We start from the raw sequence: 57,671 nt of genomic DNA on the forward strand, positions 1-57,671 counted from the left end.
GATTTCTCGGCGATCATCGAAATGCTGCGCGGCAAGCCGGAATAGCCTCTGCAATGGCTTGACACCCCAGACTTTATGGGCGACGCCCCCCTGCCGCAACCAGGCGGCAACCGACAGGAATTCCGACATGCAACCGCAGCCTACCGCGACTGCCTTCAAGAACTTCGTGCTGGTGGGCGTTGTTCTAATGCTGCTCGGGGACTTTCTCTTTGCGCTCAACGACGCGATGGGTAAGTGGCTGGTTACAAACTTCTCGGTCGGGCAGGTCCTGCTCATTCGCTCGCTCGGAAGTTTCATCATTCTGGGGCCGCTCATCGCTCGGCAGGGTCCTGCCCAACTTTTCAGGGTAGAGTTGAAGAGGCTGCAGGTCCTGCGCGTCCTCTTCGCGACAGTCGATGTCGGTTTGTTTTACGCCGCCGTCGCCTATCTGCCGCTGGCTGACGTGATGACCTTCTACATGGCCGGGCCGATCTATGTCGCGGCTCTTTCGCACGTTTTCCTAAACGAAAAGATTGGCTGGCGCCGCTGGCTCGCGGTTTTTGTTGGCTTCTGCGGTGTCGTTATCGCACTGCGGCCGTCCTCGGCGATGCTGTCACTGCCCTCTCTTTTCGGTATTGTTGGCAGTCTGTCCTTTGCCATGACGCTGGTGCTCAACCGATATCTGCGCAACACCAGCGACACGACGCTCGTTGGGTGGCAAATGATCGCCGCCCTCATCGTCGGTGCGGTGCTTTCCATCGGTGCCTGGCAGCCGACAACGCCGGTCGAGCTCACCGGCATGCTCGCCCTTGGCGTCGTTGCCTCCTGCGCCCACCTTTTGATCACACGTTCGCTGAAGCTCGCCCCAGCGTCACTGCTGGCACCGCTGCAATACAGTCTACTGATCTGGGCAATTGCGCTGGGATACCTGTTCTTCGGCGACGTTCCGGATCTCTACGTGATCACAGGCGGAATGATCATCGTCGTCGCCGGCCTGTTTATCTTTCATCGGAAGAACCTGCTCGAAACGATGCCGCCGGAGGCGGTTGCCCCCGATGGCCATTGATTTGGCAGTTACGCTGACCGCTAGGCGGCAGCCGGCTTGATCACGCCCCGGCGTATCTGGTCGGCCTCGATTGATTCAAAGAGCGCTCGGAAGTTTCCCTCGCCAAAGCCTTCGTCGCCCTTGCGCTGGATGAACTCAAAGAAGATCGGACCGATCACAGTCTTCGAGAAGATCTGCAGCAATATCTTTGTTGTGCCGCCATCGAGCACACCTTCGCCGTCGATGAGAATTCCGTGTCTGCGCATCCGCTCGATCGGTTCGTCATGCCCGTGCACGCGTTCGCATGACATGTCGTAGTAGGTGTCGGGCGGGCCCGGCATGAAGCGAAGCCCATTCTCGGCAAGTCTGTCTGTCGCCTCGTAAATGGCGTCGGTACCGACAGCAATGTGCTGGATACCTTCGCCCTTGTACTTCTTCAGATACTCCTCGATCTGGCTGGTCTCGTCCTTCGATTCATTCAGCGGAATGCGGATCTTGCCGCAGGGTGAGGTGATTGCACGGCTCATAAGGCCAGTGATGCGGCCGTCGATGCTGAAGAAGTGGATCTGCTTGAAGTTGAAGAGTTCCCGATAGAAATCCCACCACTTGTCCATGTTGCCGCGATAGACGTTATGGGTCAGATGGTCGAGGTAGAAGAAGCCGACGCCTTCGGGGCGTGGATCGCGCTCACCCAACCAATCAAACTCGAGATCGTAAGCCGATCCTTTCGCACCATAACGCTCCACGAGGTAGAGAAGCGACCCGCCGATTCCGACGATTGCCGGTACATCGAGTGTCTTGTCGTCACCTTCGTAAGGGATCGCCCCCTTCGCAACGGCATGGTCGAAGGCGTGCTTGGCATCGACGACGCGCCATGCCATTGACGGGGCACAGGGGCCATGATCGTCGACGAAGCGCATTGCGTGGCTACCCGGTTCGGCGTTGACGATGTAGTTGATGTCACCTTGACGCCAGACGGTAATGCTTTTGGTCTTATGCTTTGCGACCGGTCGATACCCCATGCGCGTGAAGAGTTCCGCGAGCTTCTCGGGTTCTGGATGCGCAAACTCGATGAATTCGAACCCATCCGTCCCTGCGGGGTTGTCCGGGGTAATCTGAGACGGCGGTGCGTCGTGTGGATACGGGCCCATTTGCTCCTCCTGCAGTTTTAGCCTTCGGATGCAAATTATGGTCCTGCTTCGACGCAATGTGCTTGCATTGTCAGCGCGCTTGGCAAATTATCTGCACGGAACAACCAAATAATGAGCAAATCATACAATGTTCGAGCAACTTGATGGATTTGATCTCAAGATCCTCGCTGAGCTTCAAGGCGACGGCCGTTTGAGCAATATCGAACTGTCGGAACGCATCGCACTTTCAGCCTCGCAATGCTCGCGACGGCGAACGCGACTGGAGGCCGAGGGCTTTATCCGCGGCTATCAGGCAAACCTTGATCCTGACAAGTTGGGGCTGAATCTGCTGGTCGTCATTTCGGTCACGCTCGCGACCCATAATCGCGACAACGCCCGCCGCTTCGCGCAATTGGTCAATGGTCTTCCGGAGGTTCTGGAGGCCTATGCGCTGACGGGCGAAATGGACTATCATCTCAAGGTCGCCACCCACGACCTCGCCGGCCTATCACGCTTCGTCAACGATGTGCTGCTACCACATGAATCCGTCCAGCACGTGAAGACATCGATCGTTCTCAATACGTTGAAGAACTTCGAGGGCTATCCATTGAGCGGATCATCGTTCACTTGATTTTCGCCTGAGCCCCGCAGACGCTTCGATCGCCTGGAGCGCAAGGTCAAGCTGGTGAAGCGCCTCTTCGCCAAGCATCTGACGCACCGTCTCCTGATACCTCTGCGCAAGCACGGTGATCCTCTGGTAGTATTGCCTCCCAAGCGCCGTTAGTTCGATCTGCTCGAAGCGCCGGTCGGTTTCGCTCGGAAGCCTTTTCAACCAGTGGCGTTGTTCCAAGGCATAAACCGCCCGGCTGACCTTGGTCTTATGCATGTGCGAATGAGCGCCGATGTCCTTTGCCGTCATCACGCCGACGCTGCCAAGCGCGGCCAACGTCCGCCATTCGGGCCGGGTCAGATCGAACTCCTCCTTGTACTGCCGGGCAAACGACAGGCTGATCAGTTCCGATGCCCGGTTGAGCCGATAGGGAATGAAGCCGTCCAGCTCAAATCCATCCGCCATGTTCATTCCTTGATAGTTACAAAATAGACGGTTACGTTTGTAACTAAAGGGATGGAGGAGATGCAAGCATGGATACCACGGAAGCACCGCTTTCCCGCGCACGGACAGAAACAAATGCACCGGCATACATGCCAGGGTTCGGCAACGACTTCGAAACGGAGGCGCTTCTCGGGGCACTGCCACAGGGCCAGAACAGTCCGCAGAAATGCAACTACGGTCTCTACGCAGAACAGCTTTCGGGCTCGCCGTTTACCGCTCCACGCGGGACGAACGAGCGTTCCTGGCTCTATCGCATCAGGCCAAGCGTGCGTCACACGCGCAGATTTGCCAAATCGAGCTATCCATTCTGGAAATCGGCGCCATGCCTCGACGATCACTCCTTGCCACTTGGCCAACTGCGGTGGGATCCGATTCCCGCGCCGACGTCACATACGGACTTTCTGGCAGGAATCCGGACAATGACTGCGGCTGGCGACGTCATGACCCAGGTCGGCATGGCCGCGCACGCCTATGCCTTCAATGAGGATATGGTCGATGACTATTTCTTCAATGCCGATGGCGAGCTGCTCATTGTTCCGCAACAGGGCACTATCAGCGTCTTCACCGAGATGGGCATAATCGAGGTCGAGCCTGCGGAGATCTGCCTTGTCCCCCGGGGCATGATGTTCAAGGTTTCTCGTCTCAGCGGCAGCGCTGAATGGCGTGGCTATATCTGCGAGAACTACGGGGCGAAGTTCACTATGCCTGATCGTGGCCCGATCGGCGCCAACTGCCTGGCAAACGCCCGTGATTTCAAGACCCCAGTTGCCGCCTTCGAGGACAAGGAGGCGCCATGCCGGGTCCATGTGAAGTGGTGCGGCAAGTTCTATGTGACCGAGATCAATCATTCACCGCTCGACGTCGTCGCCTGGCATGGCAACTACACGCCGTTCAAGTACGATCTGCGGACCTTCTCCCCGGTCGGTGCCATTCTCTTCGACCACCCCGATCCTTCGATCTTCACGGTACTGACGGCACCGAGCGGCGAAGCGGGCACGGCGAATGTCGACTTCGTCATCTTTCCGCCGCGCTGGCTAGTCGCCGAGCACACCTTCCGACCGCCTTGGTACCATCGCAACATCATGAGCGAGTTCATGGGCCTGATCCATGGACAATATGACGCCAAGGAAAAGGGCTTCGTCCCCGGCGGCATGAGCCTGCACAACATGATGCTGCCGCATGGACCGGACGCATCCGGCTACGAAAAGGCATCCACCGTGGAGCTGAAACCGGTCAAGCTCGATCATACGATGGCCTTCATGTTCGAGACGCGTTTCCCGCAACAGCTGACGAAATATGCCGCGGAGCTTGAGACGCTGCAGGACGATTACATCGATTGCTGGAACGGCCTGGAAAGGCACTTCGATGGAACGCCAGGTATTAAGTGAGCGGTTGAACCCGGACAGATTTCATGAAACTCGCCACACTCAAAGATTCCACTCGGGACGGCCAGTTAATCGTCGTCTCCCGCGACATGACGCGCTTTACCCATGCGGGCGAGGTCGCGCGCACCCTTCAGGCGGCACTGGACGACTGGGGGGAAGCCGCGCCAAAACTTGCCCGTCTCGCCGAGCGACTGGAGGCCGGCTCGGGGCAATCTGAGCGCTTTGACCAACGACGTGTGCATTCCCCGTTGCCTCGCGCTTACCAGTGGGCCGACGGATCGGCCTACGTCAACCATGTCGAACTGGTGCGACGAGCTAGAAACGCCGAGATGCCTAGCGCGTTCTGGACCGATCCGCTGATGTACCAGGGTGGTTCGGATTGTTTTCTTGCACCTCGCGACCCGATCCTTGCTGGCGACGAGAAGTATGGTATCGACATGGAAGGGGAGGTCGCCGTTATTGTCGACGACGTCCCGATGGGCGCGACAGCCGAGCAGGCAGGCAACGCAATTCGGCTCGTGATGCTGGTCAACGACGTGTCCTTGCGCGGCCTCATTCCCGATGAACTCGCCAAGGGGTTCGGTTTCTTCCAATCCAAGCCCTCATCGGCCTTCTCGCCCGTTGCCGCAACAACTGACGAGCTTGGCGAGGCGTGGAGGGATGGCAAGATCCATCTTCCCCCGCTGGTCAGCCTGAATGGTATTCCGTTTGGCCGCGCGAATGCCGGCGTGGACATGACATTCAACTTCGGACAGCTTATAGCGCACGCAGCAAAAACGCGCGCTCTGACGGCAGGCTCGATCATCGGCTCCGGCACAGTTTCCAACAAGCGCGGCAGCGGCCCCGGCAAGCCCATTACCGAGGGCGGCGATGGGTACTCCTGCATCGCCGAGATCCGGATGATCGAAACGATCGAGCGCGGCGGGCCACGGACACCTTACCTGCACTTCGGTGATACCGTGCGCATCGAGATGAATGACGAGCATGGCGCATCGATCTTCGGCGCGATCGAGCAGACAGTCCAGCGCTACAGCGGGGATGAACGGCAATGACAGAGATCGTTCTCTATGACTACTGGCGCTCGTCGGCGAGCTACCGGGTCCGCATTGCCCTGCGGACGCTGGCGCTTGCCTATGATACCGTGCCGATCGACCTTGTCGCCTCGGCCCATAAGGATCCAGACTATCTGCGCATCAATCCCCAGGGCTTGGTTCCGAGCCTGAGTATCGATGGGCATACGCTGACACAATCGCTGGCGATCATCGAATATCTTGCAGAGACAAGGCCAGAAGGCGGATTCCTGCCCGATACCGTTTTCGGGCGGCAACGGGTGAGGGCGCTGTCCTATTCCATTGCGATGGACGTCCATCCGATCTGCAACCTCAACGTCGTCTCCCACGTCGCCCGCCTTACCGGCGATGAGGGCGCGCGAAGGGAATGGACAATCAAGTTCATCAACAGCGGACTAAGTGCACTCGAGCAGATGCTTGATGAGCCGACGACAGGCCGTTTCTGCTATGGCGACACCCCGACGATGGCCGATTTCTGCCTTGTGCCACAGGTCTACAATGCCCGTCGTTGGGGGATCGAAATGTCGGCATTTCCCCGCGTTGCCGGTATTGCAGACCAATGCAATATGTTGCCGGAGTTCAAGGCAGCGCATCCGGATGCGGTCAAGCAGATGTAAGCTCTACCGGCCGTGAGGCATTCACGTTTGCGGGTGACCCTCCACGCACATTCTCCTTCGCCTTCGGCGTATCCCATCGCGACTTGCCGCTCCCGAAAACAATTTTCCGCGCCTCGGATTGACCGTCGCGAAAATTCGTAGTTTGATTAAATCAAATTGATTGACTAAATCAAATCAAGCTCAAAAGAGGGAACATAAGACTATGAAAACAAGGCATTATTGCGCGTTTTCGCGCCGCGCTATTCTTTTGTCCGCAACCGGCCTCGCAGTCTCTCTCCTGACCAACGGAGGCGTCTTCGCAACACCGGCGAACGCTGAAGCGATACTGTCGATGCATATCGAGGAGCAGACGAGTTGGGTCCGGAATTTCAATCCCTTCGACCTCGCGGGCCGACGCCAGAGCACAATGGATTTCATCTACGAGCCGCTGGTTATCTTCAACGCTGATGACGGCGGCAAGCCAATCTTCCGGCTCGCCACCAGCTACAGGTTTTCCGATGACCTGAAGTCGATCACCTATGTCTTGCGCGACGGCGTCAAATGGTCGGACGGCCAGCCGCTGACCTCAGCGGACGTCAAGTATACGCTCGAACTGATGCTCAAGAACCCGGCCACCGATACCGTCGGCGTTGGCGAGACGGTCGCATCGGTCGAGGCGCCATCGCCAAGCGAAGTCAAGATCAACCTCAAGGACGTCAATACCGAGTTCCCGGAATCGCTCGCCGATTTCCCGGTCGTCCCGGAACATGTCTGGAAGGACGTCGCCGATCCGGTCGCTTTCAAGAACGAAAACCCTGTCGGCTCCGGCCCGATGACCGAGATCCGCCGCTTCACGCCGCAAGTCTACGAACAGTGCCGCAATCCGAACTATTGGGACGCAGCCTCACTCAACGTCGATTGCCTGAAACTCCCGCAGATTTCGGGCAATGATCAGATGCTGGCACTGCTGCCGGAAGGCACGATGGACTGGATCGGTTCGTTCCTACCACAAATCGACAAGACATTCGTGGGGCTGGATCCCAAGAACAATGGCTACTGGCAGCCGCCGGCCGAAACCGTTGCGTTCCAGATGAATCTGAAGACCGCCAATTCGGCAAACGCTGAAGCTTTCCACGACCTCAATTTCCGTCGCGCCTTCAGCCTCGCCATGGATCGGACTTCGATGGTCGATGTCGCTGGCTTCGGCTATCCCGTCGCCAGCCAGCATGCAAGCGGTCTGCCACCACGCTTCGAAGCCTGGCGCAACAAGGCAGCCGAAGGTGCTGCTGACGAATGGATGGCCTATGATGTCGACAAGGCAAATAAGATTCTCGACGACTCCGGCTACAACAAGGGCGCCGACAACTTCCGGACGACGCCCGGGGGGCAGCCCATCGCCTTCACAATCATCATCCCCAACGGCTGGACCGACTGGATCGACGATGCGCAGATCGCCGCCGAGGGGCTGCGCGCGGTGGGCCTCAACGTGTCGGTTGCAACGCCCGAATACGAGCAGTGGCAGAAGCAGTTGCTCGACGGCAGCTTCGACGTTGCGTTGAATTCCCGTGCCGATGGCTCGACACCCTTCCGCGGCTACTACCAGTCGATGTCGACTGCCTTTGCCGGCCGCATTACGAGCGCGGCGACGCGCTACTCCAATCCGAAGCTGGACGAGGTGTTTAACGCGTACCGCAAGGCGACCAGCAACGACGAGCGGCGGAAGCTCTTCGACGAGATCCAGGTAATCGTTGCCAACGACATGCCGATGGTGCCGGTCTTCAATGGTCCAACCTGGTATCAATATTCGACCAAACGCTTCACCGGCTGGGTGACGGACAAGGAGCCCGTCATGAATCCGGAAAACCATGACAACAACCGTATGCGTCTCGTGCACCTGCTGCGTCTGAAGCCTGTGCAATAAGCCTCGGGCCAGGGAAACAACAGCATGCGGATTTCCTCTCGACGCCTCGGCGTCTACGCGATCGCGCTGGTGTTTGCGATTGTCATGAACTTCACGGTTCCCCGGCTGATGCCGGGGACCCCTGTCGACGCGATGATTGCCCAGCTCGGCTCGCGCGCGACACCCGCCGCGATCGAGGCGATAAAGGCACGCTTCGGCGCAGTCGATGCACCGATCACCATCCAATTCGTTGATTATCTGAAAGGGTTGGCAACGCTCGATCTCGGGGTGTCCGTGAAATACTATCCGCAGACCGTCGTCGACGTGCTCGCTCGCTCGACTTTATGGACCGCCTTCCTCGTCATCACGGCGATCCTATTTTCCTTGCTGGTCGGCGTGACGCTTGGCGCGGTGGCGGCCTGGCGACGCGGCGGCCGTTTCGACACGATCGTTTCACCCCTATCCGTCGTCATGATCGCCGTTCCCCCTGTTATCGTGGCACTGACTACACTTTTCGTGTTCGGCGTGTCGCTCCGCTGGTTTCCAGTCGGCTATGCCTACGACCCGGGCCTGGACCCAGGATTGAATTTCGCGTTCGTCGGCAGTGTCTTCTTTCACGCGATCATGCCGGTACTGACCCTGTCGCCCTATCTCATCGGGGAGTTCCAGACGACGATGCGATCATCGATGATCTCCGTGCTCGGCGAAGACTACGTCACCATGGGTCGGGCCAAGGGATTGACCTCGACGACCGTGATGTTCGGTTACGGTGCGAGAAACGCGATGCTACCGGTGTTGACCAACCTCGCGCTGATGCTCGGCGCCGTGTTTGGCGGATCGATCGTTACCGAGATCGTCTTCAACTATCCGGGTCTCGGACTGACCTTGTTTACCGCAAGCGTTGCCCGCGACTATCCCGTCATCCAGGGGCAACTGCTGTTGATGACGCTGGCAACACTCGGAGCCAACCTCCTCGTCGATATTATTTATGGTCTCGTTGACCCCAGGTTGAGGGAGATCGCCGAATGACTGCCGCCCTGAAACTGATCCGCCAGCAGCGGAAAGCGATCGTCGGTCTCGTCATTATCTTGGCGCTTTGCCTGATGGCGGTCCTCGCGCCTGTCATCGCGCCGGCGAACCCGAGCGCCCGTGTCGGCCGGTCGCATCAACCGCCAACAATCGAGCATGTCATGGGCACGACAAAGATGGGCCGTGATGTCTACACGCAGTTCGTCTGGGGAGCGCGCACGTCGATTGCAGTGGGCTTTGCGACAGGTATCGCCATCACCGTTCTTGGCACGGTGATCGGCCTGATTGCCGGCTATGTCGGAGGCCGCACGGATGCCGCGCTCGACCTAGCGACGAACGCCGTCCTTGTCATACCGAACATACCACTTCTCATCCTGCTGGCATCCTTTGCCGGTACCGTCGGGCCGCTCGCGATCATGGCAATCATCGCTTTGACTTCCTGGCCCTGGGGAGCGCGCATGACCCGATCGCAAACACTCGCGCTGCGGACCCGCGATTTCGTCACGGCTGCGAGAATGATCGGCGAACCAGGCTGGCGCATCGTCTTCGTGGAGCTCCTGCCGAACCTCTTGCCGCTTATCGGCATCAACCTTGTCGGCAGCATCATCTATGCCATCGTCGCGCAGACGACCCTGGAATATCTCGGCTTTGGCGACCCCCTACAGGTCAGCTGGGGAACCATGCTCTACAACGCACAGAACTCGTCGGCCATCATCCTTGGCGCATGGTGGGACATCGGTGCACCGGCCGCTGGCATCGCGCTGATCGGCCTTGGCCTGGCGCTTGTCAACTTCACATTTGACGAGATCGCCAATCCGCAGCTTCGCTCGGGGCCCGCACTCAGCCGCTGGCTCAGGCTCAATCGTGCACGCAATCGCAACCTGGAGGCTGCCCCATGAGCAATGATCTCCTAGAGATCCGCAACCTCAACGTCGACTATCTGCTCGACAAGGGCGAGTTTCGAGCGGTGATGGATGTGACCCTCAGCATCGGTCGAGGCGAGTTGTTCGGCCTCGCCGGCGAGTCAGGCTGTGGCAAGAGCACGATCGCCTATGCCATCACGCGTTTGTCGAAACCGCCAGCCTGGGTTGCCAGCGGCGAAATCCTTTTCGACGGGCAGAATCTTCTTGAGCTGCCCCAGGGGGAAATGCAGAAGATCCGCTGGAAACGCATCGGAATGGTCTTCCAGAGCGCCATGAACTCGCTGAACCCGCTGATGCGGATCGACGCGCAGTTTCACGACGTACTGCATCGGCACACGGGTTGTTCGAAAAGCCAGTCGCGTCAACAGGCCGAGGCGATGTTCAAGCTGGTCGGTATTCCGATCAACCGTGTTTGCGACTATCCACACCAGTTCAGCGGCGGCATGCGACAGCGCATCGTCATTGCGATCTGCCTGGCGCTCAGGCCGGAACTGATCATCATGGACGAGCCGACGACTGCCCTCGACGTCGTCGTACAGCGGGAGATTCTCGAGCAAGTCGTCGACCTGCAGCGAACCTACGGCTTCTCGGTCCTGTTTATCACCCACGACCTGCATCTGATGGCGCAACTCTGCCACCGCATCGGGGTCATGCTGAAAGGCGAACTCGTCGAGGTCGGCGATGTCAGGCAGGTTAGCCAGGCACCGGCGCACGACTATACCCGCAAACTATGGAACGCCATGCCGCAGCTCCCGGGTCGGCATCTGGCGGGAGCGATCGCATGAGCATAAGCCCTCAACTCTCTACAGCTCCGTCCGAGCCGGTGATCCGTCTGACCGACATCGAACGTCGTTTCGGCCCTGTTCACGCCTTGCGCGGGATCTCGTTATCACTCAATTCCGGCAGGGCCCTTGCGCTTGTCGGGGAGTCTGGCTGTGGCAAGACGACCTGTGCACGCATTATTGCGCGCATGGATCAGCCGACATCAGGCAAGCTTTGGTTCAGGGGACGCGATTTTACCACCGTCGGATCTCCTTCGGATGAGCACGCTTACCGACGGAAGGTCCAGATGGTGTTCCAAGATCCATTCTCATCGCTCAATTCCGTATTTTCGATCGAGCACCACTTGTCGCGACCGCTGATCCTGCACAAGCATGCCGAGGGCAAGGTCGCCGTGTCGGACGCCGTCTCGAGGCTCCTTGTCGATGTTGGACTGGATCCTGCGCTCACCAAACGGAAGTTTCCGCACGAGCTGTCAGGCGGCCAGCGGCAACGTGTCAACATCGCGCGTGCGCTCGCGGTACAGCCTGGCGTGCTTGTGGCCGACGAACCGACCTCAATGCTCGACGTGTCGATCCGCATGGGAATTCTCGAGCTTCTTGCGCGCATCAAGCGTGAAAAGAACCTCGCACTTCTCTACATCACCCACGACATAGCCACGGCCGCGCATGTAGCCGAGGAAATTGTCGTGATGTTTGCCGGTCAAATGGTCGAATGGGGGGATACGAACGCGGTCATCGGTAATCCGCACCACCGATACACGCAACTCCTGCTATCGGCCGTACCCGATGGCGGAAAGCCGTTCGTCACCGGAGGAAGCGCTCGCTTTCTAGAGCAGGCCGAAAAGGTCCGTGCCATGAGCCGGCCGCCGTCGACGGCCGTCGAACAGATCGGGGCAAACCATTTTGTGCGCCCGCTTGCGGCATCGAATTAAGGAGGCACCCTTGGACTATCTCGTCAATCTTTCGGTCCTTGAGCCGAATGCCGACCTCACGGCCAGGATGAAGGATGTCGGCGTGACGATCCGGCGCCCACTCGCTCCGGAAGCCAAACTCGTCACCAAATGGGTCGCTGAGGAATTTGGCGACGGCTGGGCGAGCGAAACGGCAGTCGCACTGACCCGCCAGCCACCAACCTGCTTTATCGCAACCCGCGATGAGCGGCTGGTCGGCTTTGCCTGCCATGAATCCATTGCGCGCAGCTTCTTTGGACCGACCGGCGTCGAAGAAGGATCCCGCGGGCTCGGGATCGGGCATGCCCTGCTGCTTGCCAGCCTCTTCGATCTCAAAACCATGGGCTACGGGTACGCTATCATAGGCGATGTCGGGCCGGCCGCTTTCTACGAGAAGGCCGTGGGCGCCATGCCAATCCCCAATTCCGCCCCCGGCGTCTATGCCGGAATGCTTAGAACCTAACCCAACAACGCCATCAAGAGATTATCATGTCGATACAACGCCAACCCGCCTTGCGCCTCGAAACCTCATGGATGCCCGCTTCCGAGGAACGAAACCAAGCCTATACGCTCACCCTCAAGAATCTTTCGTCAAAGTCGATTGCCGATTTCAGCCTCTGCATCAGCGGGCCGGGAAGGGTGGATCCAGCGGTTCAGATCGAAGGTGGCACGATCGGTCGCCGGCTATCGAACTTCACCGAATTCCTCCCACCCGAAAATTTCGAACTTGAGCCCGGTAACACATGGACGTTGACGATCTCCGCCCTCAGCTGGCCGTTCCAACATTGGACGGACGGCGCAACTGGCGCCTATGTGGCCTTCGGAAACGGCAGCACGCTTTCGTTATCGGTAGAGCCGACCCGATCGCTCGCCAATAATGCGCCATTGAAGCGTGGCGCGGAAATCTATCCCGTACCGGGCAATCCGCCGGTGCCTGTCGCGATCGTCCCGTGGCCGAACGAGGTGTCGGTATCCGGCAAGCGTTCGGTTCCCCCGGGCTTCACGCTTGACGCCAATACTCCCCCTGCAATCGCCGCGGCTGCTGCTTTTACCAGTCTGGTCGAACAGCTCTTTGCGGTCGAGGGCATTGTTCGTCCCGCCTCCGAAGGTGGAATGCCCGTCACGCTTGACGTCGTCGAGGGCCTCGCGCCGGAGGCCTATGGCGTGTCCTTCGCCGAGGAGATCGTGCGCATTTCCGCCAGCACGCAGACAGGCCTGCTCTATGGCCTGATCACGCTTGGCCAGATCTGGCGCGGCGCGCATCTCTATCCGCGCGCATTCCGCTTCCCCGTCGAAGGCGTAATCCGCGACGAGCCGTCCATGGGATGGCGTGGCCTGCATCTCGACGTGGCGCGGCAGTTCTATGGCAAGGCCGAAATCAAGAGGCTGCTCGCCATTCTTGCCTGGAACAAGGTCAACCGCTTTCATTGGCACCTTTCGGACGATGAGGCCTGGCGCATCGAAATCGATGCTTATCCGGCACTGACGGAGGTCGGCGCATGGCGCGGACATGGCCTTGCCATTCCGCCGCTGCTCGGGTCAGGCGCGGCGCGCACTGGCGGCTATTACACCAAGGCCGCGGTTCGCGAGATTGTGGCCCATGCCAAGGAGCTCGGCATCGAGGTCTTGCCGGAGATCGACGTGCCGGGACATTGCTATGCCATGCAGCAGGCGATCCCGGAGCTTCGCGACCCACAGGAAGCGGGAAGCTATCACTCCGTTCAGGGATTCCCCGACAACTGCGTGAACCCGGCGCGCGAGAAGACTTATGAGGTGCTTGAAACCATCTTCCGCGAACTGATCGAACTCTTTCCCTTCAAGACGATCCACATCGGTGCCGACGAGGTGCCTCTTGGCGCCTGGTCGGGTTCGCCCGAAGCCTTGGCGAAGTTGCGCGAGATCGGCGGAGACGCCATAGCCGAGGCGCATGCCAAGCGTCTCAACGTCATCACCAATACGCACGGCGCCGACGACATCGAGGGATCGGGAGCTGCCGTTTTGCAATCCGTGTTTCTCGCAAGGATCCAGAAGTTTCTTGCCGAGCAAGGCTGCATTACCGGCGGATGGGAGGAGGCCGCCCACGGCAACGTTATAGACAAGACAAAAAGCTATCTCTGCGGCTGGCGTAGCGTCGAAGTCTCGGCAGCGCTTGCCGGTCAGGGATATGAAATGGTCGTCTGTCCTGGGCAAGTCTACTACCTCGACATGGCCAACAGCCCCGATTGGGATGAGCCGGGCGCCAGCTGGGCCGGGTGGTCGGAGCCGGAGAAGCTCTACAATTTCGATCCGGTCGAAGGCTGGAGCGTCGAACAGAAAAGAAACCTCCGCGGTATCCAGGCATGCATCTGGTCGGAGCCGATGACCGATCGCGCCGTCTTCGATCGCCTGGTGTTCCCGCGGATCTCGGCGTTGGCCGAGAGCGCGTGGACGAAGCCCGCTCATAAATCCTGGGAGCGCTTCAAGGCGGTCGCGGGATTGATGCCGGTCCTCTACGCCTATCCGTGAGGCTATCGGGCAAGGGGTTTTTGGAGGACATCGAACTGCGGGTTCGTTTCCGAAAAGATCGGCAAAGCCGCGGCGCCCAAGATCGCCGTGTCTCTGCCGGTCGCCCCGATCATCATGCGGGGCAGGTTCCGCTCTGCTCCGGGATTGACCGGCGCATGTAGCGGTTCCAGCTGGCCAGCGAGGTGCTGCAGCAGCGACGGAGGCATCGAACCGCCAAGCACGATTGTCTGCGGATCGAAGGCCAGTTCCAGAAAATCGATTGTCTGACGCATTGGCTCGGCCGCAGCCTCTGCCCAGGCATCAATCCGACTGTCGCCTTGCTCAACCAAGGCGGCAAGAGTTTCGGGATCGTGCTGTTCGGGCCCACGGAGGTCGAGGTATTCGTAGGCGGAGCCGAGCGAGACATAGCGGTCGAGACAACCACGCTTGCCGCACACGCAGGCCAGTCCATTCGGGACCACGATCATATGGCCAATCTCGCCGGCATTGTTGCGGCTTCCCTTGTAGAGATGGCCGTCGAGAAACATGCCGGCGCCGATACCCCCGCCGAGAAACAGGTAGACAAAGCTGCTTAGGCCGCGTGCAACACCATAGAGCCGCTCGCCAATCGCGGCGGCCGTCGCGTCGTTTTCGATAAGAACCGGCACGCCGGTCAGTTCGGCAAGTTCCCGGGCCACGGGATAATCCTGCCAGCCAGGCAGTGTCACCGGGCTGAGCGAAGTCACGCCTTCGGCAGCATAACGCCCAGGCATCGCGATGCCGGCACCAAGCAAGCGGGTGCGATCGAAGGGGAAGCTCCGCTGCAGTTCGTCAACTATACCGGCGAGGATCGGCATCGCCTCTGCGGGCGTCGGTCTGTCGACGGCCTTTTCGACCCTGGCTCGGACATGTCCAGAAAGATCGGTCAGCACGCCAACTGCATGATCCCGCTCCAACTCCAGACCAATGGAATAGGCGCCGTTCGGATTGATCGAGTAGGGCGTGATCGGCTGTCCACGGGCTGCCTTTTGTGGCGCTTCCGCCTTCAGCAGTTCAGCCCCCTCCAGTTCTTCGACGATGTTCGATACGGTCTGTGTGCTGAGCGCCGTCAATCGAGCAAGTGCTGCCCGCGACAGCGGTCCGTTCGTTCGGATCGCTTCGATCACGACACGCCTGTTGTGCGATTTTGCCTGCTCTAGATTGGTGCCTGAAATTGCCTTCATGTACTCGACTTGCGGAATTCGGAGCGATTACTTGCCCTACCGCATAAGGGGTTCCACCATCGATATCCAGCGGTTTGCGTCCGACATTCAGGGCGAGAACGAACGATTGTGCCAAAGGAGCGCCCCGACAACACGCAGGCGGCTTTCGAAAGCTTGCCGCATGGCCAGAGGCAGGCCGGGTTGACAGCGCGAAGATCGCATGGCACCTATGTAACTAAATAGTTATTTACTGGGAGGAAGATGCAAATGGCGACGATATCGCTCGGCATTATCATGCATGGGATCACTGGCCGCATGGGCTATAACCAGCATTTGGTGCGGTCCATTCTCGCGATCCGCGAGCAGGGGGGCCTGCACCTCTCCAACGGCGACCGCCTGGTGCCCGATCCAATCCTCGTTGGACGCAGCGCCGACAAGATCGAAGCGATTGCCCGCAAGCATGGCCTGACGCGCACGACCACCGATCTCGATAGCGCCCTTGCGGATACCAACAACAAGATCTTCTTCGATGCCGGCTCAACCCAAATGCGCGTCGGCCTTCTGAGAAAGGCAATCGAGGCGGGCAAGCATGTCTATTGCGAAAAGCCGATCTCGGAGACGCTTGAGGAGGCGCTTTCTGTTGCCGCACTTGCCGAGCAGCGCGGCGTCAAGAACGGCGTCGTGCAGGATAAGCTCTACCTGCCGGGGCTACGCAAGATCGCGTTGCTGAAGGACAGCGGTTTCTTCGGCAGGATACTTTCTGTGCGCGGCGAATTTGGCTACTGGGTCTTCGAAGGCGATTGGGGTGTGAAGGCGCAACGCCCCTCCTGGAATTATCGCGCAGCCGATGGTGGCGGCATGATCCTCGATATGCTGCCGCACTGGCGCTACGTGCTGGATAACCTCTTCGGTGAGGTCAAGGCCGTCAGTTGCTATGCCTCCACCCATATCCCGAGCCGCGTGGACGAAAATGGGAAAACCTATCGGGCCGATGCCGATGACGCTGCTTATTCCACCTTCGAACTCGAAGGCGGCATCGTCGCGCACATCAACTCATCCTGGGCGGTTCGCGTGCGCCGCGACGACCTTGTGACCTTCCAGGTCGACGGCACCCTCGGCTCGGCCGTTTGCGGCCTGACGAGGTGCTGGACGCAGCATCGCGTCAACACGCCAAAGCCGATCTGGAATCCTGACCAGCCGCAGACGATCGACTTCTACAAGACTTGGGACGAGGTTCCGGAAACCCAGGTGTTCGACAACGGGTTCAAGGCGCAATGGGAAGACTATCTGCGCTATGTCGTCGAGGACGCAGCGTGGAAATTCACGCTGCGCGAAGGCGCAAAGGGCGTCCAGCTTGCCGAACTCGCACGCCAAAGCTGGAAGGAGCGCCGCTGGGTGGATGTTCCCGCGCTCGCCGGCTCCTGCGTCCGTAGGGTTGCCTGAGCCCATGGCAACGACACTTCGTCTTCCCGTCTCCGGCGGAACGCTAGAGGATTATGCCGTCGCCAACACACCGCTTGCCGCGCCGGAACGCCCGTCCGGCGGACATGCCTTCAACCGTGTCGCCTATGCAGCCGCCCACGTGGTCGTCGATCCGTTGGCAGACAACGATCCCTGGCTCGACCGCAACATCGACTGGGAACGCACCATTGCGTTTCGCCAATACCTGTGGGACCTTGGTCTCGGTGTCGCCGAGGCAATGGACACCGCTCAACGCGGCATGGGGCTAGACTGGGCTGGAGCTCAGGAACTGATCGCCAATGTACAATCGGCAGCGCGCAAGCGCCCCGATGCATTGATCGCCTATGGTGCGGGCACCGACCATTTGCCTCCCGGCCCTGATGTCGATATCGACGATGTGATTAGCGCTTACGAAGAGCAGGTCTCCTTCGTAGAGGGATTGGGTGGTCGGATCATCCTCATGGCTAGCCGTGCTCTTGCTGCAGCAGCCAAGAGCCCCGAAGATTACGTGCGGGTCTATGACCGCATTCTGCGGCAGGTCCGCCAACCGGTCATCATACATTGGCTCGGCGACATGTTTGATCCTGCGCTCGCAGGCTATTGGGGCTCGCGCGACGACATGCGGGCCATGGAGACCGCCGTCGCCATCATCAATGACCATGCGAGCAAGGTCGATGGCGTGAAGATTTCCCTGCTTTCGGCAGAGAAGGAGATCGTCATGCGCCGGAAGCTTGATCCGGCGGTCAAGATGTATACTGGCGACGACTTCAACTACGCGCAGCTTATCGCCGGCGACGAACAGGGATACTCGCACGCGCTCCTTGGTATTTTCGACGCCATCGCGCCCGCGGCGAGTGCTGCTATGCAAAAGCTTGCAAAAGACGATCTTGCTGGCTTTAACGATATCCTGGCGCCGACCGTGCCGCTTTCCAGGCATATCTTCAAGGCGCCGACCCGGTTCTATAAGACCGGTGTCGTCTTCCTGGCCTACTTGAACGGTTTTCAAACCCATTTCCAGATGCTCGGCGGTCAGCAGAGCGCACGCTCGATGGTGCATCTTGCGGAACTTTTCCGCCTTGCCGACCAGGCTCGCGTCTTGCGGGACCCGGACCTCGCTACACAACGAATGAAAACGATCCTGGCGACAATCGGCATCTGAAAACACAACAGCATATCTCCCTGCGGCGAGATCAGAGGGCAACAGATATGGCAGTCGACGGACTTTCCATCAATCTCGCGACCGTTCGAGAGCAATACAATATGCAGCAAGCCGTCGAGGCGTGCCTCAAGCACGATATCGTGGCGATCGCTCCCTGGCGCGATCAGATCCACGCAATCGGCCTTTCTGAAGCCGCGCGTATCGTCGCCGACAACAAGCTGCAGGTGACGGGTCTTTGCCGCGGCGGCATGTTTCCAGCGGCCGATCCTGCCGCGCGCGCCGCCGCGATCGACGACAACAAGAAGGCGATCGATGAGGCTGCGGCCTTAAACGCCGACTGCCTGGTTCTCGTCGTCGGCGGCCTGCCGGCCGGCTCCAGGGATATCAGGCACGCTCGTGAGATGGTGGCCGACGGTATCGCGGCAATCCTGCCGCACGCGCGCGCCGCCGGCATACCGCTCGCCATCGAGCCACTGCATCCAATGTATGCCGCCGACCGCGCCTGCGTGAATACACTCGAACAGGCACTCGATGTCTGCGACCTGCTCGGCGTCGGCGTCGGTGTCGCCATCGATGTCTACCATGTGTGGTGGGATCCCAAACTTGAACAGCAGATCGCCCGAGCCGGCGCATCCAACCGTGTCCTTGCACACCACATCTGCGATTGGCTGGTCCCGACAACGGATCTTTTACTCGACCGCGGGATGATGGGCGACGGCGTCATAGATCTGAAAAGAATCCGGCGCTCGATCGAAACCGCCGGTTACCACGGCCCCCAGGAAGTGGAGATCTTTTCAGCGGGAAATTGGTGGAAACGACCTGGGGAAACGGTACTTTCGACGTGCGTTGATCGCTTCCGAAGCGTCTGCTGACGAAGCAATTGGAGCCAAGCTAAAATATTGGCTAGACGTACATATTTTTCCTTTACGGCAACTAATTCCCCAGTTGCTTCCGCTACGCATTCGTCTTTGCTGCCGCAATTGAATGCCAAGAACGCTGCCAACAAGGCGTCTGCAGGGGGTGGAAGCTCTAAAATCCGCCATTCGTCTTTCCAAAGGACGTTGCGGGGATCGAAAACTCGCAAGAGAATCCGGGATTAGGCCGGGATTTGTCAACTGAACTTCAGCCAACTGCCTTGGGATCAACAGCCCTGTGTCCATTGAGCTGGGCTTTCACGCTAGCCTCCCCTGTTTCTACGCGCAAATATCAGCGTCAGGAAGGGGCCTTCGTTCCACTGTTCCCCGCGGGGAACTTTGCTTCACTCCGCAAAAGACCGCGCGTTCCACCTTGCTGCTAAAGAAAGCACCCGAGCCCTTGGCTACCGACCACTAGGGCGAGACGAACTAACGATCAACGCATTTCTCGTCTTAAAAAGCCGCACTCGATGTCCGCGGATCATTAGGCAGGGATTGTCAACCGTATTTCAGCCAACAGCCTTGGGGATCAACAGCCCGGGCTCCTTTGAGTCGGTCCTTCACGCCAACCGCCCCTTTTTTTGCGCGCAAATATCACCGACAGGGATGGGCCTTCGTTCCACTGTTCCCCGCGGGGAACTCTGCCTGACTCCGCAAAGGACCGCGCGTTCAACCTTGCTGCTAAAGAAAGCACCCCGAGCCCTTGGCTCCTGACCGCTAAGGCGAGACGCCGCTAAAGATCCAAGAATTTCGCGTCGTCAAATGCCAACCGCTCGATGTCCACGTATCAAACGATGTTCTTCATGAGCGCACTCGCTGTCGCGCGCAGCATCTACACTCCTCGCAGACGAGCCTCTGCGGCATTGAGAACGGGTTCAAAAACGCGCCGGCCAGACGCGGCGGAAGCGCGGTTGGCGCGCGCAGACCGGCTTCATGCGAGATGGACCAGAGCCGCAAACCACCTTGAGAAAACCCAGCATGCCTTGATTTCCACCGCGATCTCGACCGCCGGCCAAAGCTGCCTCCGCTGGAAGACGATAGCCTCGGGCGGTGTAGCGAGGACCCAAGGCCACGGTCGCATCGATCAGACTACGGACGATCTATCCGCAAGCTGGCGCATGCGCCTGATTGACACGAACTATCCCCCGCGAGTCCTCAGGAACACCAGCGTGCCCTCGCATCAGCCGGTCGTCACTGCTGGAGCTCGCCGGCAACAAATAATTGGTGGGCGTGCCTGACCCCGAACGTTTTCCGCAGGCTCGTCGACCTCGCTGCCCCATGTCAACCACCGCGCCCGCACCGAGACAACATCGTTCGCTCGCTCTGCCATGAAAATCTCCGACCGGCTATCTCGTTGCTGAGCGAAGGGAAGAATGCACGCGATGCCGCCCCAGTGTCTCTGCCGTGGCCGATTGACCAGTCTGCTCCATCCCAGGAGAGGCGACTAGGAGCGCTGCCCATACAATAGCGATCTCCACATTCCAATGAAAACATCCGCCCTAAAGCCATCGACAAATCCACAGCCGCGCGCGGCGGGCACCTCGACAGCGTCGAGCGCAGGAACTATCTCTAAAATATGACTATTCATAACGACGACACCATAGCCGGCCGCATAAGTCGCGCGCTCGCAGAGCGCATCGTGACCGGCGCCCTGCCGCCTGGTTCGAAGCTGAAGCAGGACCACATCGCAGAGGAGTTCGGGTCGTCGCACGTCCCCGTGCGCGAGGCTCTGCGTCGCCTGGAAGCGCAAGGCCTCGCCGTCAGTGAACCACGCCGGGGGGTTCGTGTTGCCTCTTTCGATTTGAAGGAAGTGCAGGAGGTTGCAAAGATGCGCGCCGCCCTCGAAGGGCTCGCCCTGCGCCACTCGGCCGAGCACCTCACGCCCTCACGTCTCGATCAGGCCGAACAGGCAACGATCGATGGCGACAATGCGCGCGATGTCCGTACCTGGGAGGAGGCCAACCGCAGGTTCCACAGGCTGATCCTCGAACCCTGTGATATGCCGCGCTTGCTCTCCGTCATCGACGACCTCCATGCAGCGAGCGCCAGATTTCTGTTCGCCACCTGGCTCACCGACTGGGAGCCGCGGGTCGACAACGACCATCGCGCCATTCTTACGTTTCTCCGCGCCGGCAAAGTTGAGAATGCCGTCACTGCGTTGGAGCGACACGTTCAATGGATCGGCGGACCGCCGCGGCGGCTGCAGCATGCCTCGCGCGAACGGTTTGCAATCGTCGGCTAGTTAAGCCAGCCGGAAAGCCCGAGGTGGTTTACACCTCTTCCAAAGGTGTCGCGCCGTCTACTGCGCCCCATCTGGACGGGCTGAGCCCCTGTTCCGGCATTCCTTGCCACTCTTCGGGTATTCCCGCTCTCGGCACGCATCCCTGGTTCCTATAGCAGTTGCGCCGGCCCGACGTCCTCTTGATACTGGCCGAGATTGCCCGCTTCTCGATCAGTTCCGACGCAACGAGCCAGAAAAAGGCGCTTGCCCAACATCGTTCCAAGCAATTATAGATAAAATGGCCTTCTATCTACGAATCGAAGCTTTATGTGAGAGGATTTTGAAGTGACGCCGTCTCCCTCAGCCAATTCGATGCAAGAAACCAAGAGTAGCAGCGCTCCTTCAGGTCCCACAACTCAGGCTGACGCTCAGATTATCTATAATTTACCCTTCAACGACCTTCTTTATCGCGCTCACGGCATCCATCGCGCCAATTTTGACCCGAACGCGGTGCAGATGAGCCGCCTGCTATCGGTTAAGACTGGCGGATGCGCCGAGGACTGCGGCTATTGCAGCCAGTCAGCCCACTACCCGACCGGGCTCAAGGCTTCAAAACTGCTGGAAGTCGAGCGCGTTCTCGCAGAAGCCCGAAAGGCCAAAGAATGCGGCGCGACGCGATATTGTATGGGTGCCGCCTGGCGCAGTCCCAAGGACCGCGACATGGACGCGATCATCGCGATGGTCGAAGGCGTGCGAGCTCTAGGAATGGAGACCTGCATGACGCTTGGGATGTTGACGCCCCAGCAATCCGCAAGGCTCGCCGACGCCGGCCTCGATTACTACAATCACAACATTGACACCTCGGAGCGCTTCTATAGCGAAATCATCACGACCCGCAGCTTTGCGGATCGGCTGGAGACCCTGGCGAATGTGCGCGAGGCGGGCATCAAAGTTTGCGCAGGCGGCATTCTCGGCATGGGCGAGACGGCGGAAGATCGCATTTCGATGCTTGTCACACTTGCAAACTTGCCGACACCGCCCGAGAGCGTCCCGATCAATATGCTGATTCCGATCCCCGGTTCGAGGCTCGCCAATGCCCAGCCAATCGATCCGATCGATTTCGTCCGGACTGTTGCACTGGCACGCATTCTGATGCCGACGTCCTATGTCCGTCTGTCCGCAGGCCGCACGGACATGTCGGACGAGACACAGGCGCTCTGTTTCTTTGCAGGCGCCAACTCAATCTTCGTGGGCGAGACGCTCCTGACAGCAGATAATCCCGGTGAGGATCAGGATGCGGCACTCTTTCGTCGCCTCGGGTTGAACGCGCAGCAGCTGGAGCAGCCGGAATGACCGGTCTGAGCCTTGCGGTCTATGAGCGCAAGCTCGCTGGTCTTGATCGCAAGGGGAGGAGCCGTAGCCTCGTCGCGATATCCGGCGCCGATTTCACCTCGAACGACTATCTCGGTCTGGCAAATTCAGTGCGGCTCGCGCAGGCCCTGCGTGATGCAATGGATCGCGGCGTGCCGGTTGGGGCAGGGGGCTCGCGCCTGCTTCGCGGCAATCATCCGGAACATGAGGCGCTGGAGCAGGAGGCAGCCGCTTATTTCGGGGCGGCGCGCGCTCTTTACTTCGGCAGCGGCTATGCCGCCAATGTAGCCCTGTTCTCAACCTTGCCGCAGCGCGACGATATCATCGTTCATGACGAGTTGATCCATGCCAGCGCTCATGAAGGAATCTCGAAAAGTCGTGCAGCCTCGGTTGCAACCGCGCACAACGACGTAGACGCCGTCGCCGACGCGATCAGCAGATGGCGCCGTGCCGGCGGAACTGGTCGAGCCTGGATCGCCGTCGAAAGCCTTTACTCGATGGACGGCGATCGCGCTCCGCTTCGCGAGCTGATGGAGCTCGCTATGCAGCATGATGGCTTTCTCGTCATCGACGAGGCGCATGCGACGGGCGTCTTTGGCCGGGGCGGGCGCGGTTTGTCAGAGGCTTTAGGTCATCCAGAAAACTGCATTACCCTGCACACCTGCGGTAAGGCGCTTGGCGCATCAGGCGCACTCATCCTTGGACCAGCAATCATATGCGATTTCCTCATCAACCGCGCCCGCAATTTCATCTATTCGACAGCACCGTCTCCACTGATGGCTGCGACGGTGCGGGAGGCATTGAGGATCCTCGATGATGAGCCGGAGCGGCGTGATAAGCTTGCCGGCCTCGTTTCTTTCGCCGGTCGCAGGATGGAAGCGGCAATCGGAATGGACGCGAGCAAATCGCAGATTTTGCCTGTTTTGATCGGCGACAATCGTCGCGCGGTGCAAATCGCAGAGCGCCTGCGCGGCGAGGGCTTCGACGTCAGACCCATCCGGCCTCCGACGGTACCAGAAGGCACGGCCCGGTTGCGCATTTCGATTACCCTCAACGTCGATGAAGCGACCGTGTCGCGCTTGTTCGAGCATCTTGCCGTGATTTGGCGGGAGGAACGGCAATGACGCCACGCTTCGTCGTCACCGGCACCGACACGGGTATCGGAAAGACCGTCTTCTCCGCGGCTTTGACAGCTGCGCTCGGGGCACACTACTGGAAACCTGTCCAGGCGGGGCTGGATGAGGAAACAGATGCCGAGACCGTTGTCCGATTGGGAAAGGTGTCACCCGACCGGATCGTCCCCGAGGCTTATCGGCTGAAGACGCCCGTATCCCCGCACCAGGCGGCAGCACTCGACGGCGTGGCGATCGATCTAGGTGCCCTTGCGCTGCCAACGCCGCCGGGTCCGCTTATCATTGAGGGGGCCGGCGGCGTTCTCGTTCCCCTGACCTCAGAAGCCCTTTTTGCCGATGTTTTTGCCCAATGGCAGGCTTTCACCATCCTGTGTGCCAGAACCTCGCTCGGCACCATCAATCACACACTGATGTCGGTGGAAGCACTAAGGCGACGGTCGGTGCCAATCTTCGGCATTGCCTTTCTCGGCGAAGAGAACCTTGAGACGCAGAGGATTATTATCCACATGAGCGGAACGCGTTCGTTGGGGCGCCTGGAGCCCACAAACCCGCTTACCCATGACCGTCTGATGGCGACTTTTCATCGCGGTTTCGACGTCGCGATGTTTCGGGGCCCGCAGTCATGACGCGCTCCCCCGTTTGGCATCCATTCACGCAGCATGCCCTTGAGCCGGCGATGAAGAAGGTCGTGGCGACCGAAGGTGCCTATCTCATCGACGACGACGGCAACCGCATTCTCGATGCAATCTCCTCATGGTGGGTCATCACCCACGGGCATCGGCACCCGACAATCATGAACGCTATCCGCACGGCGACTGAGTACTACGACCAAATCATCTTTGCCGAATACACCCACGCCGCGGCGGAGGATCTTGCCCGCGGACTGATCGAGGTTAGCCCGGCAGCGCTTGAGCACGTCTTCTATTCCGACAGCGGCTCGACAGCCGTCGAAGTCGCGCTAAAGATGGCCCTCGGTTTCTTTCACAACACCGGCCTGCATCGCGACCGGATCGTCGTGATGGAGCACGGCTATCATGGCGACACGATCGGCGCCATGTCGGTCGGTGAAAGGGGCGTCTTCAATGCCGCCTACGAGCCCCTGCTGTTTGGCGTGGACCGGATCCCCTTCCCAGCGGCGGGTGCACAGCAGAACACGCTTGACGCCTTTGACCTTGCCTGCCGCTCTGGCCGGGTCGCGGCATTGTTGTTTGAACCGCTGGTACTTGGCGCCGGTGGCATGAAGATGTTCGAGCCCTCCTTGCTTGGCGAGCTCAGCAAAATTGCCCAATCCCACGGCGTGCTCCTCATCGCGGATGAGGTGATGACCGGCTGGGGCAGGACCGGCACCCTTTTCGCATGCGAACAGGCGGGCATTTGTCCAGATATCCTCTGCACATCGAAGGGATTGACAGGGGGCGCCCTGCCGCTCGCCGCGACCCTTTGCACAAGGGAGATCTTTGACGCGCATCTTTCCACCGACCGCCGCAAGACATTCTTCCATTCGAGTTCCTATACCGCCAACCCGATTGCCTGTGCCGCGGCAGTCGCGAACTTGAAGATCTGGTCGCACGAGCCGGTTCAGGCTAGCATCGATCGGCTCGTTGCCCTGCAAGGGAGGGGGCTCAGCCGCTTTGCCCAAGATCCGCGTTTCAGGAATGTGCGTCAGTCCGGAACCATTGCCGCTCTGGATATGGCTGCTCCCACAGACGGATATTTAGCCGACGTAGGACCGCGGTTACGCGCATTTTTCCGTGAGCGTCAGCTTCTTGTGCGCCCTCTTGGAAACGTCATCTATCTGATGCCGCCTTATTGCGTGTCGGAGGCCGAGATCGATCGCCTCTATGATGCGATCGATGAGGCGGCAAGCATCCTGATCGGAAACCCAGCATGACGAACGTTCGCTCCGCGCGCATGGCCGGCTTCGGACACAGTGTGCCTGGCCGTTGCATCGAAAACGCCGAAATCGAACGCTCCCTCAAGCTCGAAGCCGGCTGGATCGAGCGCCGCACGGGCATTCGTACTCGCTATTGGGCTGAAGAGGGCGACACACTGAGCGGCCTTGCCGCAGAAGCTGGAGCGATGGCGCTCGACAATGCCGGAATCGGCCGTTCTGAGATCGGCTTGATGCTGCTGGCAACCTCCACACCGGATCATTTGCTACCACCAACGGCACCGCTCGTGGCCCACAAGCTCGGCCTCGAGCACTCCGGCGCGCTCGACCTTGCCGGCGCCTGTTCCGGATTCCTGTACGCATTGGCGCTCGCAGACGCCTTCGTACGTGCGCAGGGCAGGGCAGTCCTTGTTATCGCCGCCAATATCCTCAGCCGTCGCATCAATCCAGCGGAACGGGCCAGCTGCGTGCTGTTTGCCGATGCGGCAGGCGCCGTCGTCCTGACACCGGCGAGCAATCCCGCCGCCGGCGTCCTCGGCACCGACCTGTGCTCCGAAGGCAGTGGCTATGACCTGATCTCGATCGCCGCCGGTGGCAGCAACAAGCCCTTCGCACCGGAGCGCCCCACCGAGGAATATCTGATGACCATGCGAGATGGGCGCGAGGTGTTTTCGCGGGCAGTCGAGATGATGAGTATCGCCTCACAAAGGGCGCTCGACGGGGCAGCTGTCGAAGCCCGGGCGATTACCCGGTTCGTGCCACATCAGGCCAATGTGCGAATCTTCCAGGCGGTAGCAACCAACCTTGGGATCGAAGCCGAACGCACAGTCTGCTCGCTTCACCGATTCGGGAACTCTTCTGCCGCAACGATCCCGCTTTCCCTGTCGCTGGAGACAGCACGGCGTCCCCTCGAGGACGGTGAAACCCTGCTTCTTGCCGCGGCGGGCGCCGGTCTTACCGGTGCGGCCATCGTTTACCGCGCCTAGCGCCACAGCAGATGCAATCGCCAACACACGAGCAGGTACGCTCTTACCATCGATCGTCCTTCGACAGGACGATCGATGACTGTGTCTTCTCGACCACATCCCTATCGTCAAAGCTGCCGATGGATCTTATCGAGCGCTGATCGACCCGACGGCAACGATTACGATCATGCCGACCTACGATTGACCGTACGATAGCCTCGCTAGTCTGCGCGAGACTGGCAAAGTCGTCTCGCGCCAGCGACGATCAACCAAGCCGCCGGCAAGCAGCTGCGATCCGCTCCAGGGCTACCCTCAGATCTGCCTCCGCCGATGCGTAGGAGATCCTGAAGTACGGCGAGAGTCCGAAGGCCGAGCCCGGGACGACGGCGACATCCGCCTCCTCGAGAAGATAGGCGCAAAACTCCCTGTCTGTCGTGATCCTGCGACCGTCCGGCGTGATCCGGCCGAGAATGCCGCCGCATCCGGAGAAGGTATAAAAGGCGCCCTCGGGCGTGCGACAATCAAGACCGTCGATCGCATTGAGACCGGAAACGACAAGATCGCGCCGCCGCCTGAAGCTCTCCGTCCGCTCTGCAAGAAAATCCTGCGGTCCGTTGAGTGCCGCAACGGCAGCAGCCTGGCTGATCGAGGACGGGCAGGACGTTGCCTGGCTCTGGACTACCGCCATCGCCTTGATGAGCGCTTTCGGCCCTCCAGCATAGCCGATGCGCCAACCGGTCATGGCATAGGCCTTGGAGACGCCATTGATCGTCAGCGTGCGCTCGCGCAGGCGCGGTTCCAATTGCAAAGGCGTGACAAAGCGAAAATCGTCATAGACGATGTGCTCGTACATGTCGTCCACCATGATCCAGACATGTGGATGCCTGAGCAGCACGTCCAGCAACGGTCGGTAGTCCTCGGCACTATAGGCGGCGCCGGATGGGTTGGATGGCGAGTTTAACAATAGCCAGCGGGTCCGTGGCGTGATCGCCGCTTCGAGCTTCTCTGCAGTCAGACGAAAGCCGCTGTCTGCATCGCACGGAACAAGGATCGGCTTGCCTTCACAAATCTGAACGATATCGGAATAGGACGTCCAGTAGGGCGTGGGGATGATAACCTCATCGCCGGCGCCTACGGTCGCCATCATCGCATTGAAGAGGATTTGCTTTGCGCCGGTCGCGACCGTTATCTCGCTGGCGTCGAAAGAAAGATGGTTTTCGCGCTGAAACTTGGTGCGAATCGCTTCCTTAAGCGCCGGTGTGCCGTCGAGCGCCGTGTACTTGGTATCGCCACGCTGCATCGCGTCCCAGGCGGCCTGTTTGATATGGTCTGGCGTTTCAAAATCAGGTTCGCCGGCTCCAAGGATAATGACCGGCCTACCTTCCCGCTTCATGGCTGCAGCACGTGCACCAATCTGCAGGATCTCGGAGACACCGATAGAAGATATCCTCGAGGCGGGCCGAAAACCCGCCTCCCCAATTTTTACGTCGATCGTCATGACGCCTCCTACTCGATTTCGAAGGAGACGCCCTGCGCAAGCGGCAGAGCCTTGGAGTAGTTGATCGTGTTGGTGGCGCGGCGCATGTAAGCCTTCCAAGCGTCAGAGCCGGACTCGCGGCCGCCGCCGGTTTCCTTCTCACCACCAAACGCTCCGCCGATTTCGGCACCCGAAGTCCCGATGTTGACGTTGGCGATACCGCAATCGGATCCGTCGGCCGAGAGGAAACGCTCGGCTTCCCGAAGGTCTAGCGTGAAGATCGACGAGGAGAGGCCGGCGCCGACAGCGTTGTGGTCTTCGATCACTTTGTCGAAGTCGGTGTATTTCATGACGTAAAGGATTGGCGCGAACGTTTCTTCCAGCACTGGGCCGACCTGCGCGGGCATTTCCACCAGCGCCGGCTTGACGTAGTAAGCATTGTCGTTTGGCATTGCGACGCGCTCACCGCCGTTGATGGCACCGCCGTGGGCCTTCGCTTCACCGAGTGCCTTCTGCATGCCATCGAAGGCAAGCTTGTCAATCAGCGGGCCGACGAGCGCCGTCGTTTCGAGCGGGTTGCCGACCGAGACATTGGCATAAGCTTTCTTCAGGCGCGGGACGAGCTGGTCATAGATGCTCTCGTGCACGAAGAGTCGGCGGAGCGTTGTGCAACGCTGGCCTGCCGTGCCCATGGCGCCAAAGGCGATGGCGCGCAGCGCCATGTCGAGATCGGCCGACGGGCAAACGATACCCGCGTTGTTGCCACCGAGTTCGAGGATCGAACGCGCAAAGCGGCGCGCCAGCCGCGGACCGACTTCCCGACCCATGCGGGTCGAGCCCGTCGCGGATACCACCGGTACCTTCGGATGATCGACCAGAACCTCGCCGATGGCACGATCACCGATCAGCACTTCGCTCAGACCCTCCGGCGCTTCGCCGAAACGGGCAATGGCACGCTGCAGGATCGCCTGCGAGGCGAGCGCGGTCAGCGGCGTCTTCTCCGAAGGTTTCCAGACGACGGCATTGCCACAAACCAACGCCAGCGCGGCGTTCCAGGCCCACACGGCGACCGGGAAGTTGAAGGCGGAGATAACACCGACGACACCGAGCGGATGCCAGGTTTCCATCATCCGATGGCCGGGGCGTTCGGTTGCGATCGTCAGGCCGTAGAGCTGGCGGGACAGACCGACGGCGAAATCGCAGATGTCGATCATTTCCTGCACTTCACCAAGACCCTCTGACGGGATCTTGCCGGCCTCGATCGACACCAGTCGGCCAAGCTCCGTCTTCACCGCGCGCAGTTCCTCGCCGAGCAGGCGAACGAGCTCGCCGCGCTTGGGCGCGGGAACAAGGCGCCACGCCTGAAAGGCGCGGGCAGCTTTTTCGATCCTCGCGCTCGCGGCGTCACGGCTGTCCGTCTTCAGGGCGGCCAACTGATCACCCGTGACCGGGCTATAGGAGGCCATGTCTCCGCCGGTGTAGAGCGCCTTATCGACGCCGATCTTATCGAGAAGTGCGACGGTTTCCTGGGTCACATTCACTGTTCTTGCTGCGATGGTCATGTGAAAACTCTTTGATGTTCGGGAGGGTTGTCGGTTTCAGCTGTCGCCTTACTCAGCCGCTTGTGCCGCGCTCAGAAGGGCGCGGCACTCGGCGATCGATTGCGCCTCGATACCGGCGTAGTGATCGAATTCGTTGAGAACCGAGGCGCCGAGATCGCGCTCGAAGCGCTGCTGGTTGGGGTTTGCGGCAAACTCCTGCGCCGCCTCGTCGCCGAGGTTGGACTGGAAGATGCCAGCCGCGCTGACGGGCAGGAAGTCCTCGTAGACGATCGGGTCGAAGCAGACGAGACCATCCGCGACAAGCTGATCAATGCTGACATCAGCCGAGCCAATCGTGCTCCGGCCCTTCGGGGTAAGCGAGTAGCGGAAATAGCCAAGGCCCTGGTCGCGTATTTCCGCCCAGCTGTCCGGGAAGGGCACGAACGCATCGGCAAGCGCCTTCTCATAAGCTCTAGCGTTCGAGCCATCGGCTGCCGGGCGCACGACCTTGCGTGACTCCGTCAGAAGCTTGTCGTAAAGGCCGCGGCCCTTCGGTGTCAGGGCGATACCGCGGCTTTCGATTTCCCCGAAACGAGCCGTATGTGTGCCTTGCTGCCAGGTCCCGTCCGCATCCTGGAAAGAGACGGCTTCCTCGAGAGCCTTGAACGACGTCTGCCGCAACAGAATTGCACAGCGGCGGCTTGGCGGACCCTCGACAACAGCCTTCGGCGCAATGCCATATTCCGGCATCAGGCGCTGCACTTCGTCGATATCGAGCGTGCGCGGCGTCAGGTGATTGATGTGCGGGCCCTTGAAGGAGACAACATCGGCGACCAGCCGGTGCGCATCGTGCAGGCGCTTGTACATGGCGAGGTCGATTTTGGCCTGATTGTGCCAACGGAAAGTCTCCAGAACCTCGGCAACGAAGCGCTTGGCATCGTCCGCGTCGAGACCGCCTTGCTGTTCGGCCTTTTCGGTGAGTTCGGCAGCGCTGGCGGTGAAGATCTGGCGCTTCTGCAGAATCGTCTCGGCTTCGGCGCGAAGCGCCTCGTCAGCAATCAGGTCCAGACGCAACAGGGACGTGAAGACACGAAACGGATTGCGCTTCAAGGCCGCATCGCCAACCGGCCGGAACGCGGTGGAGTGCACCGGCACCCCGGCCTCGCTGAGGTCGTAGTAACCGACCGGAAACATGCCCATTACGGCAAAGACGCGCCGCATCATCGCAAGTTCTGCAGCCGTTCCAAGACGAATGGCGCCGTGACGCTCTTCTGATACACGCTCCAGGGAATCGGTTTCTTCAAGCCTGTGCTTAAGCGCCGGATCGGCGTTAAGCGTTGCCGTGTTCACCCTGGCCACAATATCCATCAGCGTGCCGTAGGCGGGCACCTCGGTCCGATACATGGCCGACATGGCCGCGGAAAATGCTGAGCGGATGCTGCAGGAGGAGACGAAACTTCTGGTCGACATATTTATCTCGCAGTGCCAGTTGGGAGAGTTCATTCTGGATTGCGATCATATCGCGCGTGGAGTAGATGAATAACGATAAATGAAGCTAAGATGATGCGGTTTCGGAATGACTTTGCCTCGAAAGCTTATGCCTGACCTGACCACACTGCAGTCCTTCGAGTCGGCCGCCCGCCACGGCAATTTCACCAGGGCAGCCCTCGAACTGAACCTGACCCAAAGCGCCATCAGCCGGCAGATCAAGGACCTGGAAACTCAGCTCGGTGTCCTCCTGTTCGAACGGGTACGGCAGCGGGCGATCCTGTCGGAAGCCGGCAAGCGACTTTTGCCGGAGGCACGGCGGCTGTTGCACCAGACGGAAGAGATGATGATCCGGGCTGCCTCCGGCGCCACGGCAACCCTTGCGATTGCCACCTTGCCGACATTCGGCAGTCGCTGGCTGACGCCTCGGCTGCCACATTTTCTGGCGACCCATCCAGGTTCCCTCGTCGACATAGCGTCGCGCTCAGAACCGTTCGACTTTGAGGAGGAAAGCTTTGATCTTGCCATCCACTACGGCAAGCCGATCTGGGCACGCGCAACCTGCACTTTTCTCTGCGACGAAAAGATCGTTCCCGTTGCCAGCCCCACCCTGCTGCAATCTGATCCAGTCGCGAGCGCGGCGGAACTTGTAGACAAGCCTCTCCTGCATCTGGCGACGCGCCCGAGACTTTGGCGCCAGTGGTTCGAACACTGCGACATCGACGCTGATCCGTCTTATCGAGGCAACCGATTCGACCAGTTTTCGATGATCATCGAAGCTGCCTCAATGGCGATGGGGTTTGCGCTTCTGCCACTGTATCTTATCGAACAAGAGCTGAGCTCCGGCAAACTGAAAATCATTGTCGACCGCCCCATGTCGACCGAGAATAACTACTACGTGGTGACGCCGGATGGTAAGCGAGAACACGCGCTCGGCCTGGCGTTCACCGCTTGGCTCCTCTCACAGGTAAGCAATAAGGACGCCATTCAACCGTGAGCGACGAGCCGACACCATCCGATATCCCGACAGTACGCATGCTGAGGTGGGCCAGAAATTCGACGATCTATCGACTCGAGAGGCAGATGATGACGGAACGGCAGCTGTTCGATGCCATCATCCGAAAGGCGAAGCAAAAATTCACAGACATCAGCGAGGTGCAACTCAAGGCGATTGCGGACTCGGCCGTCGCATTCGCCTACGAGCATGCGGGCCTCAACGATACTGCCTATGCTGAAATCAGGACGCGCTCCGGGGTTCGAAATGGCAGATCGAAGCGACACATTGCTCAGAAACTGTCACAGAAGGGTATCGATCGAGAAACCATCACCGCCGCACTCGATGAAGCAGACGACTTGCTGGCCGCCGTGGTCTTCGCGCGCAGACGCGCCTTCGGGCCATTTCGGCGAGGCGACGGCGATCGGGACTGCGTGACCAAGGAGATGGCGGCGTTTTCACGCAACGGTTTCAACTTCGACATAGGCAGGGCTGTTCTTGGTATGAGCCGCGAAGAGGCGGAAGACCTTGTGATCGCGCGATCTCGATAACTCTTTCCTACGCAGTCGAGCCCCAGCGGGCCGTGCAGGTCAGAGTAATGCTGTGGGGGCCTTCTAGTTCGGCGTCATGGCGTTCGATGAGCTCCATAACTGCGTCGATAAAGGCCGCGTGGTCGAGGCTCAACGTCGTCAAATCGTTGCAGTCCCATGCCGCCATCGCGATCCCGTCTTGTCCGACGATGGCAATATCATCGGGCGTGTTCTTCCCGAGTACGCGCCGTGCCGCATCGCGCGCGCCGATCGCCATGACGTCATTGCCGCAGATGATGGTATCCACCTTGGCGCGGTGAAGAAGCAAGACAGCTTCCTTGAAACCGGAATCGTAGCCGTAGTCGCCGAAGGCCTCGGCCTGGAGCGTCAGCCCGCGCCTGGCAAGCGCATCAGCGAACCACTTGCGGCGCAGCTTGTCGATCCAGCTGGATTTGGTGCCCGAGAGATAAGCAAAGCGCTTTTTTCCATCGGTCACGATCTTGTCGATGATTTCGTCGGCCGCCGCTGACCCGTCGATCCGAATGCTCGAGACCTTCTCGTTCTCAAGTGGTTCAAAAGAAACAATAATCGGCTTCGTCGTATGGAAGATATCAACGGCATCCTGCATCGACACCATGTCGGAAAAGACGACAACGTGGTCCACCTGATACGTGGAGGCAAGCCGCATGAGCTGCAGCCGATCGTCGTGATCGGCGCAGCACAGAATGATAGGCAGAAGTTGCCTTGCCTGCAGCCGATGGACGAGAAGCTGCTGCTCCTCTGCCTCGCACGGATTGCCGATCGCGTTAACCACCAGCGCTACCAGCCTCGATCGCTGGTTGTTGAGTGAGCGCGCAATGGCGTTTGGCTGATAACCATACTCGCGAGCAACGGCCAGGATGCGGTCGCGCGTTGCACTTCCGATCCTGGAGTCGGGTGAGAAGGCTCGCGAGATCGTAGCAGACGATACCCCGGCGAGCTTTGCCAGTTCCTTCGAGGTGATCCGTCGCTTGTTCATTCCATATTCCACGCCTATGGCGCGGCTATCCTGACGGGCACACCGTCTGCCGCAGCCGATTCCTTGATTGCATCCCAGAGCCTAGCGAATCGCAGCCCCATTTCAACGGAGCCGGTGTTTTCCATTGTCCCTTCGCGAATGGCGAGGAAGTTTTTCATCGGATTGCCGAGAATTTCCGCCTCTTCGCGCGGCTCGGCATTGCTGCCGACGCTGATCTCGCGCCATCCGCCCCAGGCATCGATGCGAACGATTGCCCTCGAATAGAAGAAGGTGATGTAGGAGGCGCAGCCAGGAGGACCCTCGCCTGCAGCTGTCAGCGTCGCCAGCGCGCCGTTCTTGAGGCGGGCTGAAACGGCCGTCGCTATGTCGACGTCCTTACCGTGATTGTTCATGTAGGCCGACACGCTCACGAAGTCTGAGTTGGCCAGCAGGCAGACAGTGTTCATCATATGCGCGCCGGTGTCGAACATGAAACCGCCGCCTGAAATCGCCGGCTGTTGCTTCCAGTGACCGTCATAGTTGCTGGACCAGCTTTCCCAGATCATCCCCGATATAGCAATCAAATCGCCGAACTCCCCGGCAAGCGCCCGTTTGCGCGTGTCGATCACCAGGGGCGAAAGACCGCCCTGGAAAGCGGTTACAATGGTCACACCGCTCTTCTTCTGCGCCGCAATCAGCCGCTCGGCTTCCGCCACCGTGGTCACCATCGGCTTTTCAAGGAAGAGGTCGAGGCCGGCTTCCGCGACAGCCGTTGCCTGCTCACCATGAAACGCATGTGGCGTGGAGACATAGACGGCATCCAGCTCGGCTCGGCAGGAAGCCAGCATCTCCCGGTAATCGTCGAAGCTCTTCGGCGCGACTGATCCAGCGGCAACGCATACCTCGATCAGGCGCTGGCGAGAGGAGGGGATCGTATCGGCAAGCGCGACAAATTCGATCTCGGGCATGCGTGCCCAGCTTGCCGCATACTCGGCCGCTTTCAGGCCTGCGCCAATGACGCCAAGCCGCAATTTTCGTGACATGAAAAATCCTCCCAAATGCAGTGTGTAAACGGTTACACAAATGACCCAATGAAGACAAGATCTATTAAATCACGCAACTTCAATGCATTAGCACTACGAGCAAAACGCAATCAAAAACCATCTTGCCAGCCATTGGATTGCGTGTACATTTTCGACTGTGGTGCTGGAGGGCGCCGCGAACCAAAAGGGAGGACTTCCGTTGAAGAAGACGGTCATTGGTGGCCTGTGCGCCATTCTGCTCAGCGCGGTTTCCACGCTGGCACATGCCGAGACAATCCGAATTGCCAATCACGGGCAGGCCGGCATCGACGCCATGAAGTCGACGGTCGAGAAGATCGAAAAGAAATACGGTGTGACCGTCGAGGTCGTCGAATACCCTGCGCCTGACAAGGACTACCTGACGAAGCTGTTGACTGAGCTTGGCGCCGGCAACGCCCCGGATCTCTTTTCTATCCCGACGACGGCCGCCGTCGCTGACATGGTCGAGGCTGGTTACCTTGCGCCGGTGACGAAGGAAATCAAAGCATGGGACAGCTACGCCAATTTCTATGATGTCGCCAAGCAATTGGCCGTCAGCCCGGATGGCGAAACCTATGTCATGCCATTCATGCTCGGCATTCAGGAAATCTATTATCGCAAGGACGTTCTCGATAAGGCCGGCATCTCGACCGAACAGCCGAAGACCTGGAAGGAACTGCTCGATCGCGCCGCGGAAATCAAGAAAAAGACCGGGGCCTATGGTCTGCTCTTCCCGGCCGGCGTTTCCTGGGGAAGCGGCGCCTTCGATGAAGGCTTCCAGCATCTGGTCGTCGGTTCCAAGACGCCGCAGCTCGTCGATGCCGACGGTAAGCTCGATTTGAATGGTGAGGGCATCAAGGATGTCTTTGATGTCTACAAGCAGCTGATCGATAATGACCTAATGCCAACACAGCCGTTGCTCGGACCAGAGCCCTGGGTTGTGCCGAAGTATCAGATGTTCCCGGCCGGCAAGCTTGCCGCAACCACTTGCGGTTCCTGGTGCTACATTTTCGACTGGGGTCGTGAAAGCAAGAACCCCATTCCTGAGGTGACCAAGGTCGTCGGCACCTGGACTGTTCCCGGCCAGACCGGCGGTCAGTATGTTCTCGCCAACCTTGCAGCCCCATGGGCCGTCAATTCAAAGTCCGCCAACGTGGAACTGGCCAAGAAGGCGCTGATGGAGATTGGTTCGGTGGAGACGCAGGTCTCCTATGCGGCCCGTATCGGCAACATCCCGTCGAGCAAGGACGCGGCTAAGAACGCCGACTTCCAGAAGCTGACGGAGCTCGTTCCGATCCATGCCGCAGCCGAGAACGGGACCTTCCTTAAGCAGGCTTCCGGCTTCGGCACGGTTTCCGAAGGTGTTGCCCGCGCAACAGAAGCGCTGCTGCGCAAGGAAACCGACGCGGCCGGTGCACAGAAAATCCTGGTCGATTACGTCAAGGAAACGCTCGGCGACGAGGTCGTAAAGTAAGCATCGACTTACTCAATGCGAGGGAGACGCGGGCCCACCCGCGTTTCCAGATTTCCCTTCCGAATGAGTTACAGAGCTTTCCATGGCCCGAAACGTCCACGAAAGGCGCGCCGAACGGCAGCTTCTTCTGATCCTGTTGCCCTCGCTTGCCCTGCTTCTGGCCTTCGTGATCTATCCCGCGCTCTACTCCGTCTATCTGAGCTTCACCAATGAAGCGCTGACTGGGGCTGCCGCTTTGCGGCCGCGCTTCGTCGGTATTCGCAATTATGCGCGGCTTCTGGACGACGCGAAGTTCTGGAACTCCTTGCTCGTCACCTTCCTGTTTGTTGTCGGCTCCGCAGTCATCGGACAATTCGTGCTCGGCCTCGTCTCGGCCATGGCGCTGCGTCGTCGCATCCATTTCAGTCGCCTCTTCTCTTCGATCATCCTTCTTCCGAACGCAGCGCCAGAGGTGGTTGCAGGCTTCATGTGGATTTCGATGCTGGCCGGAGGCGAGCAGGCAACGCTCAGCCGCATCGTCAGCCTATTCGGCGTGACGCCGGCCGACTGGCTTCAGGTCTTTCCGCTGTCGATGATCATCATCGTCAACACCTGGCGCGGGATCGCCACAGCGATGATCCTGTTGACTGCTGGTCTGAGCACCATCCCAAATGAGATTTATGAGGCTGCCCGCATGGATGGCGCAACGCCTTCGCAGATGTTCCGCCGCATTACCCTGCCGCTGATGATGCCGACGATCCTTCTCTACATGCTGATCTCAGCCGTCTCGACCATCGCCGTGTTCGGCCTCGTCTACGCGCTGACACGCGGCGGCCCCGGCGGGGCGACAGAGCTGGTCAGCATCTACATTTACAATCAATCCTTCACAGCATTCCAACTCGGTTACGGAGCAGCGGTCGCCGTCGTAGCACTACTGATCTCCCTAATTCTCGGGGTCGGCTATGTCAGGGCTATGAAGGTGGAAGTCTAAGATGTCGGTGATCTCCCCGAGCGAAAATGCCAACAAGACCCGATCGGACCTGCTTGCCTACGCAACGCTTTCGCTGATCTCGATCTTTTGCGCCGTTCCCTTCTTCTGGGTGCTTCTCGCATCCTTCGACGGCAACGCGCAGCTGTTCCTTCGCTGGCCCGAGCAATGGAGCTTTGCGAACTACTTGCGCGTCTTTACCAAGGAGGACGGCGCGAAGTGGCTGTTCAACTCGCTCTTCGTCGTCGGTGGTGCGACCGTGTTGGTGATGGTGCTGGCCGGCCTTGGCGGCTACGCGCTGTCGCGAACCCGAGCTTGGTGGAAGCTGCCGTTTCTCTATGCCATCCTATTGATCCGTGTCCTTCCGCCGACGGCGCTCGTTGTGCCGCTCTACAAGTTCCTGCTGACCTTGAACAATGCTGAAGGTGCTATTCTGAGGCCGATCTTCGGCGAATTCACTCGGCCGATCATGCGCTGGACCGGTTTCATCGATGGTTATCTCGGCTTGATCCTCGTGCTTGCGACAATGCAGCTGCCATTGGCCCTATGGATCATGAAGACGTTCTTCGACGGCCTGCCACGCGACTACGAAGAAGCGGCGCTGATGGACGGCGCGACCCTCATACAGCGCATTCGCCGTGTGCTAATCCCGCTGGCGCTGCCGGGATTGGCCGCCGCCGGACTGTTCGCCTTCATGTCTGCCTGGGGCGACTTCCTGCTGCCGCTGATTTTCCTCTCTTCGCCAGAATTGCAGACCCTGCCGCTTGGCCTGTTCCGCGCATTCCTGCGCATCAACGAGATCGACTACGGCCTGCTTGCGGCGCTCGCCTTTATCTACCTCCTGCCGGCAGTCATCGCCTTCGGCTTTGCACGTCGCTTCCTCGTGCAGACATTTGCAGGCGGCGTCAAAGGCTGACACCAGAAAGAGCTCTACGATGATCAATCTCAGGAACGTTCGCAAATTCTACGGTGCATTGGAGGTCATCAAGGGCGTCGACATCACAGTGGAAAACGGCGAGTTCGCGGTTTTCGTCGGCCCGTCCGGCTGCGGAAAATCGACATTGCTGCGCATGATCGCCGGTCTTGAGGGCATCGACGATGGCGACCTCATGCTTGACGGCAAGCGGATCAATGACGTGCCGCCCGACAAGCGTGGCATCGCCATGGTCTTCCAATCCTACGCCCTTTATCCGCACATGACCGTGGCCGAGAATATCGGCTTCTCACTCAGCCTGAAGAAGGTTCCGGAGGCTGAAATCCGCCGTCAGGTTGAGGGGGTCGCCGAGATCCTGCAACTGACCGACTATCTCGACCGCCGGCCCGCTGTCTTGTCCGGCGGCCAGCGCCAGCGCGTTGCCATTGGACGCGCGATCATCAAGAAGCCGTCGCTGATCTTGTTCGATGAGCCCTTGTCCAATCTCGATTCCGCGCTGCGCGTGCAGATGCGTGCCGAGTTACAGCGCCTGCATCGCGAGCTGAAGGCAACGGTCGTTTACGTGACTCATGACCAGGTCGAAGCCATGACCATGGCCGACCGCATCGTCGTCCTCAACAAGGGTGTCGTTGCCCAGCAGGGTGCGCCAATGACGCTCTACCATCAGCCTGACAACGAATTCGTAGCAACCTTTATCGGCTCTCCGAAGATGAACACCATCCCGGTCGCGATCACCAGATCGACGGCCGGTCACGCCCATGTCCAGAGCCCGCTCGGTCTCTCGATAGACCTGCCGGACGCGGGCAGGATCGTGCCACAGGGTGAGGCTACTCTCGGCATCCGGCCGGAGCACCTGAAGATCGCAGCGGAAGGGCAGGGCGACTTTTCGGCCGAGGTCATGATCGTCGAGCGGCTGGGCGTCGAGACATACATGACTGTCGGTTCGCAGGAACAGCCGATCGTCGTCCGCTCCGAAGGTGACATCACGTTGCGACCGGGTGATCGCGTGTCCCTCGCGGTCGATACCTTGGCCTGCCACCTGTTCGATTCCGCCGGCCGCGTCATCCGCCCGCCACAAGCTTCATAACATCGAGGATACCATGACAATCAAGGTCACCATCTGGAACGAAGGCCGCCACGAGCAACTCCACAAGGAGGTTCAGGAAATCTATCCCGCCCGTATCGACGGAGCGATCGCGGCCGGCATCGCCAACCCCGATTTCGAAATCCGCCGCGGCACGCTCGACGATCCGCACGAGGGCCTGCCCGATTCGCTACTCAATGATACCGACGTGCTTTTGTGGTGGGGCCACATGGCCCATGAGGAGGTGAGCGACGGCCTAATCGACCGCATCCAACAGCGCGTGCTCAAGGGGATGGGGCTTCTCGTCCTCCATTCCGGGCATCATTCCAAGCTGTTTCGGCGGTTGATGGGCACCAACGCCAATCTCTCCTGGCGCGAGACGCCGCAAGGCGACCTAGAGCGCGTTTGGGTCGTCAATCCCTCGCATCCGATCGCCGAAGGACTGCCGCCCTTCTTCGAGGTCAACGCGTCCGAAATGTATGGCGAGCCCTTCGACATTCCGCAGCCCGACGAACTCGTCTTCATTTCCTGGTATTCGGGTGGCGAGGTGTTCCGAAGCGGTTGCACGTGGCAGCGTGGGCGTGGCCGCATCTTCTTCTTCAGTCCCGGCCACGAGACCTATCCGATCTATCACGACAAGACGGTCCACAAGGTCATCTCGAACGGCATCCGTTGGGCAAGGCAGACCCATACCGATGGCCGGATCCTGGAAAACTGGCATCGCGCGGAACCTATTCACGCCCGCCCGGCGTAGAATAGCCGCTCTACAATTTGTGCCTGACACTCCAGGTAAGCGTTCGGCTCCTCACAGTTCCGGCAGCGAAAACAGGCGGCGCAAGGGTACCGATTGGTCGGCTGAGGTCCGCCAGCGTATGCGCGAAACCGCACGGGTTTGGTGGCGATCGCTCCCGGCTCTCACATGGAGTGGTTCGTCGGCTTCCACTCGCATCCCGATGAGCGCCCATGCCTCCTTCTCATCGCGCCGGAAAGGAAAGCCTTCTTAATGCCGGCCTTGAATGCCGAAGGATCACGTGCGTTCACCTACGCCCAATTCTTCGACTGGTCCGACGACCAGGGACGGACAGACGCGCTTGCCGACGCACTGAACGTGATCAGCGCGCCCGCGCGTGGACGGGCCGCGCTCGACGAAACGATGCGCGCCGATTTCGCGCTCCTCCTCCTGAAAGTGCTTCCCGCCGACACCCTCCAGGATTTCATGCCGCCGACGCTGGATGGCCTGCGGATGAAGAAGGATGAGGCCGAGTTTTACAAACTGAAGATGAATGCCGCGATTGCCGCCTTCGCAACGATCCGACCCGGGATGGCGGAAAGGCAGGTCGCTGCGGAGATCCGCACAGCCTTTTTGTCGGAGGGAGCTGTACCTGCATTCTGGATTGTCGGAGCAGGCCCGAACGGAGCGTTCCCGCATCATTCCGCAATCGATCGAACCATCGAGGAAGGCGATACGATCGTCATCGACATTGGCGGTCGGAAGAGCGGTTTCCCGAGTGACGTCACCCGCATGACGGTGATCGCCTGCTACCCGAGGGATGTCACGAAATTCACGCGATCGTCGAAAGGGCCATCGAGGCCGCGCTGAAGGCCGCCAAACCGGGGGTTCCTACAAAGGAGATCGAGTTTGCCGCCCGCAAGGTTATTTCGGACTCGGGCTGTGGTGACTACTTCGCCCTTCGCACCGGTCACGGTACGGGTACCGAAGGCCATTAGCCACCCTATATCACAGCAACCTCCGAGACGATCCTGGAAGAGGGCACGGTGTTTTCGATTGAGCCGGCATCTATCTTCCGGGTCGCTTCGGCATCCGGCTCGAGGACTTCGTCATCCTCCGAGCCCATGGACGAGAAATCCTGTCGTCATGACCGCGACACGTTCATCACGTTGGCCCACCTGCTCTTTTGCGGAACAGAGGACTGCAGCGCTGTTTGCACCGCCGCGATTTCCTGGCGCCCGCTGCATCTCCTGGCGCCAACTTTAGCAGTCGGTCATTTTGTAATGAAACCCGATCTCCCAATAACCGACCGCTAAACCACTACCCAGCCTGGCGCGCGCCGCCGCCACGCGCTCGCACCAGCGACATCAACATCGGACCGATGGAGAATTCGCCCCTTTCCGCGCGACGCGTCAGATCTCTGAGATAACCACCCGCCGAGTTGATATGGCCGCCACGTTCGAGGATGTACGCCATGACCGTTGCTGCATTCTCCGGACCCATCGCCGCCGCCGCCTCCTCGTAGGCCGAAGCGCTGACGCCAAGCATCCCCCGGACCACGACAGCCGCGGCCATCATATCCCGCCAATTCGCTATAGAGCCACCGGGCCCGTAGCTCGCCATGTCGGGGCAGGCCTGCAGGACCAGTCCGAGCGGGAACGATTTCAGGCCGCCACTGTCATTCGCCGGGCGGCGAGCATTTCGATCGTCACGCGTCTGCTCCTGGCTCGCTCCCTCAGCACGACGCTCAACCCCGGATCTCGAGTTCGCTCCCTGCTTTGTTTCTAAAGCTGGTTCAAGTTCAGTAATAGATTCGGGGTTTGAATTATGTATGTGACGATCATTTTGAGCGGGATTGCCGCTCGATTCCTTTGCTTTAAGCAGCGTTTCCAGTCTGTTAGTAATATCCTCGCGTAGCGTCTGCATCTCTTCCAGCGCCGTAACGATCTGCTCGCTCGTCGGCGTACGCGGTAAGGCGTCCACCAATGCCCTGAAATAGCCATAGGCGGTTTCCCAATCGCCTGCCAACTCTTCTTCTATGGCCGTCTCTATCAGCTTAGCGACATCGCGCCGGCAGAGGCTGAGCTGTTCGCGCAATCGCTGGAGGTGAAGCCGCTCGGCAACCACTTCCGCTGCCAGGCGCTCTATCTCCTCCGAGCGCACGATAAGCGGCGCCAGTGAAAAGCCGAATGCCTCCGCAACCTCACCCTCCTGCGCCCTGCGGGCGTATCGTTTGCCGTTTGGGCTATCTTTGCGAATGATCAACCCGGCATCGACCAGCACAGCCAGGTGACGGCGGATCGTTTGTTCGGCCATGCCGTGCGAGCGCAGCGAAAGCTGTTCGTTCGACGGAAACACGACGAGGCCATTTTCCTCCGACAAGACATTCTTCGGATAGAAGCTGAGCAGTGCATTCAGCACCGCAAGCGCGCGATCCGTCACGCCAAGTAGAGGCTTGGCCGCGCAGAGTTCCCGGTAGATTTTCCACTTATCGACCGATTGATCCGCCTGAAGCTCGCTTGCCGCCTTCTGGCTGGCGAGCATGCCAAGCGTCATCGCACGCCGCCCGAAAGGCGTCGTCACACTTCCTGTTTCCATCACCTTCACCTTTTGAAGGCAAAAGAAATCCCCTCACCAGATTGGTGCCAACTCTTGACAGCGATTCCCGGAAATGCGATTCTCTAGCTGCTAACCTATGAGAAGGGCTTCCGTGACGGCAACGTTCGGGAGCTTTTTTCTTTTGCGGCGTTATCCTTTGTTTTTGCGTTGGGTCGACTGCACGAATTCGCTGTGAAGCGCCTCCATGCGATCATTCAGGAAATCCACGAAGCTGGCTGGGACCGCCTTCGTAAAGCTGATCTTCGGGCCGGCCTTGGCATAGCTGACCGTCGCCAGCAGAAAGCCATTTGCTCGTATCTCTGTTACCGCGGACTGCGCGGCTGCCGAGGTTGCTTCTGCCGTCAGCGCGCCAAGCGCGACGGAAAAGCGGTCGCTCGCGGCAATCGCCATGTCCCGACCGAGTGATTGCTTGATGCGCGCCGCGCCGTCTTGGCGCTTGGCAAAGGCGTTCGCAAAGTCGATCCACCGGCGACGACCAATTTCAGGCGAGGGACCGATCGCAAGCAGAACGTCGCGCGGGATCGCAGTTGCGATCCGCAGCATCTCCGAGACATGCGATTTTCCCGTCGCCAGCGATGCACAGATCACATCGCGCCGATATCCCGCCTGTTCCTGCGACAGTGCGAATGCGCACTTCTCGATGAACGACAGATCGTTGCGGTTCGCATTCTCTTCACCTTGGAAGACGATTGCCTCTTCGTCGCTGAGTTCCCGCACGATGGCCCGAAACTTCAAGCCAAGCATCTTGACTGCCGCCAAGCGTCGGCGCCCGAACACGATCTGGTAGGGCAACCCATCACCTTGCGGTCTGATCAAGCCGGGAACAATCTGCCCGCGCTCCTTTATCGATGTCGCGATCTCTTCGATCGCCGCCTCGTCATAGGCACCGTCGAAGCGGTCCGGGATGGAGGACGGGCCAACGTCATCGGGGTCCACCTCGACGATATGATCGCCGTCCTTGAGCAGCCTGTCGAGGACCTCCCCCTTTTCCTGTATCTGCCTGACGCCTGCGGCAACCTTGAGAAGGTGCGGGGACGTGGTCGGCTTCGTGGCCGGCGCTGCGGCCGGTTGTTCAAGCTGGCCAAGAACATTGGCAAACATGCCACGAGAATCTTTACGGCTCATTCGCGCCCCCATGCTGCCCAGAGCAACTTCTCGATCTCGGCGTTAGCCGCGTTGATCGATTCCATCGCACGGTCGTAGGTTTTCGGCGCTGAGAAACGCGAGCGCTGCACCTCGTATAGGCTTTGCTTCCACGTCAGGGCGTCGGCAACCGCCGTGGATTTCGCCACCATGTTCAGCAATAGATCTTCGCCGAAGACCTGTCGCATCAATGCCGTCATATTTGCTTGAGGGTGATCGTTGGCTTCGAACTTTGTCACCAGGAATTTTGCGAAATCCCACTGGGCCGATGTGCCCATCTCGCTCAAGATCTGCATGTAGGATGACGCGAGTTCCAGAAACTTCCCGGTGGAATCGACGTCGAGCATATGGGCGGGGACCGGGATCACGACGCCGGTGGCGGCCGTCAGCGACGAAAGCGTCAGAAAGTTCAGCGAGGGCGCCGAATCCATGAGGATAACATCATAATCATCTGCAACCTGCTCCAGCGCCTGCGAAACCCGCAGGAGGAAGCTGGTGCCGCCGTTCTTGCGCATCTCGAGAGCGACCGCCGTTTCAAATTCAGTCAGATCAAGGCCCGCGCAGATCACGTCGAAGCCCGCAATATGCGTCTTGTGGACGAGCGATTTCGTTGGTTTGGGATCAGAAAAGCGGATGGCGGCATAAAGCGTTTCGTCTTCCCGGGGATCGAAATCAGGAAGCGTTCCATGCAAACTGGTAAGCGACGCCTGCGGATCGAGATCGACCGCCAACACCCGGTAGCCCTTGAGGGCCAGGTAGTGACCGAGATGAATGGTCGTGGACGTCTTGCTGGAGCCGCCCTTGAAGTTGGTAACCGCAATGATCTGGCACTCCTCGCCATCAACACGGCGCGGGTTCATCCACTTCTTGCGCCCCTTTTCACCCAGCATCAGGCGAAGCTCGAGGATCTGCTCCAGCGTATACATACGACGGCCATTGCTCGTCGTTTCGGGTGAGGGACCCTTGTCCTTAAGGACGATCTGCCTGATGTAGGCTTCCGAGACATCCAAAAGCGCAGCAACTTCCGACGAGGAGAATTTCCGCATCTCGCGGCGCGCGTCCGGCGGATACTGCGCCATTGTGAGATTTTGCAGAGCGAGCTCCAATTTCGTGGAAAAGCTCTGCATGAAGTCGAGGCTGCTTAAGTGGCGGTTCACGATTCTTTCCTCAGTTCGTTTCAATAGCCTAAGCGCCGATATGATTAATGAAAGGTCTATGCGGTTATTGTTTCGCCATAAGTCGATAATTCGTCTGTTTAGCGTAGTTAGAGATCTAGCTCGATTCGGGAGATTCGGCAAACCCTTCGCCGATAGCTGGAGTCGCATACGCAATGAAACGCCCCTCGACGTCGTGCCGAGGAGCGTAACGTGATTGCAGAGCATTTAGGGCGGAAGCAATTGCCCACCAAGCTAATGAGTTTGTACCCCCGACGCCGATAACTTGGCGTGACGATACAAACGTATATCTGGTAGCTTATGGATTAGACCGTGCAGTCACCCCATGGAGATCGCTATCGATTATACGCGGGCTTCTGTCGTGCGCTGACAGCAAGCCATCGCGCGCCTCGAGATGAGCCTCGCGATCACCGAGCAATTTATATCCTCAGGGCTGCACCACGATCGCGGTCGTTGGTGGCGTCTCGTCTTCAACAGGTGCGCTAGAATCGGCATCGGACACTGGTTCCTCCACAGGTAAAGTGTCTCTAATTTGATCGATCTTGCCCACGGCTGGGCCAACACCCAAAATGTCCTTTGCTCGGGCCAGTGCTGCATCCGTCACAACGCCATCCTTGGTGAAGCCCGAAAGCGCGTCGCGCAACGCTTCGTCGCTGAAAGCCGGTTCCGTCGGAATGGCATCAGGCCCGTTTTCGGCCTCGAACTCGGCGTAAGCCTTCACATAGGCCGAAACCGCTGCCATTCGCGGATCGTTGGTATGCAGGTAGGCATGGAAGTTCCTGTTCAGCGAATTCATTCCGGCAATATCGGACTTAGGGGGTTTCGCACCGGCGGTAGCGACCCTGGTCTTTTACTGTTGCCTCCTCCAGAATTGCCGTTGCCGTTCCCTCGCTTTGCATAGGCGATGTCGGACAAGCCCAACCGCTGTGCCGCCCAACGGGGCGACCGCAATTGTCACCGCAACAATCCCGCGTCCAAGAATTTTAGAAATGCTCATATTGGTTGCCGCTTGCGTCCGCATCGTTGATGGGCCGGAAAGCACGACTTCGAATGGGGTGGTTCGAAGTCCGCTTCCCGGCCTGGCGCGGTCACCCGCGTCCCAAATCAGACGAACGTTAGCCTGCGTCCGGTGTCACATCCACGGCGCTCAGACCATTGCTCAGCAGGCTAGGACCTAGGTCTGATGCGGTTGCAGACCAAAGGTCCGAAAATTGTCTACGGTGACGCGATATTGTTTGACCCCTTGGAGGAAGGCGGTAATTCTGCATTTTCAATGAACTGAAGGGCCGCCTTTGGGCGGCCGATCCGAGATATCTCGTGCGGCCCCGTGAACTCGTAAAACGATGGAACTCACAATCGCTTGCCAAGCAGTTTTTGCTTACTGGAGGCGTGGTCTCGCTGATGGCGATGGCATTGGTCGGCGCGTTCGTAAGCAGTTTGATTGAGGACGCGGTAACCCGAAACTCCGCTGCAGCCACAGCTCTCTATGTAGACAGCGTAATCGCGCCCCTCCTGCCTGACATGCTCAGCGGTCAAGAGCTCGACGATACTGTCTCACGTGCACTCGACGAGACGCTTGGGCAGGGCGCTCTCGGAAACCGCCTGCTGTCATTTAGGCTGTGGCGCGCAGACGGCACCGTTCTCTACTCGAACGACAAAGCCGTACAAGGAAAGCACTTCGAACTCAGCGACGACCTCAGGACCGCTTTTTCTGGCAAGATGGTCGCGCAATTCAACCGCGCGGACGACGCAGAGGATCAGGTCGAGCGGGCGAGTGGCAAGCCTTTGCTTGAAATCTACAATCCCGTTCTGCAGCCATGGTCGGGGCAGGTCGTTGCCGTGTCCGAATTCTACGAAGTAGCCAACGATTTCGAGCGCAGCCTCTATCAGGCCCGCTTGCACAGCTGGATGGCCGTCGCGGCCTTCACGCTCGCCTTCTTCGTTGTGTTGTCGGCCATCGTCTTGAGAGGCAGCAGAACGATCGAAGAGCAACGGCGTGCCCTGAAGCGCCGCATTGATGATCTTTCGGCTCTGTTGTTGCAGAACCAGACCTTGCGGGCGCGTGTCCAGAGGGCCTCCCAGCGTGCCACGGCGCTTAACGAAAGCCATTTGCGGCGCATAGGCGCCGATCTACATGATGGGCCAGCGCAACTGGTCGCCTATGCCTCTTTGCGCCTTGACAGCGATAAACTCGTCAATCCGACGACACCCGCATCGTTACGCGAGCGTGAAATTGCAGCCATCAAGGCAAGCCTTGACGAGGCAATGCAGGAGATCCGGACGATCTGCAACGGCCTGGTGCTACCGCAGATCGAGGCCGCCAGCCTGCCTGAGATTTTGGAGCGCAGCGTGCGTGCGCATGAACAGCGAACCGGATTGCGCGTCGATTTATCGATCGGCGAGGCACCCGAATATCTTTCTCCGTCCGCCAAAATCTGCATCTATCGCTTCGTGCAAGAAGGATTGAACAACGGTTACCGCCACGGCGGCGGCATAGAACAACGCGTGGTGCAGCGGATGGATGGTGACCGCATCAGCATTGACGTATCGGATGGCGGTTCCGGTTTTGATCCCGACCAGGTCGGGCCCACCAGTCTCGGCCTTGCTGGCCTTCGGGAGCGGATTGAAAGTCTTGGCGGGACCTTCAACCTCCAATCTTCAGAACAAGGCACCATTGTCAGCATGTCGCTTAACAGCGAGGAGATTACACAGACATGACAGGAGCAATTCGCGTCGCAGTTATTGATGACCATCCATTGTTCAGGGAAGGGGTAACCCGGAGCCTGTCGGAGATCGATGGATTTCAAATCGTGGCGGAAGGAAGCACGAAGGACGATGCGATCAAGGTGGTAGAAAATCTGCAACCGGACGTCTTGCTAATGGACATTTCCATGCCCGGCGGCGGCTTGAACGCGATCGCTCCGATCCTGGAGGCGGCCCCGTCACAGAAGATTGTCATGCTCACGGTTTCGGAGTCCAGTGACGACGTAACGGCTGCATTGGACAGCGGCGCGAAAGGCTATGTGCTGAAAGGCGTCGGCTCTAAGGCGCTTGCCGAAATCATCCGCAGCGTGGCGGCGGGCGAAAGCTATGTCGCCCCCACGCTGTCGGCGCGCTTGCTTTCCAGTCGCGCCTCACCCGCTCCGAAGAAATCTTCGGCTATTGCGGCACTGACACCGCGTGAACAACAGGTCTTACAGTTCGTCGCGTCCGGACTGAGCAACAAGCATGTCGCACGAAAGCTCGACCTTCACGAGAAGACCATCAAACATCACATGACACAGATCATGGCTAAGCTTGGTGTCGCCAACCGAACGGAGGCGGCAATGGCGCTGCGGGATGCTATCGATGAGCGCGACGATCAGTGAGCGAAGGATTCGAGACGGGTTTCATCTGCTAAGGTCGCGCGGCGGTTGACAATTGTGCGCCCCCGCGCATCCCTCATGATGTAGCGGCCATTTCTAATGAGTTCGCTCATGCCATCCCTGTGCCGAACCTCCATCGCCGAGCTGCCCGCATCGTCGGCATCGGTCGTCGAGCCCGTTGTTGTAGTGGTAGTGCCACTGGAATGGCCGATGCCATTGCTATTCCCATTGCCGCCGCTGTTGCCGTTGCCACCGCCGTTGCCGTTGCCGCCGCTGTTGCCATTGCCGCCGCTATTGCTGTTGCTGCTGCCGTTGCCACCGCTGTTGCCGTTGCCGCCGCCGTTCCCATTGCCGTTACCTCCATTGCCGCCATTGCCCCCTTTGGCGGCTTGGGCCGTCTGGACACTAAGGTTAAGCGAGGCACCTGAGACCACGATCTTGTATGGCACGGCCGCCAGCGATAGACTAATCGCCACGCGGCACAGGGCCGCAACAAGCTTTCGATGTGAGGACATCGTCATACCCCTGGATCCTACGGTTCGTTCCGGCTCGCGGTCTGTGCGATTCTTGTCGCTCAATTTATCTACCACTGCGATGCACGCGAGGGGGAACCCACCCGGCATCACAAATATCCGTGACGCAACCTGCTTGAATTTGCTCACGGGTCAGCTGGACGGTCAATTCGCAATCACCGCTTTCAGACCTTTTCCTCGAATGCCACAGGACGTTTGTCCGACCTGGCTTGGACCAAGGTCCAAGGGTTCACGGTTCGGGAACACGATTGATGGACGACGAGGCGTCGACGAGAAGCGCGACGCTCATACCGGGACTGAAGTCGAATACTTCACCCTCTTCAAGGCAAAATGCGAAGAGGATGTCGCGACTGCTTGGTGCGTCAGGATGCCTTGCATCAGCAGGCGCTCATAATCCTGAACATCGGCGACGGCGACCCGAAGCAGGTAGTCCCAATCGCCCGACATTGAATAGCATTCGAGCACCTCCTCGTGACTTTCCACAAAGCGCTCAAAATCACTTCTCGCAACCGAATCGTGTGCCTTCATCCGCACCTGGCAAAACACGGTCAGACCACGACCGACTGCCTCCGGGCTGACGAGCCGAACGGTTGGCCCAAGCATTCCCGCCGCCTCAAGCGCCTTGATGCGGCGCCAACAAGACGCGCTCGATGCCCCAACGCGCTCGGCCAAGGCGGCGTGGCTGAGATCACCTTCGCTTTGGAGAAGTCGGAGAATCTTTCGGTCGACATTGTCAATCACGGGCGTTTTCATCGGCATGTCTCATTTCGCGATACGTGCGTTTCTCATGCTACGACAGTTCCGGCAAAACTGTGCGGCCGGAAGTTGTTTTGCGCCCAATTCTATTCAAGAGTAGTGCGGTTTGTCGCAGATGAAAGTCTGAATGAGATTACACGAGCAAAAAGCCCTGGATTTGCCGCGGTTCACGGCAAATCATTGCAGGGCAGGGTGGGTGCTAGATATCAAACCGGCACGTTGAAGAAAGCGAAATATCCCCATGCTGCCAGGAAGAACACGAGAAGCGCCACCACAATCGCCAGTCTGCGAAAACCTGGCCGAGGCGGCCGCGGGGGCTTTCGACGTCGGAATTGAATGACGTTATCGTTCATCTGCAGTTTCTCCTTGTGCCGCATCATATGCTGTTTCGGGCGAGCAACAGCATATGTCAAAGAAAAAGGCGCTCAACCCGTTTGGGGAGCGCCTTTTCTTGCCCGGACAGCAACGCGACACATCCAGGGGACATGTCTGCAGGCTATCGATACGGGTGGTGAGCGCTAAATGGCACTCTTGCCGCCAAATATCAAGTCGGTGCGCAACTTTTTCCATAGCTGATAAACTTGACGGCGCCATCTGTGAGAACCAGACGTGGCTGGCCACCGATCGTCGTTTTCATCACCATCGCCCCCAACCGGCACGCCCCATTTGGGCGTACCGATCAATCATGCAGCGGTCTCCGCTCTCAGAAGAAGCCAAGGGCCTTCGGGCTGTAGCTCACGAGCATATTCTTCGTCTGCTGATAATGCTCGAGCATCATCTTGTGGGTCTCACGACCGATGCCCGACTGCTTGTAGCCGCCAAAGGCCGCATGTGCTGGATAGGCGTGGTAGCAATTCGTCCATACGCGGCCTGCCTGTATGTCACGACCAAAGCGGTAGCATCGGTTGGCGTCGCGGCTCCAGACGCCCGCGCCAAGACCGTAGAGCGTGTCGTTGGCGATCTCGAGTGCCTCCTTCTCATCCCTGAAGGTGGTGACGGACACAACTGGGCCAAAAATTTCCTCCTGGAAGATCCGCATCTTGTTGTGACCCTTGAAGATCGTCGGTTTGACGTAGTATCCGTTCGCGAGTTCTCCGCCGAGACCGTTGCGCGAGCCGCCTGCCAACACTTCAGCGCCTTCCTGCTTGCCAATGTCGAGATAAGCCAGGATCTTCTCCAACTGGTCGCTCGATGCCTGAGCACCGATCATCGTTGCCGGGTCAAGAGGATTGCCCTGTTTGATGGCTTCGACGCGCTTGACCGCCTTCTCCATGAAACGGTCATAAATCGATTCCTGGATAAGAGCGCGGCTGGGGCACGTGCAAACCTCGCCCTGATTGAGCGCAAACATGGCAAAACCTTCCAGTGCTTTGTCCAGGAAGTCGTCATCCTCCGCCATGACATCGGCAAAGAAGATGTTCGGCGACTTCCCGCCGAGTTCAAGCGTCACCGGAATGAGGTTCTGGCTCGCATATTGCATGATCAAACGACCGGTTGTTGTCTCGCCAGTGAACGCGATCTTGGCGATCCGCGGGCTAGACGCGAGAGGTTTACCAGCTTCCAGGCCGAAGCCATTGACAATATTGAGGACGCCCGGCGGCAAGAGATCGCCAATAAGCTCAGCCCAGACCAGCAATGACGCCGGTGTCTGCTCCGCCGGCTTGATCACGACGCAATTGCCGGCTGCGAGTGCCGGGGCAAGCTTCCACGCGGCCATCAGGATCGGGAAATTCCACGGAATGATCTGGCCAATCACACCGAGCGGCTCGTGGAAGTGATAGGCCACGGTATCGTGGTCGATCTCGCCGATCGAACCTTCCTGCGCGCGAATGCAGGAGGCGAAGTAGCGGAAATGGTCGATCGCCAGTGGGATGTCGGCAGCCAACGTCTCCCGGATCGGCTTGCCGTTGTCCCAGGTTTCTCCTTGAGCGAGGAGCTCTAGTTTGTCCTCCATTCGCTGCGCGATCGCCATCAGGATGTTGGACCGCTCGGCGGCCGATGTTCTGCCCCATTTTTCCCTGGCGGCGTGTGCAGCATCAAGTGCCGCATTGACATCCTGTTCGCTGGAGCGGGCCACCTCGCAAAGCTTGCCCCCAGTAACGGGCGTGACGTTGTCGAAGTAGCGGCCCTCGATCGGCTCGCGCCACTCTCCTCCGATGAAGTTGCCGTATCTCGTCTTGAACGGCGACTCGACGATCTTCTGATGCAGCATTTGATCCTCCTCCTTGAAAGGCCAGGTTCGGAGCGAACCGGCAAGAGGAAACTGCGCGCGTTTTGCTTTTGGAGAAAGTTGCCCCGGAGAATACCGCACCGCACAGTGTCGCATACATGCGACAGGGCGGCACCAAAGCAATCAATGCAGATTAAGCCGCTTCATCTTCCTGTGCAGCGTTGCACGGCTCATGCCGAGCGCAACGGCAGCCTGAGACACATTTCCCATTGAGCGGGAGAGCGCTCGCACCAAAGCTGCCCGTTCTGCCTCGATCAGATCCTCGTCTGCAGCAACGCTCTGCTCCTGAAGGGCATCGGCAGCGGGCAGCCCCGCCGAAATGCGTCGATCGTCAAGCTGCAAGGCCAGTCGCGCAGCGCGAGTAGCGCCAATGACGAGGTCGTGTCGGTCGACGGCGAGCAGTGCCGCAGTCGGGTTGTTTGCGGCAGGAACCATAACGAAGCGAGCTCCAGCAAAGGCACTTCTGAAAAGATTGATTTCGATACGCAGGGCCGCATCACGGACCATCTGGCCGAGGATTCCCAACGTGATCTCGTTTATCTCGTCGCGACACGTCGAGATGTCAAGCGCGGCGGCCAACTGGCCGCGATGATCCCTGATCGGCGCCGTTGTGCAGCTCAGATTGATGTTTGAACTGAAGAAATGCTGATCCCGCAGGATGGTGACAGAACGCTCGTCGGCGATGGCAGTCCCGATGCCGTTGGTGCCAATGCTCGCTTCGGTCCAAACGGAACCGGTCCACAGGCCAAGTTCATGAAAATGCCGGTCATCACCCGCCAGACCCCGGCGTTCGAGCGCCACGCCATTGTGATCGGTGAGTATGAGGCAACAGCCGCTCTTGCCCACTGTCGCAAACAAGCGATCCAGTTCGGCCGACGCGTCGGCAATCAGTTTCTCGGAGTCCTCCCGAGATCTCTTCAGCTCCTGCTCGGAAAGGCGAAACGGCGCACGCATCTGCTCCGGGGCAAGTCTGTGCATGGCAATACACCGCCGCCAGGACGCAACGATGGATGAGTTTGCAACAGCAGCATCCCTTTGAGTGCACGTGTAGACGTGCTCCGCATGCGCAGCGAGTTCACGCATTGGCTCCTCCAACCAATTGTACGAGCAATTTGGCGTAAAGGCGTCACTTTGGCAATTCTGGGCTCGGCAACGGGGGAGGTCATGGCGAATATTGCCGTCCACCAACTGTCGCACTATTGCGACACACAGCCGATCAATCACCCGATACGACCGGCTGTGTGCCGTCGGCGCCGAATTTCAGGCTCCGGCAGCCGGTCCTTGCTGCAGCCGAAAAATTCGGCGATAGGTTTATCGGTTGCGCGTCATTTATCGCCAGCGCAGCAGCAGGATATGGGATACCGCTTGCTTGAAAACACTTCGACGCCATTCGATCTCAGGCGTAGCCAGGCAGCGCTCCCGAAACGGCGATCGTCCCGGCATCAGTCCCGTCGACATCGCCGAGCACAATTCCCGAACGACGCTGAGGCTGCTTCGGCGCCGCGGCCCGCTCACGCGTCAAGAGCTTTCTAGGGAGCTTGGCCTGACGGAACCGGCCATTACGGGAATTGTCCGCCGCCTTGCGCTGGCCGGTCTCGTTTGCGAGAGAAAGCGTTCCACAACAGCACACTACACCGCCGCAGAATTCGGATTGCGTGGCGAAGCGCGCTACTCTCTCGGTTTGCGGATCAGCAAGCTGGATGGCGAGATCATCTTGATGGATCTCGCGGGTGAGATCGTCCGCCGGCAAACCTTCACAACGCCCAATGATTTCGTAAACGCAGTTGCCGACCTTCGCGGAGCGTTCGGTGAGAGCAAGCTTGTCGGGTGCGGTGTCGCAACATCGCCCGACGCCTTTATGGATCGCCAGCAGATAGAAACCGTCTTGGCCGCAGACAGCGAGGTTCTTTTCTTCCTCGATGACACCGAGGCTGCAATCGAAGCCGAGCGCACCATGGGTATCGGAGATCCGGAAGGCGGAATGGTCTTGATCCTCACCGACTGCTCGGTTCGCGCAGGCCTCCTGATAGGCGGCAGGGTGTTCCGGGGAATCCATGGCCGCGCCGGGCAAATCGGCGACATGCGCTCGGGTGTTGACGGAGCTAGTCTGAACGATGTTGCAACGTTGCCATCCCTGGAAGCTGCCTCAGCCGACAAAGAACGCTGGGTCGCGACCGCTGCACGCCATCTGCACGAGGCGGTGCTTGCCGTGTCAGGCTTTATAGCGCCGGGTGCCATCCTCCTCGGCGGCTCCCTGCCCGATACCGTCCTCGATGAGGTGATCGAGTGCATGTCGCGCGAACGCGACGCCAAGATCCGCGACCTTGTTATTGCGCCATGGATCCAACAGATCAGACGCGCGACGTTTCCCTGGGCTGGCGTCGCGCTCGGTGCCGCCTTGCGCCCCATGGACGCGATAGCACTCCCGGATATACGAGCATAAACGACGGCGACAGTCACCCCATGCTACGCAGGCATCAAATCGGATGTCGGGGCAGGATGACCGCCAAGCGGGTTGCGGACCCGTTGCGCAGGCTCCGCCGAGGGAAGCCCAAGCCCATGGGCCAGCGCAATTGCAGCGGCGCCAAGTGCTGCGGCATCTTCGGACCCTGCTGCCCTGTGCAGCGACGGCGCCTGTGCTCCGAGGCGGCTGACTTCCTCGTGCACATAGACGAGGAGTTCGTCGATCAATCGAACCGGAAAACGACCCCCTATGAGTACGCCTTCGGGGTCGACGATCATGCCTATGTTGACCACCGCTTGCGCGATCTTGACGCTCACCTTGCGCAACCACGCACTGACGAGATTGCGGCCGATCTCATCGAGCTCCAGGAGATCGGAGGGTGTCATCGCCTTGACCCCGTTTCGCTGTAGATAGTCGAGCAGAATAAAGAGTGAAAACATCTCGCCCAGCGGTTGCGTCGTGCCAGCATGGGGCCCCTCATCGAAGACAACAGGCAGCCAGCCGATTTCTCCTCCGATACCACTGGCCCCCTTGTGGCGCACACCGTCGATCACCAGGCTGCCGCCGAGACAGGCATTCGCCAAAATATAGAAGAAACTGTCGATTTCCGTCCCAAGACCATATTCAATCTCACCGAGCGCGGCAGCGTTGGCGTCGTTGTCGATAAAGACCGGGTGATCGGAAAGCGACTCCAACGCGCTGCGCACGTCATAACCGTTCCAACGCCTATATTCGGCAGGAAACCCGATGACCGGCACCTCGCCGAGCCAATCTGGGATGGCGAGCCCAATGCCTGCGAGCCGGCTCTCCTGAATGATCCTGCGACGACGAAAGAACGAAAGCGCCTCTCCCACGAGGGCAACGAAGTCGTCGGGCAACAGAAATCGGCGCTCATGGTGGATACGACCCCGTACAGTGCCGACGGCGTCCACAGCAACGATCGTAAGATGGTCGCGATCGATATTCGCTCCGATGGAGAAAACGCCATCGGGATCGATTTCCAGTTCAATGGCCGGCTGCCCCCTCAACCCGTGTCGACGCCGTGCCTCCATAACAAGGCCCTCATCGAGCAGACGCTCGACGATCCGCGTCACAGCCTGTTTGGTGAGCCTCGACTGCTCGGCCAGTTCCGTGCGTGAGATCGGTCCGCCACGATGGATGGCGGAAAGGATCATGGCCCGGTTCGCGGCCGCAGCCTGCTCCGTGTTCGAGCCCGATACCAACACCCTCAATCCCTTCCGCATCGCCAAAGCATGTCTCAAGCAACACTACGTGAATGGATGCAATAGAAAAAGGAGCCAGTAGTGGTTCCTTCACTTGGTTCAATGAGTCACGCCTTCGAAATCCACCAGCTTTTAACCTCGAAGGGATAAAGCCCTGTAACCGGCGTGTCGGACATTGGCTCCTCCAGAATGCTGACTGTTCCCCGGTTGCGCCAGTTGGACGGGAGCGTCAGCTCGAATGCTCCGCGACGGCCTGCCGGTTCGTAAACGCGCACGATCAGACCGTGACCTTCCTCCGCAGGCTTGACGACCGAAAGCGCGGCATCGATCCCCGTTGCGCCAAGCGGTTGCCAGCTGCCGAGTGCGCGCCCCCTCGCAGGCACCGCCAGAAGCGGCTGATTAAGGTCTTCGGCCTCTTCCCGCACACCGCCCTCGTACCACGTCCCTTCGTGGGGCATCAGCGCATAGCTGAACGTCTGCAATCCTTCGTCGGCAAGCGGATCCGGATAGATCGGCGAACGCAGGAGAGAAAGGCCAAGCACGTTGCCGCGCACGCTATGTCCATATTTCGCATCGTTTAGAATGGCGACGCCGAATCCCGGCTCGGACAAGTCAGCAAATCGATGCGCGGGCGCCTCGAACATTGCCGCGTCCCAGGAGGTGTTCGAATGGGTCGGCCGCTCGACCACACCATAAGCGCATTCGAAGGTTGCCCGCGCGTTGCGTACCGCCACGCTCGTCTCCGTGCGCAGGAAGGTTCGGCGATCATGCCAGTCAAGTTCGGTTTCAATATCGAGGCGCCGGGAATTGGCGCCAAGCGACAGCACTTGCGTGATGCGCGAATGCCGCCACGTTCTAACGATTCTGATCGCCGCCCGGTGCGGGCCGTTTTCTATCACCTCGAGGCTGTCGAGCGCAGTGATCTCTTCACCGCGCGCGGCGTAGTCCTCCTCGATGTCCCAGGCATCCCAATTGCGCGGTTTGTCTACGGGGTAGACGAAGAGGCGATTGCCGCCTCCTTCCAGGGCTTCTCGACCGCTCGCCTTGTGAACGATGCTTGCGATTGAACCATTTTTTGCCAAGCTGACTTTGAGAATGGCGTTTTCGAGATGGTTACGGCTGACTGATAGGCCGGGCGCGGGCAGCAGCGCCTCAGGGCCGACCACAGCAATCCCGAGGGGCGCGATCATGGTTTCGGAGGAAACAGTTCGTCCCCCCGGAAGCATCAGCCCCAGCGGGCGTGCTGACAAAGATGGGTTGACAACGAGGACGTTGTCGCCGGGCCCAGGGGACAACTGCGCAGCGATTGCTTCCATAGCACTGGTCTGTGCCGCTTTCGCTTCGGCAATTACGGTTTCAAGCTCGTTGGCGGCATCGACGTAGACTTCCGCGATAGATGAACCTGGCAGAATGTCATGGAATTCATTCTTCAAGACGACGCGCCACTGTGGCTCCATAGACTTCGCTCTTTCGCCACCCAGCAGACACGCAAGACCAAACAGTGTTTCAGCAGTAATGAGACTACGCTCGGCCTTACGGTGCAGTCGCTTTACGACGCTTTGGCTCGTCAGTGTGGCGCGGTGCAGCTCGAGGTAGATCTCGCCGCGCCATACTGCCAGATCCTTCCGCGTTGCGGCCTCGTGCGCTTCGTTGAAGAAGTCGTGCACCTTTGTCCACCTCGCCTTTGGCAAGGTCGGAAACACCCTGAGCTGCTTCTCGCGGACGATCATCTCAGGTGTCACGCCGCCACCCCCGTCACCATAGCCTACCGCAAGCAGGGTGGTGTGGTGCTTGTCCTTGTCCCTGAAGTTTCGCCAGGTCGGCACGAAGCAGTCCGGTCTCACGAAGCCGTTATACCCATGCATTGGGTTGTCGAACGTATGGGACAGCACGCGGCTCCCGTCGAGGCCCTCCCACCAGAAGAGATCGGAAGGAAATTTATTCGTCTCCGACCAGTTTACCTTGATCGTGAAGAAACTGTTCATGCCGCCCTGGCGCAACAACTGCGGAAGGGCGCCGGAGAAGCCGAAGCAATCCGGCAGCCAGCAGACGCTGTGGCGAACGCCGAACGTCTTCTCGAAATAGCGCTGTCCGTAGAGGATCTGACGGCTGAGGCTTTCACCAGTGGGCATGTTCGTGTCGGGCTCGACCCACATGCCGCCGATTGTTTCCCACTGTCCTT

Annotated in this window: 52 protein-coding genes and 1 pseudogene (2 of these 53 only partly in view); 34 read left to right on the top strand and 19 right to left on the bottom strand. The window is 59.4% G+C overall.

Annotation, left to right across the window (positions count from 1 at the left end; translation table 11 throughout):
• Positions 1-45 carry the final stretch of a 3-hydroxyisobutyrate dehydrogenase gene (gene mmsB, locus BN77_RS25915; RefSeq protein WP_007537770.1) on the top strand. It extends 840 nt beyond the left edge of the window, so 45 of the gene's 885 nt are visible here — the last part of the coding sequence; its start codon lies beyond the left edge, outside the window; it ends in the stop codon at positions 43-45.
• A gap of 82 nt (positions 46-127) precedes the next feature.
• Positions 128-1,045, top strand: a complete 918-nt coding sequence (locus BN77_RS25920) for a DMT family transporter (protein WP_007537771.1) — start codon at positions 128-130, stop codon at positions 1,043-1,045.
• A 20-nt stretch (positions 1,046-1,065) separates the two neighbouring features.
• Here the strand turns inward: BN77_RS25920 and hppD are convergent, their stop codons facing one another.
• A complete protein-coding gene (gene hppD / locus BN77_RS25925) occupies positions 1,066-2,175 on the bottom strand; it encodes a 4-hydroxyphenylpyruvate dioxygenase (RefSeq protein ID WP_007537772.1) in 1,110 nt (369 codons plus the stop codon).
• Positions 2,176-2,302: 127 nt separating this feature from the next.
• Here hppD and BN77_RS25930 point away from each other — a divergent pair, with 127 nt between their 5' ends.
• The gene (locus BN77_RS25930) at positions 2,303-2,785 is read left to right on the top strand and encodes an Lrp/AsnC family transcriptional regulator (RefSeq protein ID WP_007537773.1); all 483 of its coding nucleotides are present in this window, start codon (positions 2,303-2,305) and stop codon (positions 2,783-2,785) included.
• Here BN77_RS25930 and BN77_RS25935 read toward each other — a convergent pair.
• The gene (locus BN77_RS25935; protein ID WP_007537774.1) at positions 2,771-3,229 is read right to left on the bottom strand and encodes a MarR family winged helix-turn-helix transcriptional regulator; all 459 of its coding nucleotides are present in this window, start codon (positions 3,227-3,229) and stop codon (positions 2,771-2,773) included. The genes BN77_RS25930 and BN77_RS25935 overlap by 15 nt on opposite strands.
• 68 nt (positions 3,230-3,297) lie before the next feature.
• Between BN77_RS25935 and hmgA the strand changes: the two genes are divergently transcribed.
• The 10 genes from hmgA to BN77_RS25985 all read left to right on the top strand — a co-directional run bounded on the left by hmgA (position 3,298) and on the right by BN77_RS25985 (position 14,408).
• Entirely contained in the window at positions 3,298-4,656 is a 1,359-nt protein-coding gene (hmgA, locus tag BN77_RS25940; protein WP_007537775.1) for a homogentisate 1,2-dioxygenase, read from the top strand.
• 23 nt (positions 4,657-4,679) lie between these two features.
• The gene (locus tag BN77_RS25945) at positions 4,680-5,705 is read left to right on the top strand and encodes a fumarylacetoacetate hydrolase family protein (RefSeq protein ID WP_007537776.1); all 1,026 of its coding nucleotides are present in this window, start codon (positions 4,680-4,682) and stop codon (positions 5,703-5,705) included.
• The gene (maiA, locus tag BN77_RS25950) at positions 5,702-6,340 is read left to right on the top strand and encodes a maleylacetoacetate isomerase (protein ID WP_007537777.1); all 639 of its coding nucleotides are present in this window, start codon (positions 5,702-5,704) and stop codon (positions 6,338-6,340) included. The genes BN77_RS25945 and maiA overlap by 4 nt, the downstream gene beginning before the upstream one ends.
• Before the next feature lie 202 nt (positions 6,341-6,542).
• Positions 6,543-8,240 (top strand): ABC transporter substrate-binding protein, encoded by a 1,698-nt coding sequence (locus tag BN77_RS25955; protein ID WP_007537778.1) that lies wholly within the window; start codon positions 6,543-6,545, stop codon positions 8,238-8,240.
• Between the two features lie 24 nt (positions 8,241-8,264).
• On the top strand, positions 8,265-9,248 hold the full coding sequence (locus BN77_RS25960; RefSeq protein WP_007537779.1) for an ABC transporter permease: 984 nt from the start codon (positions 8,265-8,267) through the stop codon (positions 9,246-9,248).
• Positions 9,245-10,147 carry an ABC transporter permease gene (locus tag BN77_RS25965; protein WP_007537780.1) on the top strand — a complete coding sequence of 301 codons (903 nt, stop codon included), beginning with the start codon at positions 9,245-9,247 and terminating at the stop codon, positions 10,145-10,147. Before BN77_RS25960 ends, BN77_RS25965 begins: the two co-directional genes overlap by 4 nt.
• Entirely contained in the window at positions 10,144-10,956 is an 813-nt protein-coding gene (locus tag BN77_RS25970) for an ABC transporter ATP-binding protein (protein WP_007537781.1), read from the top strand. Before BN77_RS25965 ends, BN77_RS25970 begins: the two co-directional genes overlap by 4 nt.
• Positions 10,953-11,885 carry an ABC transporter ATP-binding protein gene (locus BN77_RS25975; RefSeq protein ID WP_007537782.1) on the top strand — a complete coding sequence of 311 codons (933 nt, stop codon included), beginning with the start codon at positions 10,953-10,955 and terminating at the stop codon, positions 11,883-11,885. Before BN77_RS25970 ends, BN77_RS25975 begins: the two co-directional genes overlap by 4 nt.
• A gap of 10 nt (positions 11,886-11,895) precedes the next feature.
• Positions 11,896-12,366 carry a GNAT family N-acetyltransferase gene (locus BN77_RS25980; protein WP_007537783.1) on the top strand — a complete coding sequence of 157 codons (471 nt, stop codon included), beginning with the start codon at positions 11,896-11,898 and terminating at the stop codon, positions 12,364-12,366.
• 26 nt (positions 12,367-12,392) lie between these two features.
• Complete coding sequence (locus BN77_RS25985; protein ID WP_007537784.1) at positions 12,393-14,408, top strand: beta-N-acetylhexosaminidase; 2,016 nt, start codon at positions 12,393-12,395, stop codon at positions 14,406-14,408.
• A 2-nt stretch (positions 14,409-14,410) separates the two neighbouring features.
• Here BN77_RS25985 and BN77_RS25990 read toward each other — a convergent pair whose 3' ends face one another.
• Positions 14,411-15,610 carry an ROK family transcriptional regulator gene (locus BN77_RS25990; RefSeq protein ID WP_007537785.1) on the bottom strand — a complete coding sequence of 400 codons (1,200 nt, stop codon included), beginning with the start codon at positions 15,608-15,610 and terminating at the stop codon, positions 14,411-14,413.
• A gap of 246 nt (positions 15,611-15,856) precedes the next feature.
• Between BN77_RS25990 and BN77_RS25995 the strand changes: the two genes are divergently transcribed.
• The 9 genes and pseudogenes from BN77_RS25995 (at position 15,857) to BN77_RS26035 (ending at position 26,725) form a co-directional block, all read left to right on the top strand.
• On the top strand, positions 15,857-17,032 hold the full coding sequence (locus BN77_RS25995; RefSeq protein WP_007537786.1) for a Gfo/Idh/MocA family protein: 1,176 nt from the start codon (positions 15,857-15,859) through the stop codon (positions 17,030-17,032).
• A 4-nt stretch (positions 17,033-17,036) separates the two neighbouring features.
• Positions 17,037-18,209 carry a dihydrodipicolinate synthase family protein gene (locus tag BN77_RS26000; protein ID WP_007537787.1) on the top strand — a complete coding sequence of 391 codons (1,173 nt, stop codon included), beginning with the start codon at positions 17,037-17,039 and terminating at the stop codon, positions 18,207-18,209.
• A gap of 47 nt (positions 18,210-18,256) precedes the next feature.
• A complete protein-coding gene (locus BN77_RS26005) occupies positions 18,257-19,081 on the top strand; it encodes a sugar phosphate isomerase/epimerase family protein (RefSeq protein WP_007537788.1) in 825 nt (274 codons plus the stop codon).
• Positions 19,082-20,699: 1,618 nt separating this feature from the next.
• The gene (locus BN77_RS26010; protein ID WP_007537790.1) at positions 20,700-21,365 is read left to right on the top strand and encodes a GntR family transcriptional regulator; all 666 of its coding nucleotides are present in this window, start codon (positions 20,700-20,702) and stop codon (positions 21,363-21,365) included.
• Between the two features lie 405 nt (positions 21,366-21,770).
• Positions 21,771-22,697, top strand: a pseudogene (gene bioB, locus BN77_RS26015) (biotin synthase BioB); the annotation flags it as partial.
• Entirely contained in the window at positions 22,694-23,839 is a 1,146-nt protein-coding gene (locus tag BN77_RS26020; RefSeq protein ID WP_007537794.1) for an 8-amino-7-oxononanoate synthase, read from the top strand. The pseudogene bioB and the gene BN77_RS26020, both read left to right, overlap by 4 nt.
• Positions 23,836-24,474 (top strand): dethiobiotin synthase, encoded by a 639-nt coding sequence (gene bioD / locus BN77_RS26025; protein WP_007537795.1) that lies wholly within the window; start codon positions 23,836-23,838, stop codon positions 24,472-24,474. Before BN77_RS26020 ends, bioD begins: the two co-directional genes overlap by 4 nt.
• Positions 24,471-25,739 (top strand): adenosylmethionine--8-amino-7-oxononanoate transaminase, encoded by a 1,269-nt coding sequence (locus BN77_RS26030; RefSeq protein WP_007537796.1) that lies wholly within the window; start codon positions 24,471-24,473, stop codon positions 25,737-25,739. Before bioD ends, BN77_RS26030 begins: the two co-directional genes overlap by 4 nt.
• Positions 25,736-26,725, top strand: a complete 990-nt coding sequence (locus BN77_RS26035) for a beta-ketoacyl-ACP synthase III (protein WP_007537797.1) — start codon at positions 25,736-25,738, stop codon at positions 26,723-26,725. Before BN77_RS26030 ends, BN77_RS26035 begins: the two co-directional genes overlap by 4 nt.
• A 244-nt stretch (positions 26,726-26,969) precedes the next feature.
• Here BN77_RS26035 and BN77_RS26040 read toward each other — a convergent pair whose 3' ends face one another.
• Genes BN77_RS26040 through hglS form a run of 3 tightly spaced genes read right to left on the bottom strand, consistent with a single transcriptional unit; the run spans position 26,970 to position 31,192 of the window.
• The gene (locus BN77_RS26040) at positions 26,970-28,202 is read right to left on the bottom strand and encodes a pyridoxal phosphate-dependent aminotransferase (protein WP_007537798.1); all 1,233 of its coding nucleotides are present in this window, start codon (positions 28,200-28,202) and stop codon (positions 26,970-26,972) included.
• An 8-nt stretch (positions 28,203-28,210) separates the two neighbouring features.
• Positions 28,211-29,743, bottom strand: a complete 1,533-nt coding sequence (gene amaB / locus BN77_RS26045) for an L-piperidine-6-carboxylate dehydrogenase (protein WP_007537799.1) — start codon at positions 29,741-29,743, stop codon at positions 28,211-28,213.
• A gap of 48 nt (positions 29,744-29,791) precedes the next feature.
• Entirely contained in the window at positions 29,792-31,192 is a 1,401-nt protein-coding gene (gene hglS, locus BN77_RS26050) for a 2-oxoadipate dioxygenase/decarboxylase HglS (protein ID WP_040678479.1), read from the bottom strand.
• A gap of 106 nt (positions 31,193-31,298) precedes the next feature.
• On the opposite strand from hglS, the gene BN77_RS26055 reads away from it, so the two are divergent.
• Both BN77_RS26055 and recX read left to right on the top strand, forming a co-directional pair.
• Positions 31,299-32,207, top strand: a complete 909-nt coding sequence (locus BN77_RS26055) for a LysR family transcriptional regulator (RefSeq protein ID WP_040678482.1) — start codon at positions 31,299-31,301, stop codon at positions 32,205-32,207.
• The gene (recX, locus tag BN77_RS26060; protein WP_007537802.1) at positions 32,204-32,755 is read left to right on the top strand and encodes a recombination regulator RecX; all 552 of its coding nucleotides are present in this window, start codon (positions 32,204-32,206) and stop codon (positions 32,753-32,755) included. The genes BN77_RS26055 and recX overlap by 4 nt, the downstream gene beginning before the upstream one ends.
• Before the next feature lie 7 nt (positions 32,756-32,762).
• Here recX and BN77_RS26065 read toward each other — a convergent pair whose 3' ends face one another.
• Together BN77_RS26065 and BN77_RS26070 are read right to left on the bottom strand one after the other, a co-directional pair.
• The gene (locus tag BN77_RS26065) at positions 32,763-33,752 is read right to left on the bottom strand and encodes a LacI family DNA-binding transcriptional regulator (RefSeq protein WP_007537804.1); all 990 of its coding nucleotides are present in this window, start codon (positions 33,750-33,752) and stop codon (positions 32,763-32,765) included.
• Positions 33,753-33,766: 14 nt separating this feature from the next.
• Positions 33,767-34,774, bottom strand: a complete 1,008-nt coding sequence (locus BN77_RS26070; protein ID WP_007537805.1) for a Gfo/Idh/MocA family protein — start codon at positions 34,772-34,774, stop codon at positions 33,767-33,769.
• Positions 34,775-34,973: 199 nt separating this feature from the next.
• Here BN77_RS26070 and BN77_RS26075 point away from each other — a divergent pair, with 199 nt between their 5' ends.
• The 7 genes from BN77_RS26075 (at position 34,974) to BN77_RS35585 (ending at position 40,979) form a co-directional block, all read left to right on the top strand.
• Entirely contained in the window at positions 34,974-36,266 is a 1,293-nt protein-coding gene (locus BN77_RS26075) for an ABC transporter substrate-binding protein (protein ID WP_007537806.1), read from the top strand.
• An 82-nt stretch (positions 36,267-36,348) separates the two neighbouring features.
• Complete coding sequence (locus tag BN77_RS26080) at positions 36,349-37,236, top strand: carbohydrate ABC transporter permease (RefSeq protein ID WP_007537807.1); 888 nt, start codon at positions 36,349-36,351, stop codon at positions 37,234-37,236.
• Position 37,237: 1 nt separating this feature from the next.
• Positions 37,238-38,149: a carbohydrate ABC transporter permease gene (locus tag BN77_RS26085; RefSeq protein WP_007537808.1), complete on the top strand. Its 912-nt coding sequence runs from the start codon at positions 37,238-37,240 to the stop codon at positions 38,147-38,149.
• A 19-nt stretch (positions 38,150-38,168) separates the two neighbouring features.
• Complete coding sequence (locus BN77_RS26090; RefSeq protein ID WP_007537809.1) at positions 38,169-39,254, top strand: ABC transporter ATP-binding protein; 1,086 nt, start codon at positions 38,169-38,171, stop codon at positions 39,252-39,254.
• A 13-nt stretch (positions 39,255-39,267) separates the two neighbouring features.
• A complete protein-coding gene (locus BN77_RS26095; RefSeq protein WP_007537810.1) occupies positions 39,268-40,005 on the top strand; it encodes a ThuA domain-containing protein in 738 nt (245 codons plus the stop codon).
• Positions 40,006-40,170: 165 nt separating this feature from the next.
• Entirely contained in the window at positions 40,171-40,851 is a 681-nt protein-coding gene (locus BN77_RS26100; protein WP_007537811.1) for a M24 family metallopeptidase, read from the top strand.
• Positions 40,848-40,979: a M24 family metallopeptidase gene (locus BN77_RS35585; protein WP_280109955.1), complete on the top strand. Its 132-nt coding sequence runs from the start codon at positions 40,848-40,850 to the stop codon at positions 40,977-40,979. The genes BN77_RS26100 and BN77_RS35585 overlap by 4 nt, the downstream gene beginning before the upstream one ends.
• Positions 40,980-41,301: 322 nt before the next feature.
• Here BN77_RS35585 and repC read toward each other — a convergent pair whose 3' ends face one another.
• The 4 genes from repC to BN77_RS35100 form a co-directional block, all read right to left on the bottom strand.
• Complete coding sequence (gene repC, locus BN77_RS26105; RefSeq protein ID WP_007537812.1) at positions 41,302-42,579, bottom strand: plasmid replication protein RepC; 1,278 nt, start codon at positions 42,577-42,579, stop codon at positions 41,302-41,304.
• 150 nt (positions 42,580-42,729) lie between these two features.
• A complete protein-coding gene (repB, locus tag BN77_RS26110) occupies positions 42,730-43,725 on the bottom strand; it encodes a plasmid partitioning protein RepB (RefSeq protein WP_007537813.1) in 996 nt (331 codons plus the stop codon).
• The gene (gene repA, locus BN77_RS26115; protein ID WP_007537814.1) at positions 43,722-44,900 is read right to left on the bottom strand and encodes a plasmid partitioning protein RepA; all 1,179 of its coding nucleotides are present in this window, start codon (positions 44,898-44,900) and stop codon (positions 43,722-43,724) included. The genes repB and repA overlap by 4 nt, the downstream gene beginning before the upstream one ends.
• Before the next feature lie 445 nt (positions 44,901-45,345).
• A complete protein-coding gene (locus tag BN77_RS35100) occupies positions 45,346-45,714 on the bottom strand; it encodes a hypothetical protein (protein ID WP_007537815.1) in 369 nt (122 codons plus the stop codon).
• Positions 45,715-46,235: 521 nt separating this feature from the next.
• Between BN77_RS35100 and BN77_RS26125 the strand changes: the two genes are divergently transcribed.
• Both BN77_RS26125 and BN77_RS26130 read left to right on the top strand, forming a co-directional pair.
• Positions 46,236-47,636, top strand: a complete 1,401-nt coding sequence (locus BN77_RS26125; RefSeq protein ID WP_040678484.1) for a sensor histidine kinase — start codon at positions 46,236-46,238, stop codon at positions 47,634-47,636.
• Positions 47,633-48,286 (top strand): response regulator, encoded by a 654-nt coding sequence (locus tag BN77_RS26130; RefSeq protein ID WP_007537817.1) that lies wholly within the window; start codon positions 47,633-47,635, stop codon positions 48,284-48,286. Before BN77_RS26125 ends, BN77_RS26130 begins: the two co-directional genes overlap by 4 nt.
• On the opposite strand, the gene BN77_RS33745 is transcribed toward BN77_RS26130, so the two are convergent.
• The 5 genes from BN77_RS33745 to BN77_RS26150 all read right to left on the bottom strand — a co-directional run bounded on the left by BN77_RS33745 (position 48,280) and on the right by BN77_RS26150 (position 52,885).
• The gene (locus BN77_RS33745) at positions 48,280-48,798 is read right to left on the bottom strand and encodes a hypothetical protein (protein WP_007537818.1); all 519 of its coding nucleotides are present in this window, start codon (positions 48,796-48,798) and stop codon (positions 48,280-48,282) included. The two genes, BN77_RS26130 and BN77_RS33745, sit on opposite strands and share 7 nt — an antisense overlap.
• Before the next feature lie 303 nt (positions 48,799-49,101).
• Positions 49,102-49,569: an Lrp/AsnC family transcriptional regulator gene (locus tag BN77_RS26140; RefSeq protein WP_007537819.1), complete on the bottom strand. Its 468-nt coding sequence runs from the start codon at positions 49,567-49,569 to the stop codon at positions 49,102-49,104.
• 209 nt (positions 49,570-49,778) lie between these two features.
• Positions 49,779-49,925 carry a hypothetical protein gene (locus tag BN77_RS34270; RefSeq protein ID WP_085989873.1) on the bottom strand — a complete coding sequence of 49 codons (147 nt, stop codon included), beginning with the start codon at positions 49,923-49,925 and terminating at the stop codon, positions 49,779-49,781.
• Positions 49,926-50,275: 350 nt separating this feature from the next.
• Positions 50,276-51,784, bottom strand: a complete 1,509-nt coding sequence (gene adh, locus BN77_RS26145) for an aldehyde dehydrogenase (protein ID WP_007537821.1) — start codon at positions 51,782-51,784, stop codon at positions 50,276-50,278.
• 141 nt (positions 51,785-51,925) lie between these two features.
• Positions 51,926-52,885: a helix-turn-helix domain-containing protein gene (locus BN77_RS26150; RefSeq protein ID WP_007537823.1), complete on the bottom strand. Its 960-nt coding sequence runs from the start codon at positions 52,883-52,885 to the stop codon at positions 51,926-51,928.
• Between the two features lie 286 nt (positions 52,886-53,171).
• Here BN77_RS26150 and BN77_RS26155 point away from each other — a divergent pair, with 286 nt between their 5' ends.
• Positions 53,172-54,245: an ROK family transcriptional regulator gene (locus BN77_RS26155; RefSeq protein WP_007537825.1), complete on the top strand. Its 1,074-nt coding sequence runs from the start codon at positions 53,172-53,174 to the stop codon at positions 54,243-54,245.
• 23 nt (positions 54,246-54,268) lie between these two features.
• Here the strand turns inward: BN77_RS26155 and BN77_RS26160 are convergent, their stop codons facing one another.
• Positions 54,269-55,510 (bottom strand): ROK family transcriptional regulator, encoded by a 1,242-nt coding sequence (locus BN77_RS26160; protein ID WP_051177257.1) that lies wholly within the window; start codon positions 55,508-55,510, stop codon positions 54,269-54,271.
• An 86-nt stretch (positions 55,511-55,596) separates the two neighbouring features.
• On the bottom strand, positions 55,597-57,671 hold the 3' portion of the coding sequence (locus BN77_RS26165) for an alpha-mannosidase (protein ID WP_007537831.1). 949 nt of this gene lie beyond the right edge of the window; 2,075 of the gene's 3,024 nt are visible here — the last part of the coding sequence; the start codon falls outside the window, past its right edge; its stop codon occupies positions 55,597-55,599.

Source organism: Rhizobium mesoamericanum STM3625, assembly GCF_000312665.1.
GTDB classification, from domain to species: Bacteria; Pseudomonadota; Alphaproteobacteria; order Rhizobiales; family Rhizobiaceae; genus Rhizobium; species Rhizobium mesoamericanum.

Excerpts from the sequence above, each read along its gene's own strand:
- hppD (WP_007537772.1), bottom strand. The coding sequence starts at position 2,175 with ATGGGCCCGTATCCACACGACGCACCGCCGTCTCAGATTACCCCGGAC.
- BN77_RS25970 (WP_007537781.1), top strand. The coding sequence starts at position 10,144 with ATGAGCAATGATCTCCTAGAGATCCGCAACCTCAACGTCGACTATCTG.
- BN77_RS34270 (WP_085989873.1), bottom strand. The coding sequence starts at position 49,925 with ATGAACGATAACGTCATTCAATTCCGACGTCGAAAGCCCCCGCGGCCG.
- BN77_RS26055 (WP_040678482.1), top strand. The coding sequence starts at position 31,299 with ATGACTTTGCCTCGAAAGCTTATGCCTGACCTGACCACACTGCAGTCC.
- repB (WP_007537813.1), bottom strand. The coding sequence starts at position 43,725 with ATGAGCCGTAAAGATTCTCGTGGCATGTTTGCCAATGTTCTTGGCCAG.
- BN77_RS26085 (WP_007537808.1), top strand. The coding sequence starts at position 37,238 with ATGTCGGTGATCTCCCCGAGCGAAAATGCCAACAAGACCCGATCGGAC.
- maiA (WP_007537777.1), top strand. The coding sequence starts at position 5,702 with ATGACAGAGATCGTTCTCTATGACTACTGGCGCTCGTCGGCGAGCTAC.
- BN77_RS26100 (WP_007537811.1), top strand. The coding sequence starts at position 40,171 with ATGGAGTGGTTCGTCGGCTTCCACTCGCATCCCGATGAGCGCCCATGC.
- BN77_RS26030 (WP_007537796.1), top strand. The coding sequence starts at position 24,471 with ATGACGCGCTCCCCCGTTTGGCATCCATTCACGCAGCATGCCCTTGAG.
- BN77_RS33745 (WP_007537818.1), bottom strand. The coding sequence starts at position 48,798 with ATGTCCTCACATCGAAAGCTTGTTGCGGCCCTGTGCCGCGTGGCGATT.
- BN77_RS25935 (WP_007537774.1), bottom strand. The coding sequence starts at position 3,229 with ATGGCGGATGGATTTGAGCTGGACGGCTTCATTCCCTATCGGCTCAAC.
- BN77_RS25990 (WP_007537785.1), bottom strand. The coding sequence starts at position 15,610 with ATGAAGGCAATTTCAGGCACCAATCTAGAGCAGGCAAAATCGCACAAC.
- BN77_RS25920 (WP_007537771.1), top strand. The coding sequence starts at position 128 with ATGCAACCGCAGCCTACCGCGACTGCCTTCAAGAACTTCGTGCTGGTG.
- BN77_RS25945 (WP_007537776.1), top strand. The coding sequence starts at position 4,680 with ATGAAACTCGCCACACTCAAAGATTCCACTCGGGACGGCCAGTTAATC.
- BN77_RS26040 (WP_007537798.1), bottom strand. The coding sequence starts at position 28,202 with ATGACGATCGACGTAAAAATTGGGGAGGCGGGTTTTCGGCCCGCCTCG.
- BN77_RS26010 (WP_007537790.1), top strand. The coding sequence starts at position 20,700 with ATGACTATTCATAACGACGACACCATAGCCGGCCGCATAAGTCGCGCG.
- BN77_RS25985 (WP_007537784.1), top strand. The coding sequence starts at position 12,393 with ATGTCGATACAACGCCAACCCGCCTTGCGCCTCGAAACCTCATGGATG.
- adh (WP_007537821.1), bottom strand. The coding sequence starts at position 51,784 with ATGCTGCATCAGAAGATCGTCGAGTCGCCGTTCAAGACGAGATACGGC.
- BN77_RS26150 (WP_007537823.1), bottom strand. The coding sequence starts at position 52,885 with ATGCGTGAACTCGCTGCGCATGCGGAGCACGTCTACACGTGCACTCAA.
- amaB (WP_007537799.1), bottom strand. The coding sequence starts at position 29,743 with ATGACCATCGCAGCAAGAACAGTGAATGTGACCCAGGAAACCGTCGCA.
- BN77_RS26020 (WP_007537794.1), top strand. The coding sequence starts at position 22,694 with ATGACCGGTCTGAGCCTTGCGGTCTATGAGCGCAAGCTCGCTGGTCTT.
- hmgA (WP_007537775.1), top strand. The coding sequence starts at position 3,298 with ATGGATACCACGGAAGCACCGCTTTCCCGCGCACGGACAGAAACAAAT.
- BN77_RS26000 (WP_007537787.1), top strand. The coding sequence starts at position 17,037 with ATGGCAACGACACTTCGTCTTCCCGTCTCCGGCGGAACGCTAGAGGAT.
- BN77_RS26005 (WP_007537788.1), top strand. The coding sequence starts at position 18,257 with ATGGCAGTCGACGGACTTTCCATCAATCTCGCGACCGTTCGAGAGCAA.
- BN77_RS26095 (WP_007537810.1), top strand. The coding sequence starts at position 39,268 with ATGACAATCAAGGTCACCATCTGGAACGAAGGCCGCCACGAGCAACTC.
- hglS (WP_040678479.1), bottom strand. The coding sequence starts at position 31,192 with ATGTCGACCAGAAGTTTCGTCTCCTCCTGCAGCATCCGCTCAGCATTT.
- BN77_RS26070 (WP_007537805.1), bottom strand. The coding sequence starts at position 34,774 with ATGTCACGAAAATTGCGGCTTGGCGTCATTGGCGCAGGCCTGAAAGCG.
- BN77_RS26065 (WP_007537804.1), bottom strand. The coding sequence starts at position 33,752 with ATGAACAAGCGACGGATCACCTCGAAGGAACTGGCAAAGCTCGCCGGG.
- BN77_RS26035 (WP_007537797.1), top strand. The coding sequence starts at position 25,736 with ATGACGAACGTTCGCTCCGCGCGCATGGCCGGCTTCGGACACAGTGTG.
- BN77_RS25975 (WP_007537782.1), top strand. The coding sequence starts at position 10,953 with ATGAGCATAAGCCCTCAACTCTCTACAGCTCCGTCCGAGCCGGTGATC.
- BN77_RS26090 (WP_007537809.1), top strand. The coding sequence starts at position 38,169 with ATGATCAATCTCAGGAACGTTCGCAAATTCTACGGTGCATTGGAGGTC.
- BN77_RS26130 (WP_007537817.1), top strand. The coding sequence starts at position 47,633 with ATGACAGGAGCAATTCGCGTCGCAGTTATTGATGACCATCCATTGTTC.
- bioD (WP_007537795.1), top strand. The coding sequence starts at position 23,836 with ATGACGCCACGCTTCGTCGTCACCGGCACCGACACGGGTATCGGAAAG.
- BN77_RS25930 (WP_007537773.1), top strand. The coding sequence starts at position 2,303 with ATGTTCGAGCAACTTGATGGATTTGATCTCAAGATCCTCGCTGAGCTT.
- repC (WP_007537812.1), bottom strand. The coding sequence starts at position 42,579 with ATGGAAACAGGAAGTGTGACGACGCCTTTCGGGCGGCGTGCGATGACG.
- BN77_RS25960 (WP_007537779.1), top strand. The coding sequence starts at position 8,265 with ATGCGGATTTCCTCTCGACGCCTCGGCGTCTACGCGATCGCGCTGGTG.
- BN77_RS35100 (WP_007537815.1), bottom strand. The coding sequence starts at position 45,714 with ATGAATTCGCTGAACAGGAACTTCCATGCCTACCTGCATACCAACGAT.
- BN77_RS26080 (WP_007537807.1), top strand. The coding sequence starts at position 36,349 with ATGGCCCGAAACGTCCACGAAAGGCGCGCCGAACGGCAGCTTCTTCTG.
- BN77_RS26140 (WP_007537819.1), bottom strand. The coding sequence starts at position 49,569 with ATGAAAACGCCCGTGATTGACAATGTCGACCGAAAGATTCTCCGACTT.
- BN77_RS25995 (WP_007537786.1), top strand. The coding sequence starts at position 15,857 with ATGGCGACGATATCGCTCGGCATTATCATGCATGGGATCACTGGCCGC.
- BN77_RS26160 (WP_051177257.1), bottom strand. The coding sequence starts at position 55,510 with ATGCGGAAGGGATTGAGGGTGTTGGTATCGGGCTCGAACACGGAGCAG.
- BN77_RS25955 (WP_007537778.1), top strand. The coding sequence starts at position 6,543 with ATGAAAACAAGGCATTATTGCGCGTTTTCGCGCCGCGCTATTCTTTTG.
- BN77_RS25965 (WP_007537780.1), top strand. The coding sequence starts at position 9,245 with ATGACTGCCGCCCTGAAACTGATCCGCCAGCAGCGGAAAGCGATCGTC.